General features: G+C 75.9%; 59 protein-coding genes and 2 pseudogenes (1 of these 61 cut by a window edge). 26 read left to right on the top strand and 35 right to left on the bottom strand.

The window, feature by feature from the left end:
- Nucleotides 1-139 carry the end of a response regulator gene (locus IE98_RS0118775; RefSeq protein WP_030270347.1) on the top strand. The gene continues 560 nt to the left of window position 1, outside the view, so the window shows 139 of its 699 coding nt (coding positions 561-699); its start codon lies off the left edge, out of view; it ends in the stop codon at nt 137-139.
- 45 nt (nt 140-184) lie between these two features.
- Here the strand turns inward: IE98_RS0118775 and IE98_RS0118770 are convergent, their stop codons facing one another.
- Together IE98_RS0118770 and IE98_RS0118765 are read right to left on the bottom strand one after the other, a co-directional pair.
- Nucleotides 185-1,903: a GAF domain-containing protein gene (locus tag IE98_RS0118770; RefSeq protein ID WP_030270345.1), complete on the bottom strand. Its 1,719-nt coding sequence runs from the start codon at nt 1,901-1,903 to the stop codon at nt 185-187.
- A gap of 120 nt (nt 1,904-2,023) precedes the next feature.
- A complete protein-coding gene (locus tag IE98_RS0118765; protein ID WP_030270344.1) occupies nt 2,024-2,950 on the bottom strand; it encodes an NADP-dependent oxidoreductase in 927 nt (308 codons plus the stop codon).
- A 122-nt stretch (nt 2,951-3,072) separates the two neighbouring features.
- On the opposite strand from IE98_RS0118765, the gene IE98_RS0118760 reads away from it, so the two are divergent.
- On the top strand, nt 3,073-4,179 hold the full coding sequence (locus tag IE98_RS0118760) for a GlxA family transcriptional regulator (RefSeq protein WP_052390685.1): 1,107 nt from the start codon (nt 3,073-3,075) through the stop codon (nt 4,177-4,179).
- A gap of 30 nt (nt 4,180-4,209) precedes the next feature.
- Here the strand turns inward: IE98_RS0118760 and IE98_RS0118755 are convergent, their stop codons facing one another.
- The 4 genes from IE98_RS0118755 to IE98_RS0118735 all read right to left on the bottom strand — a co-directional run bounded on the left by IE98_RS0118755 (nt 4,210) and on the right by IE98_RS0118735 (nt 7,818).
- Nucleotides 4,210-4,419, bottom strand: coding sequence for a hypothetical protein (locus IE98_RS0118755; RefSeq protein WP_030270340.1), 210 nt, complete (start codon nt 4,417-4,419; stop codon nt 4,210-4,212).
- Between the two features lie 825 nt (nt 4,420-5,244).
- Nucleotides 5,245-5,685 carry a cytidine deaminase gene (locus tag IE98_RS0118745; protein ID WP_043174503.1) on the bottom strand — a complete coding sequence of 147 codons (441 nt, stop codon included), beginning with the start codon at nt 5,683-5,685 and terminating at the stop codon, nt 5,245-5,247.
- A gap of 80 nt (nt 5,686-5,765) precedes the next feature.
- Nucleotides 5,766-6,671 carry an NADP-dependent oxidoreductase gene (locus IE98_RS0118740; protein WP_030270334.1) on the bottom strand — a complete coding sequence of 302 codons (906 nt, stop codon included), beginning with the start codon at nt 6,669-6,671 and terminating at the stop codon, nt 5,766-5,768.
- An 82-nt stretch (nt 6,672-6,753) separates the two neighbouring features.
- On the bottom strand, nt 6,754-7,818 hold the full coding sequence (locus IE98_RS0118735) for an alkene reductase (RefSeq protein ID WP_030270332.1): 1,065 nt from the start codon (nt 7,816-7,818) through the stop codon (nt 6,754-6,756).
- 236 nt (nt 7,819-8,054) lie between these two features.
- Here IE98_RS0118735 and IE98_RS0118730 point away from each other — a divergent pair, with 236 nt between their 5' ends.
- Together IE98_RS0118730 and IE98_RS0118725 are read left to right on the top strand one after the other, a co-directional pair.
- Nucleotides 8,055-8,600, top strand: a complete 546-nt coding sequence (locus IE98_RS0118730) for a MarR family winged helix-turn-helix transcriptional regulator (RefSeq protein ID WP_030270330.1) — start codon at nt 8,055-8,057, stop codon at nt 8,598-8,600.
- A gap of 188 nt (nt 8,601-8,788) precedes the next feature.
- Nucleotides 8,789-9,694: an aldo/keto reductase gene (locus IE98_RS0118725; protein ID WP_030270329.1), complete on the top strand. Its 906-nt coding sequence runs from the start codon at nt 8,789-8,791 to the stop codon at nt 9,692-9,694.
- 111 nt (nt 9,695-9,805) lie between these two features.
- Here IE98_RS0118725 and IE98_RS0118720 read toward each other — a convergent pair whose 3' ends face one another.
- The 3 genes from IE98_RS0118720 to IE98_RS0118710 all read right to left on the bottom strand — a co-directional run bounded on the left by IE98_RS0118720 (nt 9,806) and on the right by IE98_RS0118710 (nt 12,945).
- Entirely contained in the window at nt 9,806-10,078 is a 273-nt protein-coding gene (locus tag IE98_RS0118720; RefSeq protein WP_030270327.1) for a hypothetical protein, read from the bottom strand.
- A gap of 43 nt (nt 10,079-10,121) precedes the next feature.
- Nucleotides 10,122-12,185 carry a WD40 repeat domain-containing protein gene (locus IE98_RS0118715; RefSeq protein ID WP_234443589.1) on the bottom strand — a complete coding sequence of 688 codons (2,064 nt, stop codon included), beginning with the start codon at nt 12,183-12,185 and terminating at the stop codon, nt 10,122-10,124.
- 97 nt (nt 12,186-12,282) lie between these two features.
- The gene (locus IE98_RS0118710; RefSeq protein WP_052390684.1) at nt 12,283-12,945 is read right to left on the bottom strand and encodes an AAA family ATPase; all 663 of its coding nucleotides are present in this window, start codon (nt 12,943-12,945) and stop codon (nt 12,283-12,285) included.
- Between the two features lie 292 nt (nt 12,946-13,237).
- On the opposite strand from IE98_RS0118710, the gene IE98_RS0118705 reads away from it, so the two are divergent.
- Nucleotides 13,238-13,900: a double zinc ribbon domain-containing protein gene (locus tag IE98_RS0118705; protein WP_030270323.1), complete on the top strand. Its 663-nt coding sequence runs from the start codon at nt 13,238-13,240 to the stop codon at nt 13,898-13,900.
- A 54-nt stretch (nt 13,901-13,954) separates the two neighbouring features.
- On the opposite strand, the gene IE98_RS44765 is transcribed toward IE98_RS0118705, so the two are convergent.
- The 3 genes from IE98_RS44765 to IE98_RS0118690 form a co-directional block, all read right to left on the bottom strand.
- Nucleotides 13,955-14,683 (bottom strand): hypothetical protein, encoded by a 729-nt coding sequence (locus IE98_RS44765; protein WP_159400971.1) that lies wholly within the window; start codon nt 14,681-14,683, stop codon nt 13,955-13,957.
- 344 nt (nt 14,684-15,027) lie between these two features.
- The gene (locus tag IE98_RS46440) at nt 15,028-17,004 is read right to left on the bottom strand and encodes a lamin tail domain-containing protein (RefSeq protein ID WP_234443588.1); all 1,977 of its coding nucleotides are present in this window, start codon (nt 17,002-17,004) and stop codon (nt 15,028-15,030) included.
- Between the two features lie 74 nt (nt 17,005-17,078).
- Entirely contained in the window at nt 17,079-18,608 is a 1,530-nt protein-coding gene (locus IE98_RS0118690; RefSeq protein ID WP_030270318.1) for a hypothetical protein, read from the bottom strand.
- A gap of 154 nt (nt 18,609-18,762) precedes the next feature.
- On the opposite strand from IE98_RS0118690, the gene IE98_RS0118685 reads away from it, so the two are divergent.
- Nucleotides 18,763-20,085, top strand: coding sequence for an MFS transporter (locus IE98_RS0118685; protein ID WP_052390682.1), 1,323 nt, complete (start codon nt 18,763-18,765; stop codon nt 20,083-20,085).
- A 63-nt stretch (nt 20,086-20,148) separates the two neighbouring features.
- On the opposite strand, the gene IE98_RS0118680 is transcribed toward IE98_RS0118685, so the two are convergent.
- Complete coding sequence (locus IE98_RS0118680) at nt 20,149-23,136, bottom strand: tetratricopeptide repeat protein (protein WP_052390681.1); 2,988 nt, start codon at nt 23,134-23,136, stop codon at nt 20,149-20,151.
- Nucleotides 23,137-23,298: 162 nt separating this feature from the next.
- Here IE98_RS0118680 and IE98_RS49225 point away from each other — a divergent pair, with 162 nt between their 5' ends.
- Complete coding sequence (locus IE98_RS49225; protein ID WP_159400970.1) at nt 23,299-23,457, top strand: hypothetical protein; 159 nt, start codon at nt 23,299-23,301, stop codon at nt 23,455-23,457.
- Nucleotides 23,458-23,817: 360 nt separating this feature from the next.
- Here IE98_RS49225 and IE98_RS0118670 read toward each other — a convergent pair whose 3' ends face one another.
- Entirely contained in the window at nt 23,818-24,393 is a 576-nt protein-coding gene (locus IE98_RS0118670) for a TetR/AcrR family transcriptional regulator (protein WP_030270312.1), read from the bottom strand.
- 83 nt (nt 24,394-24,476) lie between these two features.
- Here IE98_RS0118670 and IE98_RS0118665 point away from each other — a divergent pair, with 83 nt between their 5' ends.
- Nucleotides 24,477-25,355 (top strand): SDR family oxidoreductase, encoded by an 879-nt coding sequence (locus tag IE98_RS0118665; protein ID WP_030270311.1) that lies wholly within the window; start codon nt 24,477-24,479, stop codon nt 25,353-25,355.
- A 189-nt stretch (nt 25,356-25,544) separates the two neighbouring features.
- On the opposite strand, the gene IE98_RS49220 is transcribed toward IE98_RS0118665, so the two are convergent.
- Nucleotides 25,545-25,712: a hypothetical protein gene (locus tag IE98_RS49220; RefSeq protein WP_159400969.1), complete on the bottom strand. Its 168-nt coding sequence runs from the start codon at nt 25,710-25,712 to the stop codon at nt 25,545-25,547.
- A 289-nt stretch (nt 25,713-26,001) separates the two neighbouring features.
- Here IE98_RS49220 and IE98_RS52610 point away from each other — a divergent pair, with 289 nt between their 5' ends.
- Both IE98_RS52610 and IE98_RS0118655 read left to right on the top strand, forming a co-directional pair.
- The gene (locus IE98_RS52610) at nt 26,002-26,346 is read left to right on the top strand and encodes a DUF6296 family protein (protein ID WP_420706199.1); all 345 of its coding nucleotides are present in this window, start codon (nt 26,002-26,004) and stop codon (nt 26,344-26,346) included.
- Nucleotides 26,347-26,426: 80 nt separating this feature from the next.
- Nucleotides 26,427-27,068: a hypothetical protein gene (locus IE98_RS0118655; RefSeq protein WP_030270310.1), complete on the top strand. Its 642-nt coding sequence runs from the start codon at nt 26,427-26,429 to the stop codon at nt 27,066-27,068.
- A gap of 49 nt (nt 27,069-27,117) precedes the next feature.
- Here the strand turns inward: IE98_RS0118655 and IE98_RS0118650 are convergent, their stop codons facing one another.
- Entirely contained in the window at nt 27,118-27,306 is a 189-nt protein-coding gene (locus IE98_RS0118650; protein WP_030270309.1) for a hypothetical protein, read from the bottom strand.
- Between the two features lie 178 nt (nt 27,307-27,484).
- Here IE98_RS0118650 and IE98_RS44760 point away from each other — a divergent pair, with 178 nt between their 5' ends.
- A complete protein-coding gene (locus tag IE98_RS44760; RefSeq protein WP_052390680.1) occupies nt 27,485-27,883 on the top strand; it encodes a hypothetical protein in 399 nt (132 codons plus the stop codon).
- A gap of 275 nt (nt 27,884-28,158) precedes the next feature.
- Here the strand turns inward: IE98_RS44760 and IE98_RS0118640 are convergent, their stop codons facing one another.
- The gene (locus tag IE98_RS0118640) at nt 28,159-29,316 is read right to left on the bottom strand and encodes a hypothetical protein (RefSeq protein WP_030270306.1); all 1,158 of its coding nucleotides are present in this window, start codon (nt 29,314-29,316) and stop codon (nt 28,159-28,161) included.
- A 132-nt stretch (nt 29,317-29,448) separates the two neighbouring features.
- Nucleotides 29,449-30,033 carry a helix-turn-helix transcriptional regulator gene (locus IE98_RS46435; protein ID WP_078661119.1) on the bottom strand — a complete coding sequence of 195 codons (585 nt, stop codon included), beginning with the start codon at nt 30,031-30,033 and terminating at the stop codon, nt 29,449-29,451.
- 401 nt (nt 30,034-30,434) lie between these two features.
- Here IE98_RS46435 and IE98_RS0118630 point away from each other — a divergent pair, with 401 nt between their 5' ends.
- The 4 genes from IE98_RS0118630 to IE98_RS0118615 all read left to right on the top strand — a co-directional run bounded on the left by IE98_RS0118630 (nt 30,435) and on the right by IE98_RS0118615 (nt 34,205).
- A complete protein-coding gene (locus IE98_RS0118630; protein ID WP_030270302.1) occupies nt 30,435-30,899 on the top strand; it encodes an SRPBCC family protein in 465 nt (154 codons plus the stop codon).
- 129 nt (nt 30,900-31,028) lie between these two features.
- Entirely contained in the window at nt 31,029-31,352 is a 324-nt protein-coding gene (locus IE98_RS0118625) for a hypothetical protein (protein WP_030270300.1), read from the top strand.
- Nucleotides 31,353-31,480: 128 nt separating this feature from the next.
- Entirely contained in the window at nt 31,481-33,784 is a 2,304-nt protein-coding gene (locus tag IE98_RS0118620) for a SpoIIE family protein phosphatase (protein ID WP_063748960.1), read from the top strand.
- A 70-nt stretch (nt 33,785-33,854) separates the two neighbouring features.
- On the top strand, nt 33,855-34,205 hold the full coding sequence (locus IE98_RS0118615) for a hypothetical protein (protein ID WP_030270298.1): 351 nt from the start codon (nt 33,855-33,857) through the stop codon (nt 34,203-34,205).
- Between the two features lie 21 nt (nt 34,206-34,226).
- Here the strand turns inward: IE98_RS0118615 and IE98_RS42660 are convergent, their stop codons facing one another.
- A complete protein-coding gene (locus IE98_RS42660; RefSeq protein WP_052390679.1) occupies nt 34,227-34,970 on the bottom strand; it encodes an MgtC/SapB family protein in 744 nt (247 codons plus the stop codon).
- Between the two features lie 96 nt (nt 34,971-35,066).
- The gene (locus tag IE98_RS0118605; protein ID WP_052390678.1) at nt 35,067-35,468 is read right to left on the bottom strand and encodes an ATP-binding protein; all 402 of its coding nucleotides are present in this window, start codon (nt 35,466-35,468) and stop codon (nt 35,067-35,069) included.
- 216 nt (nt 35,469-35,684) lie between these two features.
- Here IE98_RS0118605 and IE98_RS0118600 point away from each other — a divergent pair, with 216 nt between their 5' ends.
- Nucleotides 35,685-36,041: an STAS domain-containing protein gene (locus IE98_RS0118600; RefSeq protein WP_043174500.1), complete on the top strand. Its 357-nt coding sequence runs from the start codon at nt 35,685-35,687 to the stop codon at nt 36,039-36,041.
- A gap of 78 nt (nt 36,042-36,119) precedes the next feature.
- On the opposite strand, the gene IE98_RS0118595 is transcribed toward IE98_RS0118600, so the two are convergent.
- On the bottom strand, nt 36,120-36,659 hold the full coding sequence (locus tag IE98_RS0118595; RefSeq protein WP_030270294.1) for a hemerythrin domain-containing protein: 540 nt from the start codon (nt 36,657-36,659) through the stop codon (nt 36,120-36,122).
- Between the two features lie 67 nt (nt 36,660-36,726).
- On the bottom strand, nt 36,727-37,173 hold the full coding sequence (locus IE98_RS0118590; RefSeq protein ID WP_030270293.1) for a hypothetical protein: 447 nt from the start codon (nt 37,171-37,173) through the stop codon (nt 36,727-36,729).
- 80 nt (nt 37,174-37,253) lie between these two features.
- On the opposite strand from IE98_RS0118590, the gene IE98_RS0118585 reads away from it, so the two are divergent.
- The gene (locus tag IE98_RS0118585; protein ID WP_030270292.1) at nt 37,254-37,769 is read left to right on the top strand and encodes a methyltransferase; all 516 of its coding nucleotides are present in this window, start codon (nt 37,254-37,256) and stop codon (nt 37,767-37,769) included.
- Complete coding sequence (locus tag IE98_RS52605; protein ID WP_078661118.1) at nt 37,753-38,196, top strand: CDGSH iron-sulfur domain-containing protein; 444 nt, start codon at nt 37,753-37,755, stop codon at nt 38,194-38,196. Before IE98_RS0118585 ends, IE98_RS52605 begins: the two co-directional genes overlap by 17 nt.
- On the opposite strand, the gene IE98_RS0118580 is transcribed toward IE98_RS52605, so the two are convergent.
- Both IE98_RS0118580 and IE98_RS0118575 read right to left on the bottom strand, forming a co-directional pair.
- The gene (locus tag IE98_RS0118580) at nt 38,180-39,127 is read right to left on the bottom strand and encodes an AraC family transcriptional regulator (RefSeq protein ID WP_030270291.1); all 948 of its coding nucleotides are present in this window, start codon (nt 39,125-39,127) and stop codon (nt 38,180-38,182) included. The genes IE98_RS52605 and IE98_RS0118580 overlap by 17 nt on opposite strands.
- Nucleotides 39,128-39,245: 118 nt before the next feature.
- Complete coding sequence (locus IE98_RS0118575) at nt 39,246-39,896, bottom strand: phosphoribosyltransferase (RefSeq protein WP_030270290.1); 651 nt, start codon at nt 39,894-39,896, stop codon at nt 39,246-39,248.
- Nucleotides 39,897-40,088: 192 nt separating this feature from the next.
- Between IE98_RS0118575 and IE98_RS0118570 the strand changes: the two genes are divergently transcribed.
- Together IE98_RS0118570 and IE98_RS45720 are read left to right on the top strand one after the other, a co-directional pair.
- Nucleotides 40,089-40,646, top strand: coding sequence for a hemerythrin domain-containing protein (locus tag IE98_RS0118570; protein ID WP_030270289.1), 558 nt, complete (start codon nt 40,089-40,091; stop codon nt 40,644-40,646).
- A gap of 12 nt (nt 40,647-40,658) precedes the next feature.
- The gene (locus IE98_RS45720; RefSeq protein WP_030270288.1) at nt 40,659-40,865 is read left to right on the top strand and encodes a hypothetical protein; all 207 of its coding nucleotides are present in this window, start codon (nt 40,659-40,661) and stop codon (nt 40,863-40,865) included.
- A gap of 88 nt (nt 40,866-40,953) precedes the next feature.
- Here the strand turns inward: IE98_RS45720 and IE98_RS0118560 are convergent, their stop codons facing one another.
- On the bottom strand, nt 40,954-41,373 hold the full coding sequence (locus IE98_RS0118560) for a DoxX family protein (protein WP_063748959.1): 420 nt from the start codon (nt 41,371-41,373) through the stop codon (nt 40,954-40,956).
- 58 nt (nt 41,374-41,431) lie between these two features.
- Nucleotides 41,432-41,782, bottom strand: coding sequence for an STAS domain-containing protein (locus IE98_RS49215; RefSeq protein ID WP_052390677.1), 351 nt, complete (start codon nt 41,780-41,782; stop codon nt 41,432-41,434).
- A 290-nt stretch (nt 41,783-42,072) separates the two neighbouring features.
- Here IE98_RS49215 and IE98_RS0118550 point away from each other — a divergent pair, with 290 nt between their 5' ends.
- Nucleotides 42,073-42,432 (top strand): STAS domain-containing protein, encoded by a 360-nt coding sequence (locus tag IE98_RS0118550; protein ID WP_159400968.1) that lies wholly within the window; start codon nt 42,073-42,075, stop codon nt 42,430-42,432.
- A 48-nt stretch (nt 42,433-42,480) separates the two neighbouring features.
- Here IE98_RS0118550 and IE98_RS44755 read toward each other — a convergent pair whose 3' ends face one another.
- From IE98_RS44755 to IE98_RS0118535, 4 genes and pseudogenes are all read right to left on the bottom strand, one after another.
- Entirely contained in the window at nt 42,481-42,951 is a 471-nt protein-coding gene (locus IE98_RS44755) for an ATP-binding protein (protein WP_052390675.1), read from the bottom strand.
- A 59-nt stretch (nt 42,952-43,010) separates the two neighbouring features.
- Nucleotides 43,011-43,517 carry a DUF6480 family protein gene (locus tag IE98_RS50915; protein ID WP_043174498.1) on the bottom strand — a complete coding sequence of 169 codons (507 nt, stop codon included), beginning with the start codon at nt 43,515-43,517 and terminating at the stop codon, nt 43,011-43,013.
- A gap of 151 nt (nt 43,518-43,668) precedes the next feature.
- A pseudogene (locus IE98_RS52600) lies at nt 43,669-43,860 on the bottom strand (DUF6296 family protein); the annotation flags it as partial.
- 78 nt (nt 43,861-43,938) lie between these two features.
- Nucleotides 43,939-44,964, bottom strand: coding sequence for a carboxylate-amine ligase (locus IE98_RS0118535; RefSeq protein ID WP_063748958.1), 1,026 nt, complete (start codon nt 44,962-44,964; stop codon nt 43,939-43,941).
- Between the two features lie 80 nt (nt 44,965-45,044).
- On the opposite strand from IE98_RS0118535, the gene IE98_RS0118530 reads away from it, so the two are divergent.
- Nucleotides 45,045-45,281, top strand: a complete 237-nt coding sequence (locus tag IE98_RS0118530; RefSeq protein ID WP_030270279.1) for a DUF6479 family protein — start codon at nt 45,045-45,047, stop codon at nt 45,279-45,281.
- Between the two features lie 209 nt (nt 45,282-45,490).
- On the opposite strand, the gene IE98_RS49210 is transcribed toward IE98_RS0118530, so the two are convergent.
- Both IE98_RS49210 and IE98_RS0118520 read right to left on the bottom strand, forming a co-directional pair.
- Complete coding sequence (locus tag IE98_RS49210; RefSeq protein ID WP_030270278.1) at nt 45,491-45,739, bottom strand: STAS domain-containing protein; 249 nt, start codon at nt 45,737-45,739, stop codon at nt 45,491-45,493.
- Nucleotides 45,740-45,951: 212 nt separating this feature from the next.
- On the bottom strand, nt 45,952-46,167 hold the full coding sequence (locus IE98_RS0118520; protein ID WP_030270276.1) for a hypothetical protein: 216 nt from the start codon (nt 46,165-46,167) through the stop codon (nt 45,952-45,954).
- Between the two features lie 334 nt (nt 46,168-46,501).
- Here IE98_RS0118520 and IE98_RS46420 point away from each other — a divergent pair.
- Nucleotides 46,502-46,841 (top strand): annotated as a pseudogene (locus IE98_RS46420) (metallophosphoesterase family protein); the annotation flags it as partial.
- A 256-nt stretch (nt 46,842-47,097) separates the two neighbouring features.
- Here the strand turns inward: IE98_RS46420 and IE98_RS42640 are convergent.
- Nucleotides 47,098-47,475, bottom strand: coding sequence for a hypothetical protein (locus IE98_RS42640; protein ID WP_030270274.1), 378 nt, complete (start codon nt 47,473-47,475; stop codon nt 47,098-47,100).
- 10 nt (nt 47,476-47,485) lie between these two features.
- Here IE98_RS42640 and IE98_RS0118500 point away from each other — a divergent pair, with 10 nt between their 5' ends.
- Nucleotides 47,486-49,063, top strand: coding sequence for a transketolase (locus IE98_RS0118500; RefSeq protein WP_234443587.1), 1,578 nt, complete (start codon nt 47,486-47,488; stop codon nt 49,061-49,063).
- Between the two features lie 32 nt (nt 49,064-49,095).
- On the opposite strand, the gene IE98_RS0118495 is transcribed toward IE98_RS0118500, so the two are convergent.
- Together IE98_RS0118495 and IE98_RS0118490 are read right to left on the bottom strand one after the other, a co-directional pair.
- Nucleotides 49,096-49,812 (bottom strand): carbon-nitrogen hydrolase family protein, encoded by a 717-nt coding sequence (locus IE98_RS0118495; RefSeq protein ID WP_030270270.1) that lies wholly within the window; start codon nt 49,810-49,812, stop codon nt 49,096-49,098.
- Nucleotides 49,813-49,830: 18 nt separating this feature from the next.
- A complete protein-coding gene (locus IE98_RS0118490; RefSeq protein WP_030270268.1) occupies nt 49,831-50,412 on the bottom strand; it encodes a GNAT family N-acetyltransferase in 582 nt (193 codons plus the stop codon).
- Nucleotides 50,413-50,610: 198 nt separating this feature from the next.
- Between IE98_RS0118490 and IE98_RS0118485 the strand changes: the two genes are divergently transcribed.
- Nucleotides 50,611-51,246 carry a dihydrofolate reductase family protein gene (locus tag IE98_RS0118485; protein WP_030270266.1) on the top strand — a complete coding sequence of 212 codons (636 nt, stop codon included), beginning with the start codon at nt 50,611-50,613 and terminating at the stop codon, nt 51,244-51,246.
- Nucleotides 51,247-51,522: 276 nt separating this feature from the next.
- Complete coding sequence (locus tag IE98_RS0118480) at nt 51,523-52,929, top strand: DUF4190 domain-containing protein (RefSeq protein ID WP_030270264.1); 1,407 nt, start codon at nt 51,523-51,525, stop codon at nt 52,927-52,929.
- Nucleotides 52,930-53,115: the final 186 nt, after the last annotated feature.

Genomic DNA, 53,115 nt, shown 5'->3' with positions numbered 1-53,115 from the left:
CCTGGCGGAGAAGACCGTCAAGAACCACATCTCCCGCCTGCTGGCCAAGCTCGGCGTGGAGCGCCGCGTCCAGGCGGCCGTCATCGCCACCCAGACCCTGGCCGCCCACGACCGGGCGGCCGACCGAACCGCCCGCTGACGCCCGGCGCCGCCGGAGGCCGGGCGCACCTGCCCCCGGCGGCGCCTACGCTCCGCGCGCCAGCGGTGCCGACCAGACGAGCTGCGTGCCGCCGTCGGCCGGGACGGAGACGTCGAACCGCCCGCCGAGGCCCTCCGCACGCTCGGCCATGTTCCGCAGTCCGCTGCGGCGGCCCTGCTCGGGGATGCCGACGCCGTCGTCCAGCACGGCGAGCACCACCTGGGTGCCGGTGGCGCGGAGCGATACCTCCACGCGGCCGGCCCGGGCGTGCCGGGCGGCGTTGCTCAGGGCCTCGGCGAGCACCGCCACCACGTGGTCCGCGACCTCGCCGGGCACGTCGGTGTCGAGCAGGCCCTCCATGCTCAGCCGGGGTGCGAAGCCCAGGGTGGCCTGCGCCTCCTCGACCGCCCGGACGACCCTGGCCCGCAGCCCGTTCCCGGCCTCGTCCTCCCGGGCTCGCAGGCCGAAGATGGTCGAGCGGATGATCTTGATGGTCTCGTCCAGGTCGCCGACCGCCCGGAGCACCCGGTCGGACGCCCCGGAGTGGTCGATCAGCCGGGCGGCGCTCTGCAGGGTCATGCCGGTGGCGAACAGCCGCTGGATCGCCAGGTCGTGCAGGTCCCGGGCGATCCGGTCGCGGTCCTCCAGCATCGCCAGCTGTTCGGCGTCGCGGCGCCGCTCGCCCAGTTCCAGGGCCAGCGCGGCCTGGTCGGCGAAGCCCAGCAGCGGGCCGATCTCCCGCTCGGTGAAGGGCGGTTCACCGGGCCTGCGGGCGAGCAGCAGCACGCCCTCGCTCTCGCTGCCGGCCCGGCCGAGCGGCACGGCCACCGCTGCTCCGAGCCCCTGGAAGCGCCGCGGTCCGGCGGACAGCCGCGGATCGTCGGCGAGGTCGGGGCTGGTCACCGGTTCCGCCTTGGCGACGGCCTCGCCGGAGAGCGTGCCCTCCGCCGGGACGACGAGGCCGAGCCGGGCGGCGCCGTCGCCGCCGAGCGCCAGCTCCACCCGGAGCGAGCCGGTGCCGGACACCGGCACCGAGACGTCCGCCAGTTCGGCGCCGGTGATCTCCCGCGCGCGCTGCGCGATCAGCCCGACCACCTCGGACCGGGAGCTGCCGGACAGCAGGGTCCGGGTGATCTCGGCACTGGCGCTCAGCCAGCGCTGCTGGCGCTGGGCCTCCTCGTAGAGCCGGGCGTTGTCGATCGCGACCCCGGCGGCCACGGCGAGGGTGGCGATCACCGACTCGTCGTCGGCGTCGAACTCCTCCCCGCCGCGCTTGTCGGTGAGGTAGAGGTTGCCGAACACCTCCTCGCGCACCCGCACCGGTACGCCGAGGAAGGTCCGCATCACCGGGTGGTGCGCCGGGCAGCCGAAGGACGCCGGGTGCTCCGACAGGTCGCCCAGGCGCAGCGCCTGGGGTCGGCGGATCAGCTCGCCGAGCAGCCCCTTGCCGGTCGGGTAGGGGCCGATCCGCGCGATCTCCTCCTCCGACAGGCCGACGGTGAGGAACTGGGACAGCGTCTCGCCGTCGGGGCCGATCACGCCGAGCGCCGCGTACCGGGCGTCCACCAGCACCGCGGCGGCCTCCACGATCCGCCGCAGCACCTGCGTCAGGTCCAGCTCCCGGCCGACCGACAGCACGGCCTCCAGCAGGCTGTGCACCCGGTCCCGGGTGCCCCGGGCGGCGTCGATCCTGGCCTGCAGCTCCTCCAGCAGCTCGTCCAGTCGCAGCTGCGGAATCCTCGACCGCACCTCGTCCCCGCCCATGCGGCCCTCCTCGTCCCTGTTGCCGGCCGGTCGATTCTGGCAGATCACCGGCCTGACATGGCAGGGTCGACCCCCGCAGCCGGGCGGGCGGCCCGGGTGCGGGGGTGCGGCCGGCGCCGGTCAGGCGACCGTGAGGACGATCTTGCCGGTGGTGCGGCCCTGCTCGCCGAGCTCGTGCGCCTTCGCCGCCTCGGCCAGCGGCAGGACGGTCTCGACCACGGGCCTCAGCGCGCCGCGCTCCACCAGGGCGGCGATCTCGCGCAGACCCAGGTGGTCGGGCTCGACCAGGACCCAGGACGCCCGCACCCCGTCCGGGGCGCCGGCGGGGACGTCGTCCGGGCCGGGCAGGGTGATCAGCCGGCCGCCGGCCCGGAGCACGCCGAGGGAGCGCTCGGCGGTCTCGCCGCCGAGGCCGTCGAGGACCACGTCGATGTCGGACACCACGTCCTCGAAGCGGACCGCGCGGTAGTCGACCACCTCGTCCGCGCCCAGCTCCCGCAGCAGGTCGTGCTTGCCGGCGCTGGCCGTGCCGATGACGTACGCGCCGCGGGCCTTGGCGATCTGGACGGCGAAGTGGCCGACGCCGCCGGCCGCGGCGTGCACCAGCACCCGCTCGCCGGGGCGCACGTCGGCCGCGTCCACCAGGGCCTGCCAGGCGGTCAGCGCGGCCAGCGGCAGCGCCGCCGCCTCCACGTGCGTCAGACCCGCGGGCTTGGGCGCGAGGTGCCGCGCCGGGGCGACCACGTACTCGGCGTAGCCGCCGGCCTGGCGCGGGAAGAGCGGCATCCCGAAGACCTCGTCGCCGGGACGGAAGATCCCGACGCCGGGGCCGACCGCCTCGACCGTGCCGGACACGTCCCAGCCGACCGCGGGCACCGCGCCCCACTCGATGAGGGCGCCGCCGGCGCGGGTCTTCCAGTCCACCGGGTTCACGCCGGCCGCGTGCACCCGCACCAGGACCTCGTTCAGGCCGGGCTCGGGGCGCTCGACCTCTCGCTCGACCAGGTTCTCGGGCCCGCCCCACTGTTCCACGACCACCGCACGCATGTCTCGTCCTCGTCCTTCGTAGCGTCCTGTGCGCCGGGCTCCCCCGGCGACGCAGTCAACGATCCGGCACCCGGGCGCGGCAGGGTATTGGCCGTTCGGCCACTATGTGACAGGATCTGGCCATGGCCGGAACGCGGGTGGACAGCACGGACAGCGAGCGGGAGCGGACGCCGGGCGGACCGGACCGGCCGCACCGGATCGCCGTGCTGGCGCTGCCCGGGGTGCCGCCCTTCGAGCTCGGCATCCCGTCCCGCGTCTTCGGCAGCGCCGAGGACGCCGAGCGGCGCCCGCTCTACGAGGTCACGGTCTGCACCGCCGACGGCGCGCCCGTGCTCAGCGACGCCGGCTTCATTGTGCAGCCGGCAGCCGGCCCCGAGGCCCTGGCCGCCGCGGACACCGTGATCGTCCCGCCGACGCACGCCATGCCCGAACTGGGCGACGGCGGGCCGCTGCCGCCCGAGGTCGCCGCCGCCATCGCCGGGATCCGGCCGGGCACCCGGCTGGTGTCCATCTGCACCGGCTCCTACGTGCTCGCCGCGGCGGGCCTGCTCGACGGCCGGCCGGCCACCACGCACTGGAACCTCGCCCCGGAGTTCCGCCGGGCGTACCCGAGCGTCAAGGTCGACGAGGATGTCCTGTTCGTCGACGACGGCGACGTGCTGACCTCCGCCGGTGTCGCCGCCGGCGTCGACCTGTGCCTGCACGTGATCCGCCGGGACCACGGCGCGGCGGTCGCCAACCGGGCCGCCCGGATGTGCGTGGTGCCGCCGTGGCGGGACGGCGGGCAGGCGCAGTACATCGACCGGCCCGTCCCCGAGCCCACCGTCGCCAGCACCACCGCCACCCGTGCCTGGGCCCTGGAGCACCTCGGCGAGCCGCTGCCGCTCGACCGGCTGGCGGAGCACGCGCGGATGAGCCTGCGCTCCTTCACCCGGCGCTTCCGCGACGAGGTCGGCATGACCCCGGTGCAGTGGCTGACCGCCCAGCGGCTGGAGCTGGCGAAGAACCTGCTGGAGACGACCGACCTGCCGATCGACCTGGTCGCCCACCGGGCCGGCCTCGGCTCGGGGAACTCGCTGCGCGCCCACATGCGGGCGGCCTTCGGGGTCTCACCGGCCGCCTACCGCCGCACCTTCAGCCCGCACGAGCCCGTCACCGCGGGCGGCGCCACGGGCGGCACCGCTGCAGGCACCGCGGCCGGCCGGGCCGGCGACGGGCCCGCCGCGTAGCACCGCGACGCCCGCCGGGACCACGTTCCGTCACATCTGCAGCTCCTCGCCCCAGGCGAGGCAGTTGCCGTGGATGTCCTGGATGTCGCAGTGCCGGGCGGCGAGGACCGGCTCCGGCCGGTCGGTGAACTCGGTGACGATCCGCCCGTTCCCCACCCGCGAGACGCCGTACTGCCGGCGGAAGTCGATGCCCATCTCCGATTCGAGCGCGCGCCTGGCGACGGCGTACTCCCCCGCCATCCCGGGTGTTCCTTGAACACGGCGGCGATCACGTCGAGGAAGGCGACCTCCTCGGGTGAATCGAGCTTCGGATACGTGGTCATGGGGGCGCTCCTGTCTCTGCGGGTGAGCGGTCTCACCGGCCGTGTCCGGCCCGGCGCTTCGGCCGCCGCGGTCATGCCCCGTCACCCGGGCCGCGGGGATTCCCCCTCGGACGCCCCGCTGCGGCCCGGATCCGGTCGACGCACGGACGCGGCAGCCGCGCACGCGCCAGGCCGGCTCGACCCGCGCGGAATTCACAGCTCTCCCGTTCCATGCTCGCGCAGGTCCTCCCTCGCCGCCATTCCCGGACGCGGCGGCTCGGTGCCCGCCTCCGGTGCGGCAGAACGGTCGTCAACTCCCCTGCGCACCCGGGGCCGCGGCCGCACCCGACCGGCGGCGGCACCGGAGAAGCCGGACGGTCCCGGGGCAGCGGTGGGGCGCGCCCCGGGACCCGCGAGGCGGTCGGCCACTGCTCGGCCGACCGCCCGTTCGGCGCGACGGTCGCGGCGGTGTGCCGATGCTAGGCGCGGCGCGGGCCGGTGTCACCGGCCCGCGCGATGAACAGCTCCGATGATTGGGCCGGACGGCCCCCGGCCAGCGCCCCCACCGGCCGGTTGCACCCGAACTGCCCGCCGGCCGACCGGCCCGGGGACGCCTCGGCCCGCTCGGCCGGGCAGCGGAAGGCGGCTCCTCCGGGTGCCATGTCCGGCCCGCCGTACGGCATTTCGTGACCGATGGTGACGGGCGTTCCGTCGGCCACGGCGTCCGGCCGCGGTCCGGAGCCGGCCCGCTGTCCGGCCGGGGTCACGGGCTGTCCGGTGCGTACGGCCAGACGTCGTCGGGGAAGACCCGGGCGAACCAGTGCGGTTGGACGTCCCGCAGTCGCATCGTCCGCCAGCGGTGCGGGTCCTGCGGCTCGGGCACGCCGACCTCGACGTCGGGGCCGTAGGCGAACAGCCGCTCCTGGCAGACCCCGCACGGCGCCAGCACCCAGTGGCCGCGGTCGCCGTCGGCAGCGGTCACGCAGACCGACGCCACCACCCGCCGCCCCCGCTTGAAGGCCTCGCAGATCGCCCCCGTCTCGTGGCACAGCCGCACCGCGTTGTTCGGCGCCTCCGGCGCGGTGCTGGTGAGCACCGAGCCGTCGTCGAGCCGCAGCGCCGCGGCACCCGCCCAGTCCTGCCCGGGGAAGCGGGACCGCACCAGTCCGATCGCGGCATCCACCGGTTCACGGTCGATGGCCATGGACCGACGGTACTGTCTCGGTCCCGCACCCACGCACAGCTCGGCCAACCGGACGGGCGCCCCGCTGCGCGCTGGGCGGGTCAGGGCAGCAGGACGGCCTTGCCCCGGTTGCGGCGGGCCTCCAGGTCGGCGTGGGCCTGCGCGGCCGCGGCGAGCGGGTAGCTCCGCCAGATCGGCAGGTCGAGCCGCCCGTCGGCGGCCAGCCGCACCAGGTCCGGCAGGGGGTCCCCGGCCCCGTCCGGGGCGCCGGCGCTGAACCGGACGCCGTGCTCCGCGGCGGACAGGTCGGCGATGGTGAGCACCCGGCCCGGGTCGCCGGTCAGGGCGACGGAGTCGGCGAGCACCCCGGCGCCGGAGGCGTCGAGGACCAGGTCCACGCCGCCGGGGGCGGCCGCCCGGACCCGCTCCGCCCATCCGTCGCCGTAGCGGACCGCCGTGGCCCCCAGGGCGGTGAGGCGCTCCAGGTCGCGCTCGGCCGCGGTGCCGATCACGGTGGCGCCGCGGGCGGCGGCGAGCTGCACGGCGAGGACGCCGACGCTGCCGGCGGCACCGTGGACGAGCAGGGTCCGCCCGGCCCGCACGTCCAGCTGGTCGAGGACGCGGACGGCCGTCCGGCCGACGGTGACCAGCGAGGCGGCGAGCTCCCAGGAGAGCGCTCCGGGCTTGGCCACCGGCCGCTCCAGCAGGGCGTGCTCGCCGTAGCTGCCGCCCGCGGTGGACCCGAGGACCTCGTCGCCGACCGAGGCACCGGCCCCGGCGCCGACGGCGTCGACGACACCGGCCGCGTCCAGGCCGGGGACCACGGGGAAGCGGGCGGGTGCCCGGCCGGCCATCAGGCCGGACCGGATCTTCAGGTCGAGCGGGTTCACCGAGGCGGCCCTGACCCGGATCCGGACCTGGCCGGGCCCCGGCTCGGGCAGGGCGACCCGGGACGGCCGGAGCACCTCGGGTGCGCCGTACTCGGAGAAGGTGATCGCTTCGGACATCGGGAACTCCCAAGGGGGAACGGGACGGAGGAGGAGAAAGGGGGTGGCCGCGGGTGCGGCGGGGCGGTGCCGGGCAGGCCGTTCAGAGAGCGGGGTAGTCGGTGTAGCCGCGGTGGTCGCCGCCGTAGAAGGTGGCCGGGTCCGGGGTGTTGAACGGGCCGCCGGCGGCGAGCCGGGCCGGCAGGTCGGGGTTGGCCAGGAAGAGCGCGCCGTAGGCGATCATGTCCGCGGTGCCGTCCTCGACCAGCGCCAGCGCCTCCGGGCCGGTGGCCGCGGGGTGGGTGAACGGGTTGAGGACGAAGGTGCCCTGCCAGGCCTTGCGCAGCCGGGCGGTCAGGTCGCGGTCGGGGCCCTCCAGCAGGTGCAGGTAGGCCAGGTCCAGGCCTGCGATCCCGTCCAGCAGCGCCTCGTAGACCTCGCGCGGGTCGTCCTCGGCGATGCCGTTGTACGGGTTGCCGGGCGAGATCCGCAGGCCCACCCGGTCGCCGCCGATCGCCTCCGCGACGGCGGTGACGACCTCGACGGCGAAGCGGATCCGGCCCTGCGGGCCGCCGCCCCAGCCGTCGGTGCGCAGGTTGGTGTTGGGCGCGAGGAACTGGTGGACGAGGTAGCCGTTGGCGCCGTGGATCTCCACGCCGTCGAAGCCGGCCTCGATCGCGTTCCGGGCCGCGGCGGCGAAGTCGGCGACCGTCCGGCGGATCTCCGCGTCGGTGAGCTCCCGCGGGGTCACGAAGTCCTGCGGTCCTTCGTGGGTGAACACCTGGCCGGGGGCGGCCACCGCCGACGGGGCGACCGGCACCAGGCCGTCGGGCAGCAGGCTCGGGTGCCCGATCCGGCCGGTGTGCATCAGCTGCGCGAAGATCACGCCGCCCTCGCGGTGCACCGCGTCGGTCACCTGCCGCCAGGCCTCCACCTGCCCGGCCGTGTGCAGACCGGGGGTGTCGGGGTAGCCCTGCCCGACCGGCGACGGCTGGATCCCCTCGGTGACGACCAGCCCGGCGCCGGCCCGCTGCGCGTAGTACGTCGCCATCAGCTCGGTCGGCTCCGCCCCGGGCCCGTACGCGCGGCTCCGGGTCATCGGCGCCATCACGAGCCGGCTGGCCAGGCGGCGGCCGCCCAGGACGATCGGATCGAATGCAGTGGTCATGGTCTCTTCCCTCGCTGTGCGTGGTGGGTGACGGGCGCCGGGCGGTGGGCCCGGACGCTTTCACCGTAACAGTTACCTGCTCGAACAAGTAAATGCCCCGGATGCTTCCCGATCGGTGATCCGGCCCACACGACCGCCTGCCCACCAGCCAATTCCGACTCCACCGGCGGACCCTCCCTGCGGGCGGCGCGGCCCGGCGGTAGCATCGGCTGTCCGACCAGGAAGGTGAGGAAGAGATGACCGAGTCCACCCCGGGCGCCGCCGAGGGAGCCGCGACGGAGACCGCGGGGACGGCACGGCCGGCGAGCGTTCCGGTACCGGCCGCGGCGGGCGGTGGACCCGTCAGCCACGCGATCTTCCGCCTGGCCCGGCTGCACCGCATGCTCGCCGGCCAACTGCTGCGCCGGATCGGCCTCCACCCGGGTCAGGAGCTGGTCATGATGCACCTGTGGGAGCTCGGGCCCCAGCGCCAGACCGACCTGGTGCGGCTCCTGGACTCCGACGCCGCCACGATGACCCGCACCGTCCAGCGCCTCGAACAGGCCGGCTTCGTCCGCCGCCGCCCCTCCCCCACCGACAGGCGCGCATCGCTCATCGAGCCCACGGCGGCCAGCCACGCCCTGCGCCGGGAGGTCGAGGACGCCTGGAGCCGGCTGGAGGACCTCGTGACGGCGGGCCTCACCGCCGACGAACGCGCCACGGCCCTGCACACCCTGGAACGGCTCGAACAGAACCTCGTCGAGTCGGCCGACGATCCGGCGGGCGGCGCACCCGCGCGGTAGTCCGACGGCCGCGGCACCGCCCCCGGAGGGCATGCCGGCGGAACGTCTCTCGGCAGGTCCAACGGCCGGGCGGTGACGGTTCGTTCCCGATGCAGGTGTGAGGTTTCACCCGGTCCGCGGACCTGTCGCAGCGCCCCCGCCCGCCCCCATACTCCAGGACCTGACGGACCGACGGGTGGAGGAGCACGATGAGCACAGCGACGGCAGCCGGGACCTGGAAGCTCGGGGACCTGGAGGTGAACCGGGTCGGCTACGGCACGATGCGGCTGACCGGGAACGGCATGCTGGGGAACTCCGACGGCCCGCCGATCGACCGCGACGCCGCCCTCCGGCTGCTGCTCGGCGCCTTCGAGCAGGGCGTCGACCACGTCGACACCGCGGCCTTCTACTTCTCGCCCCTGCGGTCCGCGAACGAGCTCCTCGGCCGGGCCCTCTCGTCCTGGCGCGGCGAGGTGGTCGTGGCGACCAAGGTCGGCCCGTCCCGGGACGCCTCCGGCGAGTGGCGGACGACGGCCCGCCCCGACCAGCTGCGCGGCCAGGTCGAGGAGAACCTGCGCCAGCTCGGCCGGGACCACCTGGACGTGGTCAACCTGCGCCGCAACGGCCCCGGGACGGACTCGGTCGCCGAGCACTTCGGCGCCCTCGCCGAGCTCCGCGAGGCGGGGCTGGTCCGGCACCTCGGACTCTCCAACGTCCGCCCCGAGCACGTGACGGAGGCCCTGGCGATCGCACCCGTGGTCTGCGTGCAGAACTCCTACGGCCTGGACCGGCGCCTCGCCGACGAGAACGGACTGCTCGGCCTGTGCCGGGAGCTGGGCATCGCCTTCGTCCCGTACTTCGCCATCTCCGGTCTGCGCCGGGAGGCGGCCGCCGGCGGGGAGGCCGACGCGCGCGTCCACCGGGTGGCCGCCGCCCACGGTGTGACGCCGGCCCAGGTCCGACTGGCCTGGACGCTGCACCGCGGCCCTCACGTGCTGGCCATCCCCGGCACCAGGAACCCCGCCCACCTCGCCGAGAACATCGCCGCCGGCGCCCTCCGCCTGACCGACGAGGACCTGGCCCTCCTCGACGGACCGGGCCCGGCCGACGCCTGACCGGCTGCGCGGTGCTGCGGCGCACTCGACCATCGGGCGGGTGCCGCAGCGGGGTCAGCGTTCTCCGCCGAGGTCGGCGATCCCCATCGCCCGGCTGCGGACCGTTCCGGGTCAGGGGGACGACGGGGACGGTGTGGGCGGGAAGTGCAGGTTGACGGTCCTCAGGTAGACCGTGTCGGAGGCCCGGTCGAAGCGGAGGGTCACGTGGTCCGCCCGGACCAGGGTCTGGGCGAGCGCCTCCGACTGGACCCAGGACGCGCCACTCGGGGCGGAGGCCGCCAGCTTCGGCGGGACCTCGTCCCAGTGGTTGAACGCCTCGGCCGCGGTGCGCACGGCCGGCGGCCCCACCTCGGTCGTCGGGTGCCCGTCGAGCAGACGGGCCACCCCGCCGGGGGCCAGCGTGTCGAGCGGGACTACGCCGACCTGATCACGGCGATGTACGCGGGTACGCAGGAAGCCTGAGGACTCCCCGGTCGTGACCGACCAGCACCTCCGCACCGTCACCCGACCCGGCCACCGCGAGGCAGGTGACGGCCACGTCCAGGTCGACGTGCCGGACGGCGCCGGTCTCCGGCTCCCAGATCCGCAGGCTGCGTCCCGGCCCGCTGCCGGTGACCACGACGCCGGGCCGGTCCGGGAGCACGAGTGCGGCCACGGCCGTCAGCGGGCTGCCGCTGCGCTCCGGGGGCAGCCCGTCGCCGACCGGCCCGCCGGTCGCCGGGTCCCACAGCAGCACCGCTCCTGCGGGGTCCGCGGTGGCCAGCAGGGCGCGGCCGTGCACGGACACCGCCGCGACCAGGGCCACCCGGTGGCGGCGGTCGCGCAGGGCCCGCTCGTCCGGCGGCACGGCCGCGCCGCGGTCCCAGGGGTCGTCGACGGCCGGGTCCCAGAGGTGCACGTCGCCCTGCGCGTCGGCGGCCGCGACCAGGGTGTGGTCCACGGCGATCGGCACGGCGGCGATCGAACGGATCGACCGGCCGCGGGGGTTGAGGCGCGCGAGCGGCTCGCCCGTCAGGGGGTCGCGCAGCCGGACCGCGCCCCGCGAGGTCGCCGTGACGAGCAGCCGACGGCCGTCCGGCAGCGCGGCGGCGCACGTCCCGGTGACCTCTCCGAGCCAGTTGCCCACCGGTTCGAGGACCGGCCGTCCGGTGGCCGCGTCCCGGACCCCGAGCGTCCCGCCCTCCCCTCCGCTCGCGAGCAGGACGGCGCCGTCGGCCTGCGGAAGGGCCGTCAACGACCGGACGCGGTCGGGGTGACCGGGCAGCGGGCCGTGCCGCACGCTGCCGTCCGCCAGGTCCCACAGGCACAGCCCGCCGTCCCCGGCGCCCGCGACGAGCGTCGGCAGACCGGGGCCCGCCACGACCGCCACGGCGTCGACGCCCCGGTACGCGTCCGGCCGTGGGCGCGCGAACGACTCGACGTGGCCGACGGGTGTGCCGTCGGCCGCGAGCAGCCGGTGCCCGTCGCGCCGGAACCCGGTCCGTCCGCCGGACGTGGGCTGTGCCGGCCGGTCGCCGTCCGCGGGAGCGCCCTCGGCCGGCGGCCGGGTCCGCCGGCCGTGGTCCTGCGGGCGTGCCCCGTCGGGGTCCTCGACCAGGCCGTCGGCCGTCGTCCAGGTCCGCTCGCAGTCCGGGCAGCGGAAGTCGCCGGTCAGCAGCATCAGCCTCCGGGCCCACTGCGCTCCGGCCCACCCCGGGGTTCCCCTGACCGCGACCATGCCGGCGACCAGGCACAGGACGGCCTGCCCCGGCGTCCCGCGCGGGACCCCTGCCGCCGCGACCTCGCGCGCCACCCGCAGGAAGGGCTCCCACCCGGGGCCCAGCGCGTCCTCCCGCAGGGCGTCGGCGACCTCGCCCCAGGGGTGCCCGCCCGCGCGGACCCGGTCGGCAGCGGGCGGCGGGGCGTCGAACGGCGGGCAGGGCCCGTCCGCGAAGAACCCGGGGAACTCGGCGTCGGCGCCGCACCCCGGGCAGCAGAGCACGAGGTGGGTCTCCTCGGGGTCCAGGAAGCGCCACAGCACCTCGGCGGTGTGGTGACCGGCGAAGGCCAGGCAGGACAGCGCGAGTTGGGCGCACAGGGCCGCGGGGGTGGCGGCTGCGAGGAACCCGCGGACGGCCGCCGCCTCGGCCTCGCGGAGCGCGGCGTCGAAGCCCGCCCGGAGATCCGCCGGGACGGGGCTCCGCCCGGCCGCGGTCACCATCAGCCCGGCGTCCACCCAGAGTTCCGCGAACCGCTCCGGCGCCGGCCCGGCCGCCGCGGCCACGACGTGCGGCAGCGCCGCGTAGGCCCCGTCGACCACGACGTCCTCGCACATCAGGTCGAGCGCCAGGCCCTCCCAGGCCTTCCGCCACCCGTCACCGCCGTCGGGGGCCGCGCCGGCGCCGGTCGCGGAGGCGGACTCGACGGCCGCCACGACCTGCCGCACGTCCTCGGCGGCCACGCCGTGCAGTTCGCGCCAACGGGGACTGTTCAGGGGCAGCATCGCACGCATGGGACGAGGCTAGCGATCACCACCGACGCCGGCAGCGGGCACGGCTGGCACGGCTGGCACGGCTGGCGCGGCTGGCGCGGGTGCGGTGTGCGGGTCGTCACCGCGGCTGACGGTCGGTGAACTCCACGCCGGTGGCGCGGGAGCGGGAGAGGCCGTCGAGCAGGAGGACGGAGGTGCACTCGGGGGCGGCGGCCGCGCCGTGCCGGTCGAGTGCCCGGAGCAGCCGGGCGATGCCGCGGCGGTGCCGGGCGAAGGTGCGGGCGGGTGCGGTCCGGCCCCTGCTGTGCTGGCCGGCGAGGGCCCGGCCGGCTCCGACGTCGAGCAGGACGAGGTGCAGTCCGCGGCCCTGCCGGGCGGCCGTGCGGGCGATCCAGCGGCGCAGCAGGGAGCGGCTGCCGCAGTCGTGCACGAGGAGCGGGCCGCCCGCGCGGATCGAGGTGCGGATGGAGCGCAGCCAGCGCAGGCGCGCCCAGGGGCGGTAGGTCGCGTACGGCAGCCAGGTCGGCATGACCGCGGCGCAGGCGGTGTGGGCGGTGCGCGGGTCGACGGTGGGGGCTGCCGGGGACCACCGGCGCAGGAGGGTGCTCTTGCCGCTGCCGGGCAGACCGGAGACCACGACGACGGCGTCGGCCGGGTAGCCGATCCGCAGCGGGCCGCCGTCCTGGTTCCGCAGGTCGTGGACGCCGCGCGGCCGGACGGATTCGGGCGGCGGGCCGTCGGTGGTGGCTGCCGCGGCGGTGGCCGGGTGCGGTGCCCGCATGCGGGTGGGTCTCCTGTGGTGGGTCGGGGGCGTCGCCGGTACTGCCTTTACCGGGACTTGAATCTACAGCAGTGTAGAGAGCCCGGGTCCGCCCCCGCGTGGCGGGCCGCCCCGCCGGAGCGGGCTCCACACGAACGGTCCGTGGCCGTCATGCCCTGCGGGGACGGCCCGCCACCCTGCGTCGGACGGGGCCGGAACGCGTGCCATGCTGTGCGCCGACTTCCGGGAACCGAAGTCGTCGGCGGGGCGTCCGGCAGGGCGCGATGGCAGCGGGACACAGGGTGGGACGGCGATGAGCGGCGAGATCTACTTCAGCAACAACTACCGCGACCTCAGCGAGCAGCACGGCACCGGTGCGGGCTTCCAGTTCGAGTTCTCGTGCTCCCGGTGCCACGACACCTGGCGCTCCCCCTTCGAGGCGTTCACCACCGGCCAGGTCGCCGGGTGGCTGGGCAAGGGCGTGACCGCCGCGTGGGGCCTGATCGGCGGGACGGCGACCAGCGGCATCACCAATGCCGCGGACGGTCTCGCCGGTGCCAACTGGGGCAGCTCCCGCGACGCCGCCTTCCAGCGGGCCGTCGGCAACGCCCAGGGCCACTTCAACCGCTGCGGCCGTTGCACGCACTACGTGTGCGGGCGCTGCTGGAACGCCGCCCAGGGACTCTGCCTGACCTGCTCCCCCGACACCGCCGCCGAGGCGGTCGCCGCGCAGCAGCGCGGCCTGAACGACATGGTCTCCCAGCAGGCCTACAGCCACGGCCAGCAGCTCGGGCACGGTTACGACGTCTCCACGCCGCGTCAGCTGGTCTGCCCGCAGTGCCGGGCGGAGACCCACGGCACCCCGTTCTGTCCGGGCTGCGGGCACCGGCTCGCGCAGCCCTCCACGTGCACCGGCTGCCACAACGAGGTGCCGGACGGCGCCGCGTTCTGCCCCAGTTGCGGTACGCGCCGCTGAGCGCCCGCGCTCCGGCCGCCCCGCAGGCGTGCCCGCCTGCGGGGTGGCGCGGGGTCAGGCCCGGACGTCGGGGTCGGTGACGTCGGGGCCGGTGAAGTCCGGCCCCGCGAAGTCCGGCCCCGCGAAGTCCGGGCCGGCGAAGTCGGGGCTGCTGTAGCCGGGGCGGAAGGGGGCCTGTGCCCCGTCGTCCGGGTCCGCGAGGCGGTCGAGCAGGAACGGGACCATGCCCCGCTCCAGCAACGCGGTGCGCCACCGCATGCGGGCCGCTGCCACCGCGTCCTCGGGTGAGGGGTCCTGCTGGTCGGGGCGGCACCGCGAGGCGGTGGCGACCAGGCCGACGGCGCCCACGACGGCGCAGGCCGCAGCCAGTGCGGCGGCCACCAGCGCGGCCCGTTCGAGCGCCGTGCCGAGGCCGTGCCGGGCGTCGGTGAGCGCCAGGCCGAAACCCAGGGCGAAGAGGACCACGGCGGCCGTTCCGGCGACCGCGGGGACGACCAGCGCGAGGACTCCCAGGTATCCGGGCGCGCCCCCGGCGGGCACCCGCCGGGCGGCCGCCGGCTCCGGTTCCGGCGCGGCGCTGCGCAGCCGGGTGTAGTCGTCGAACTCGGCGGCCGCGGCCGCGAGGAGTCCGGCGGCCGACTGCCGGGCCCGGGCCCTGAGGTCGTCCGGCCGCACCCCGGCGGCGTTCAGTGCGGTGCGGACCTCGGCGCGGGCCAGGGCCTGGGCCAGTGCGTGCTCGAAGTCGGCCCGGTCCTGTGGTGACAGGCGTGGTGGCTCGTCCATCGCGGCTCCCCCGGTGTGGCCGTGGTGCGGCTCGCTGCCGCCCGGCCGGACGCGGACCCGTCGCGGGGCGAGGAACGCGCGTACCGGCGCCGGGACTTGCAGCTTCACCGCGTTCCGGGGAATCTACAGGACTGTAGAAGGTTCGGGGAATCGGCCGCCCTCCGGGGCTGTGCCCGGGCACCTCGGACGCGGCCGCCTCCGCGACGGGAACGACGAAGCTCCCGGCAGTCGGCGGGTGGTCCCGGTCGGGACCGCGCCGTCCGCGGGGAGCTTCGTCGCCGGCCGCTGCCCGGAGCCTCGTCGGGCCCGGCCCGGCGGGCCGGGGCGTCAACGGGCCGAGGGGCTCAGCAGGGGAAGGTGCCGCTGTAGACGGAGTGTCCGTAGGAGGAGCTCCCGGAGCCGAAGCCGTAGATGCCGTCGTCGGTCCAGACCGCCTCGCGGAAGCCGTTGACGCAGGTGGAGGTCGGCGCGAGCGCGAAGCCCTCCAGGTTGTCGACCGGCATCACTGCGGGGTTCGTGTAGGTCACATCCGGCACGATCGCGCCGGCGGCGTTGACCTTCATGAAGGTGTGGGTCTCGCCGCAGGTGTTGTCGCAGGTGGCGACGATCCGCTGGGTGCCGGCGTCGTACGTCACGTCCATCACGGAGGTCTTGCCGGTCGCGACGGTGCCGAAGGTGGTGAACGTGCCGTCGGAGTTCAGGCCGTAGACGTGCAGCGAGCCGTCCCACTCCAGGCCGGCGAAGTACAGGCCCGACCCGTGCAGGGGGTAGTTCGCCGGGTTGTAGGCGGCACCGGTCAGCGGGTCGACCCAGCCGTTGGCGGTCAGCCAGCTGTCCGGCACGTAGCCGACGCCCTCGAAGCCCAGGTTGGCGTCGTCCTTGCTGCCGGTGTCGAGCTGCGGGAACTGCGCGGTCATGTCCCACTGGTGAACGGGGGTGAGCGTCGATCCGGTCGCCGCCGGGTCGAACTCCATGACGGTGTCCCTGGGGACCGTGTTGTTGGTGTTGTCGCGCTCGGAGGTCACGTAGACGTGGCCGTTGGCGCCGACCGTCAGCCCCTCGGAGTCCGGCTCGCCGGTGCCGCTCGCGAAGCGGATCTGCTTGCCGGTGGCGCTCCACGTCGCGTCCGGGACCCACCTGCCGTTGCTCTTCACCAGCTTGTACAGCCAGTTCTTGTTCTTGGCGGCCCACAGCACCGACGGGTTCGCCGGGTCGAAGGCCAGGCCGCTGAGGTCGCGGCCCTCGGGCCCGGTGGAGGTGGTGAACGCGCAGACGTTGTCGGCGATCGTGACGTCCGGGCCGCCGGGCCAGGCCAGGGTGCCCCCGGGGGTGGAGCCCGTGCCGGAGGGCGCCTCGGGGGCGCAGCCACTGGTGAGCGAGCCGCCGCCGCCCAGCAGTTGGCCGGTCTGGCCGCCACCGCCGCCACCGCCGCTGCCCGAGCAGGAGTTCGCGCTGCCGGGCGTCGCGGTCACGGCGGTCCGGAACCAGCCGGTGCCGTTGGCGCAGCGCTCGTCGGACGGCTTGGCGCCGTCGGTCGCCCAGGTCACGGAGTCGATCGTGTTGCCGTTGCCGTCGAGGACGAGGACCGAGTCGTTGTCGCCCAGGCCGAGGGTGGAGTCGAAGGTGACGTAGCCGCCCGCGGGGACGGTGGTCGCGCTCGGCGAGGAGGACGAGATCGATACCGCGGAGTGGGTGGTGTCGCCGTCGACGTACTTCCACGACCCGATGCTGACGGCGCTCGTCCCGCCGTTGTACAGCTCGACGGTGTCCGTGCCGTTGGAGGTGACCTCGTTGATCCGCACCCGGCTCGCCGCCGGGATCGACGAGGGGCAGCCCGAGGCGTTCGCGGCCCCGAACGTGGCCGCGGTGGTCGCGGTCACCCATGCGCCGGTGCCGTCGCCGCCACAGCGCGCCATCGCCGGCTTCGCCCCGTTGGTGGCCCATTCGACGCGGTCGACCACCGTGCCGTCAGCCGTGTAGACCACCAGCTTGTCTGAGTCGCCGAGCCCCTTGGGCGAGTTGAAGGTGACGAAGCCGCCGGCCGCGATCGTGCTGGAGGAGGGGCTGAACGACTGCGGAGAGAAGCCGTCGTCGGACATCTTCCAGCCGCTGATGCTCACCGCCGTCGACCCGGTGTTGTACAGCTCCACCGTGTCGTTGTTGGACGAGGTGACCTCGTTGATCCGAACGTTCTGGTAGCCGGCCGGGTCGGCGGCGGCCGCGGGCTGCGCGGCGACCAGCCCGGTGACGACCAGACCCGAAAACGTCAGCGCCGCGGCGCACACGGAGGCGACGCCGGCACGCGAGTGTGAGGTATGCACGAGGCGGAACTCTGGTGGGACGAGCTTGAAACGGCGTGTACTGCGGCTGAATGCCGCCTGCTGGCGCCCGCGGTTCAGCCGCGTCCGGTCGGCCGCACGTGGCTCTCGGCGTAGCGGAGGATCTCCCTGCGGGTGCGCTCCGGGTCGGCCGCGGCCACCGTGGCCCGCCCCGCGGGCAGGTACCGGATCCCGTCGATCTCGCAGACCAGCGGCCCGGCACCGGTGTCGTGGACCAGGGCGTCACCCACCGGCGGCGGCCCGCCGATGGTGCTGCCTCCGGTGCTGCGGGAGCCCGAGATCGGCTGGACGTACACGGGCGCCGCGGCGTCCTCGCCCTCCGGCCGGAACAGCACCAGCGCCATCGCGCCGGTGGTCTCGCGCAGCCGGACGTAGCGCATCGGCTGCCAGGCGCCGTCCGCCGCGTCCGAGCGCGCGGCGCGCAGCACGGGGCGCCACAGCGAGGAGCGGTCGGCGGCGAACCAGCCGATCCGGGCGACGGCGGCGATGCCGGCCGTGCCGAAGACGAGGAAGCGCCAGTGGCCCAGGTGGAAGTGGTCGTCGAGCAGGCCGCCGACGGAGAGCGTGAGGAGCACCCAGGCGCCGGTGCCGAGAGCGGTGGCCGCGGCCCAGCGGCGCGGCGGGACGGAGGTGCGGCCGGGGCCGCGGCGGGGCGGGGCGACGCGGGCACCGGGGTGGTGCCGGTCGGCGTGCCGGGCGGCGGCGGCCAGGTTCGCGTGGTTCAGGCCTCCCTCCAGGGCGGGCCACTCCTCCGGGGTGTCGTCCCCGGGTCCCGCGGTCGGCGGTGGCGGCGGCACGGACCGGGTGCGCAGGGCCCGCCGGACGCGCCGGGTGCAGGCCAGCGGGGTGGTCAGCAGGCTGCCGGTGAGGCCGAGCAGGCCGAGGCCGCCCCCGGCGACGGCGGCGACGGTCGGCATCGTCCGGGTGTCGACGGCCTCGCCGAGGAAGGGCCACAGCAGGGCGATCACCGGCAGGTGGTCGGCCGGGCGGAGGTGCGAGGTGTCGCAGTCGACGTCCGCCTGCTGCGCACCCGCGTCCCAGCCGACGGTGCAGTTGCCGTAGTCGTGGTCGACGGCGAGCACCTCGGCGGTGGTGCGGTCGCCGAGCAGGGCGACGTCGGCGGCGGCCAGGCCCGTGAGCAGGGCCGCGGTGAGGGCGGTGACGGCCCACACCGGCGCGGCCGGACGCGGCGGCCGGGCGGCGGGCGCGGGGCGGGGCGGTCCGGCGAGCCAGGCTCCGACGGTCCGGGCGTCCCGGGTGGCCAGGGCCAGCGTCAGCACCGTGCCGCCGGGGGTGCGGTAGCGCAGGCCGACCTTCTCGACGGCGGCTCCGGTGACGCGGGTCAGCGTGGCGTCCAGGACCTCGCCGCCGTGCGGCAGGGCGGTGGCCGTGCCGGTGCGGTCGAGGAAGACGGGCCCGTCCAGGCGCGGGTCGGCCAGCAGCCGGCCCCTGCGGCCGTCGAGCCGGCAGCGGAAGTGCACCGGCCGGCCCTCCGCCAGGGCGCGGCGGCGCCGCACCGCCGCCCACCGGGCCAGGCCCGCGACGATCGCCGGGATCACCGCGAACGCCAAGAAGCTGCCGATCATCCTGCTGCCGTTCCCTTCGTTCGGTCAAAGAAGGGTAAAGGTGCCGGTCGTGGGCGTTGCACGGGGGTGCCGGTCGCCGAACGCCCGACGGGACCGGGGCGATCGGCTAGGGTCTCGGGGTGCATCAGCCCGTGCCGCATCCGGCCCTCCCGTCATGAGCCTCGCCCGCACCCTGATCGACGTACGGCCCCTGCGGACCTCCCCGCTGTTCCGGCGGTTGCTGATCGGGCGTACGGTCTCCACGCTCGGCAGCTTCATGACCGTGGTCACCGTCATGTTCCAGGTGTGGGACACGACCCGCAGCGCGGTGTGGAGCGGGGCGGTCGGCCTGGCGCAGGCGCTGCCGATGATCGGCATCGGCCTGTTCGCGGGGGCCTGGGTCGACCGGGCCGACCGGCGCCGCGTCTACCTGCTCGGCAACGCCGGCCAGGCGTCCTGTTCGCTGCTGCTGGCCGTCCAGGGGTTCACCGGGCACGTTCCGGTGACCGTCGTGCTGGCGCTGGTGGCGGTGCAGGCGTCCTTCGGGGCGGTGGGGGCGCCGGCGGCGGGCGTGTTCGTGCCGCGGCTGCTGCCGAAGGACCAGGTGGCTGCGGCGCTGGCGCTGAACCAGGTCACCGGCCAGACGATGATGCTGCTCGGGCCGGCCGTCGCGGGTGTCGTGCTCGGCTGGTGGGGCATCGGGGTCTGCTACCTGCTGGACGCCGTCAGTTTCGGGGTCTCGTTCGCCACGGCCTTCGGGCTGCCCGCGATGCCGCCGGTGGGCGAGAAGTCCCGTCCGGGCCTGGGCGGTGTCGCCGACGGGCTGCGCTTCCTGACCGGCCACCGGGTGGTGCGCGGCGCGCTGCTGACGGACCTGGCAGCCACGGTGCTCGCGATGCCGGCCGGTCTCTTCCCGCTGGTCAACAGCGAGCGCTTCGACGGCGATCCGCGCACGCTCGGCCTGTTCCTGTCCGCGCTCGCCGTGGGCGGTGTCGCCACGACGGCGCTCTCCGGTCCCGTGACCCGGCTGGCGCGCCCGGGCCCGGTGATGCTCTGCGCGGCCGGCACCTGGGGTGCGGCGCTCGCCGCGTTCGGCCTGACGACCGGCGCGTGGGCGGCCCTGGGCCTCCTCGTGGTGGCGGGGGCGGCGGACGCGCTGGCCGTCCTCTCGCGCACCACGATCGTGCAGACGTGCACGCCCGATGCGATGCTCGGCCGGGTGACGGCCGCGGAGACGATCGTCGGGCAGGCGGGCCCCCAACTGGGCAACCTGCGGGCCGGCGTGGTCGCCGGCTGGTCGTCGGGCGCGACCGCCCTGCTCACCGGCGGGCTGCTCTGCCTGGCGGCGGTGACCGCGGTCGGCGCGTCGACGCCGGAACTGCGGCACGGCAGCGACGCGCCGACGGCCGGAGGGGCACCCGTTCCGGCCCCCGGAGGACCGGGCCTCCCGCCCGCTGGAGAGGCAACGCCGGCCACCCCGGCGGCCGAAGCCGGCTGACGCACCGTCGAAGGACTCCCCGCACCCGGCGCCGTGGCCCGTCGCCGCGGCCCGGGTGCGGTCTCAGGGCGTCCCCTTCCGCTCCAGGGCCGCCCGCGCGAGCCGGGCGAGGCGCTGCGCGTCCTCCAGCGCCTCGTCCAGGGCCGGCAACCGCGGCTCCACGTGCGGGCCCACGGCCATGATCGCGACGGCCGCGTCCGCGGCCGCCCGCGCAGGGTCCTCGGCAAGGAGGTCTTCGCCGCGGTGGGTCCGGAGCAGGGCCACCGCGTGCCGCCCGGAGAGCGTGGTGTCGTCCGTCGGGCCGAAGACCCGCGTCAGCTGGGCCACCAGCGGCTCGGCGAGCCCGAGGGCCTTCGCCGTCTCCCCCGCCGTGGCGTAGGCGTTGACGAGGTTGCCCGCGGAGATCAGGGTGTCCTGGTGGTCCCGGCCCAGGACGCGGACGCGGTCGAACAGGACGCCCTCGGAGAGCCGGACGGCCTCCTCGTGCCGCCCCGTCCGGCGGCAGGACACGGCGAGGTTCGCCAGCGCCTTCAGGGTGTCGGGGTGGTCGGGGCCCTGGACCCGACGCAGGTCGTCCGCGGCCTTGCGCTGCATGGTGACGGCCTCCTCGGTGCGGCCGGCCTGGGCGTAGGAGGAGGCGAGGGCGACCCGGGTGTTGAGGGTGTCGGGATGGTCCGGCCCGAGCAGCCGTTCGCGGGCGGCCAGCACCTCCTCCTCGATCTCCGTCGCCTCCGCCGTCCGCCCCGCCCGGGCGTAGCTCGAGGCGAGGGCCGCCAGTGCGACGAGCGTGTCCGGGTGCGCCGGGCCCCCGGACCGGGCCGAGCCGTCGAGGAGCGCGCGCTCGGCCACGACCCGTTCCTGGAGGGCAAGTGCCTCCTCGTACCGGCCGGTGATCTCGTACGTGAGGGCGAGATTGTTCCGGGAGGTGACGGTGTCGGGGTGGAGCACGCCGAGGACCCGTTCCCGTGCGGCGAGGACGTGGTCCTTCAGCGACTCGGCCTCGTTGTGCAGGCCCGCCTCCGTGTAGGCCGCGGCGAGGTTGGCGAGGGCCGAGAGGGTGCTGGGGTCGTCGGCACCCCGCAGGCGCTCGAATTCGACCGCGACCCGCTTGTGGAGGGCGGCGGCCTCCGCGGCGCGGCCGGCCCGGGAGAGTGCGGAGGCCAGGTTCGCCCGGGCGGCCAGGGTGTTCTCGTGGTCCGGTCCGAGCTCCCGGAGGGTCGCCTCCAGGTCCTCGGTCCAGTGGGCGGCGGCCTCCGCGTGCAGGCCCGCGTGGAGCAGGCTGAGGCCGGCCCGGTGGCGCAGCGCGAAGCCGGGGAAGAGCTGGAGGACCTCGCCGCCGGCGGTCTCCCGGAGGGCGGCGGTGTTGGCCCGGAGGCTGAGCGCGAGGCGGTGGTCGGTGTGGTCCTCCTCGGGCCAGAGCTCGTACAGCGCGAAGATGACGGCCGCCTGCTGGCGGTGCGGTTCGGGGGTGGTGTCCCGGGCCGCGCGGGCGGTCAGCGCGTGGACGGAGACCTCTCGATGGGCGGCGACCTCGTCCCGGTGCGGCAGGGGGACGCCCGCCGGGTAGCTGCTGAGCAGGTTGTAGCCGTGCAGGAGGGCGAGGACGGAGAGCGCCTCGTCGGCGCTGACCGGCGGCGGCCCGGACGCGTCGCGGTCCGGGGCGTCGGCCTCCGCGGGCGGGCCCGGGGCGGTGCGGGCCCGTGCGTCGGCGGCGCGCTGCTCGGCGAGGTAGCGGGTCGCGCTCCGGGTGGTCCAGAGTTCCCGGGGGTGGCCGGCCGGGTCGAGCAGGCCGGCCAGCCGGATCGCGGGGGCGGCGAGGCCCTTGGGGTGGGTCTGCTGGGCGGCGTCGAGGGAGATCAGCAGGGCCGCCGTGACGGGCCGCCCGTATAACTCGGTGTCGGCCTCCTGAGGCAGCACCGCGTCCAGCGCGCGGGTGCGCTCCCGGAACAGCTCCAGGTAGTCGGTGCAGGTGCGGTGCTGGTTGACCATGTAGGCGGCGGCGTGCGCGAGGGCGAGCGGCAGGCGTCCGAGTGCCTCGGAGAGGTCCGCCGCCCGCGCGTCGAGCAGGTAGGGGAAGCCGGCGGTGGTGAGGCGGTCGCGCAGGTAGGCGACGCCCTCCTCGGAGTCGTAGACGTCCATCGGGACGATGGCCCGACCACCTCCGGAGGCGTGCGCCCCGCGCTGCCGGGTGGTGGCCAGCACCCGGCCGTTGTTCCGGCGTGAACTCCCGGGCCAGATGGGGGCGGTGGCGGTGAAGTCGGCGACGTCGTCGAGCACCACGAGCCAGCTGCGCTCGGTGGTGCTCAGCCAGTTCAGGAAGCGCCTGGCGTCCTGCTGGACGCGGTCCGGGGCGCCGGAGGCTCCGGGCACCTGGACGGCCACGGCCGCTTCGGCGTAGGCGAGGAGGACGGCGACCGGGTCCGCGGCGTGCGCCCAGACCACCACGTCCGTGCCCTCGCGGACGGCCTGCCAGGCGTAGGAGGCCGCCAGCTGGCTCTTGCCGATCCCGCCGCCGCCCGCGAGCACCTGGGACAGCACCACGGTCCCGTTCCCGGCGCGCGCCTCGTCGATCCGCCCGCGGACGGGCTCGCGCGGCTGGAATGCGCTCGCCAGGATCGGGATCGCACCGACCACGATCGGCCACTGCGGTGCCGGCGGGGGCGGCGGGACGGAACCCGCCGGCGGGGTGGGGCGGTTCTTCGCCGCGTTCCACAGCGCCCGGGCCCGCGCCTCCCGTTGCCGCGCATGCTGAGGGTCCTCGGTGCAGACGGTGATGACGGCGCTGACGAACTGCCAGGTGATCCCGTCACCGGCGAACCGGCGGTAGAGGGTGTCGACCGAGGGGATCCTGCCCTTCCCGGGCTCCCCGAAGTCGTCCTCGGTCAGCTCCGCGTGGAAGGCCCTCACGGTGAGGCCGCGCCGGTCGAGCCACTGCCGCAGCAGGACGACGAGGTCGTTGATCTCCTGGCTCGGCCCCTGCGGCGGGCCCCAGGGGCGTCCCGAACGCCCCTCGCCCCGGCCCTTCCGCCCGTCCTCCGGACCTCTTCCCATGCAGCCCTCCCCGGTCGCGGCAGCCGGTTATCGGGTCGATAGCCGGGGTTGTCGTGCCGACAACCCCCAACGGCTTCGTCCTGGCCGCGGGCTGATCCACCGTCATATCAGCAGCCCCGTTCAGGGGACAGCCGAGAAGCCCGACCGAAAGGGGAACCGGCCATGAAGCGCCGCATCCACCGCCTGCCGATCCGCCACTCCACCCAGCGTCCCCGGGCCCGCCGTCGACCCGGTCAGATCACCGTCGCCCTCGTCAACGCCGTGGCCGCCGCCGTCAGCGGCTCCGTCGCCGCCTGGGTGCTGTCGCACATCCCCTGGTGACCGGCCGCCCGCCCGGGCCCGGCCGGCAACGGGCCGGGCCCGGGCGGGCGGCCACGGGGGCCCTGCGCAGCGGTTGGCGGAGAAGCGCGGTCCGGCCCGTCCGGCGGCGCTGCCGCCCGCCGCTTCCCCGTACGATGATCGGTTCGCCTGCCCAGCGCGGCGAAACCGGGCCAGAGCGGGCCGGAGCGGGCCGGAGCGGGTCAGTGTCCCGCCGGGCCGTGCGGCAGTGGCGGAGGTGACGCCCAGTCCGTTCCGGTGGGGCCCGTTCCCGCCGGGCCGCGGCGGGGCGCCACCACTCGGGCGCCGGCCCGGCGTGGGCACCACGGAGAGCCGGGCCGGCCCCCGGGCGTCCGGGCCCGCTCAGACGGGCGTGCGGTCGGCGAGCACGCCCTTCAGCTCCGCGGTCGCGGCCCGGAGGACGGCCGGCAGGTCCGGCCTGCCCGGCCCGCCGATCCAGCGGGCGAAGGCGACCTTGAAGACCGCGACCGCCGTCTCGGCGGCGAGGCTCGCGGCCGGCTCCGGCGTGCCGCGGTCACGCAGTGCGCCGGCCATCGTCTCGGCGAGCACCGCGAGTTTGATCAGCTCGCGCTCGCGGAGTTCGGCGTGCGCCGACACCACGGACTCCCGCAGCCTGACGCGTTCGACGTTCTCCTGGAACTCGGCGCCCAGGGCCTCCAGCGCGGCGCCCACCGCGTCCATCGCGGACGCGCCGGCCGGCGCGTCCGCGACCGTCCGCGCCAGCAGGTCCTTCGCCATCTCCGTGCCGAAGAACAGCACTTCGCGCTTGTCGGCGAAGTGCCGGTAGAAGGTGCGCTCGGTCAGCCCGGCGCGTGCGGCGATCTCCACGACGGTGGTGCGCTCGTAGCCCTGCTCGGCATAGAGCTCCAGTGCCGCCTGTGCCAGCCGGCCCCGCGCGTTCGGCTCCCATCGACCCATGCCGCCATGCTACGCGATGACAGTCCCTGTCATCACATGTACTCTGATGACAGAACCTGTCATCACTTCTGGGAGGCACCACCATGCGTGCATTCGTCACGGGCGCGTCCGGCTGGGTCGGTTCGGCCGTCGTCCCCGAGCTCGTCGCCGCAGGTCACCACGTACTCGGGCTCGCCCGGTCCGACTCCTCGGCCGCCGCCGTCACCGCCGCCGGGGCCGAGGTCCTCCGCGGCGACCTGGACGACCTCGACGCCCTGACCGCCGGGGCGGCCGACTGCGACGGCGTCGTCCACCTCGCCTTCATCCACGACTTCAGCCGGTTCGAGGCCTCCGTGCAGGCCGACGCCCGGGCCATCGGGGCGCTGGCCGCCGCGCTGGAGGGCACGGGCAAGCCGCTGGTCGTCACCGCCGGCACCCCCGCCGTGCCCGGCCGGGCCGCGACCGAGCGCGACACCTCCGCCCCGGGCTCGCCCGCGGCCGGCCGGGACGCCAACGCCGCGCTCGCGCTCGACTCGGCGGCCCGCGGCGTCCGTTCGTCCGTCGTGCGGCTGCCCCGGACGGTGCACGGCGAGGGCGACCACGGCTTCGTCGCCCACCTGGTCGCCACCGCCCGCCAGCGGGGAGCCTCCGGCTACGTCGGCGACGGGGCCGGCCGCTGGCCCGCCGTACACGTCCGGGACGCCGCCCGTCTGTACCGCCTCGCGCTGGAGGGCGCACCCGCCGGCTCGGTGCTGCACGCGGTCGCCGACGAGGGCGTACCGGTGCGCGGGATCGCCGAGGTGATCGGCCGCCACCTCGGTCTGCCGACCGCCTCCGCCCCCGCCGAGGACTTCGGCTTCCTGGGCGGGATCCTGGCCGTCGACCAGCCCGCCTCCAGCGCGCTCACCCGCGAACTCCTCGACTGGCACCCCACCGGGCCGGGCCTCCTCGAAGACCTGGAGAAGGGCCACTACTTCGGCTGAGCCCCCGGCATCGGCGTCTCGGGTGCAAGGTCGACTCCGGGAGCCGACCGCGAATCGGCCCGCTCCGGCCCGGGCACGCCGCCGGTCCGACGCCGCCGCGCCACACGGTGCGGGGCCGCCGAGCGGTTCCCGTCAGGCTGCACCGTGCCGCGGCACCGGAGGGGAGGGCGGGCCGCCGTCGCTTCCCGGTCAGAGCACGGCGGTGCGGCGGGAGACCTCGAAGGCCGTCCTGGCGCGCGGGAGCAGGGCGCCCGGGCAGCGGCGGATCCGGCCCTGCGGGCCGAGCGGGTTGCGGCGGCCGGGGCGGTGGCCGCCCCGGCGGGCGGCAGGTACGACGATCGGTCGGCCCGGTCTCACGGCTTCCTCCAGGTGGTCCGCGGTCGGAAGTGGTGAACGGCTACCCGGCGTGCGGGCGGTGAAGCACCGTCCGGCCACCTCTCCCGCATCGTGCGCACCGTCCGTTTCCGGCCGCTTCCACGGGCAGAAGCTGGGCCCGGGCGCGTGACCCGCCGGGCCGCCACCGGGACCCCCGACCCGCGTCGGCTGCGAGTCGCCCGGACGGGTCGCGGCGTCCGGGACGCGCTCGGCGTCCCGGACGACCGGTCCCCGCCCGCACGGCCGGGCGGCCGCCGAACGAGGTGATCCGATGCCCACTGCATCCGGCACATGGCTGCTGACGTACCCCCGGCCGGAGCCCGACGGCACCGCCGGGACGGACGTGGTCACCGTGGCGTACCAGGGCACCGAAGGTCCGGACGGCCGACCGCTCTACCGCTCCGCGGACGGGCGGGTCTCCACCGAGATCGCCCCCGGCGGCCTCGTCCACCACCTCACCCCGGCAACGGCACGACGCTCACCCTCGCCGACGACCACGGACTGGTGTACCTCACCACGCCGGACGGCCGGCCGTGCCCCGGCACCCCCGCCCACGCCGAGCAGGCGGAGGGCACCGCCGGAACGCACATGCCGCCGTTCCCGGCCGCCGGTCTGACGGCGCGCCGGTCTCCCCGGGCGGGGCCGCCGGGCACACGCCCCGGCCTCGCGGAGACCGCACCCGACCGAGGAGGAGACATGAGCACCAGCACGCCCGACGGCCCGTCCCCCGACGACCGCGCCGACCACACCGACCGCACCGGCCGGCGCGTTCCGGAGACCGTCCGCAGCACGCTGCAGGAGCTGTGGGAGGGCGAGAGCCTGCTCGCCGCCGAACTCGCCGCACTGGCCGGCCGCACCGCCGAACCCGGGGTGGCGGCGGCGGCCGAGCGGCTCGCCGCGGTGTCCCGCGGGCCCGCGGCCTGGATCCTCGGCCTGCTCGCGGCCCGCCCGCGCACCGGCCCCGCCACGGCACGCCGCGAACGCTGTGCGGCTCCGGCCGGTGTCCGACCCGGGCGGTCCGCAGCCGACGGCCGGGCCCTGCTCGCCGACCTGCGCCGGGTGCACGCCCTGGCCGGCGACAACGCGCTGCTCTGGGACGCCCTCTGCTGCGCGGCCCCCGCCACGGGGGACCGCGCCCTGCTGGACCTCGCCGCCGTCTGCCGCCCGCGGACGGCCGAGCAGCTGCGGTGGAGCCGCAGCACCCTGCGCTCCCGGGCGGCGCAGGCACTCACCGGCCGTGCCGTGCCCTGGCGGCGCAGCGCGGCCGTGCTGTTCGCCGTCGAGCGCGCAGACGACCCCGGCGGCTCGCTGTTGCCGGACGGGGCCGGGACGGGATGAACGCACGGGCGCGGGCCGGCCCGTGCGGGCCGGCCCGGAGGCGGGGCGGTCAGTCCTCGCCGAGCACGGCGTAGAGCTCTGCGTCGCGCCACGCTGCGTCGCCGTCCGACTCCTGTGCACGCGTCTCGCGGCTGCCGGCACCCTCGGCCGTGCGCCGCAGGTCGGCGAAACCGCCGCCGGGCCGGACGGCCGGGTCCTGGCGGATCCCCAGGGTGTCGCGCTGCTGCGACTCGGTCATACCGATCTCCTTGGTCCTGGTCCCCCTGTCTCGCGGTCACCGGGCGCCTACCCGGACCTCGGCCGGGGAACCGCCGGACGCTCCCGACGACGTGTCAGGAGCGGTACTCCAGCCCCTGGCCTGCGGGTTTGCCGCCGGACGGGCGGGGCACACACGGACCGGTCAGGAAGGAGCGACCATGAACCCCGGCGTCGAACCCGGGGACGAGGGCGTCCCGGACCTGGAGGACGGCTCGCCCGCCGCGCGCCGGGCCGAGGACTTGCAGCGGATGCCGGTGCCCGGCGAGGCGCCCGTGGCGGCCGAGTCCTTCGGGGTGACGGGTGCCGAGCAGGCCGCGGGCCTGCCCCTGGACGAACGGCTCGCCGTGGAGGAGCCGGAGGTCGACGCGGCCGGCGCCATCGGGGGTCCGCCCGACCCCGAGGCCGGTCGGCTGGCCCTGGACGACGAACGCCGGGACACCACCGGTGCGGCCGACGGGGAGACGGTCGGGCTGGGCCCGGAGGAGCGTGCCGTCCGGACCCGCCGGGTCGAGCAGGTCGACCTGCCGCCCGAGGCGGAGGAACAGCCGCAGGACTGACACCGTGGAGCGGCCGCCGCCCGCCGTGGACAGCGGCCGCTCCGGTCACGGCGGCGCCGGGTCGAGGAACGCATCGCGGTGCCGGCACCGTCCGCCGCCGTGCCGACCACCGAGGGAAGACCGGTCGACACGGTGCTCCGGCGGACGGTGCCGGACCCACCTGCGAAGGTGCCGTTCGTCTGCCCCCGGAAGCACCCGGCAAACCCGCACCCGCACCCGCTTCCACGGCCACCCCTGCGGCCTCTCCGTCACCGGCGAGCCGGGCCGGCACGGGTTCAGCTCCGCCAGCGCAGCACGGCGCCCACGCCGCCGACCGGCCCCTCGACGCCGTCCGGCACCACGATCGCCTCGGCACGCGAGGCGATCGCGCAGCGCAGCAGCGCGTCGCCGGCCGGTACGCGCACGGGATCCGGCACACCCATGCTGCGCACCGCGCCGCGGTCCGTGCCGATGTGCCCGGGGTCGGGTCCGATCCAGACCTCGCGGCCGGTGTCCGGCCCGTCCTCGCCGAGCAGCAGGGTGGCGAGCCGGTGCTGCTGGGCGGCGGCCGTGACGGCGGGGACGCCCTCGGCCGAGGCTCCCGGTGCGGTCTCGGTGCCGGTGCCGTCCGTGCCGTGCTCACCGGGGCGGCCGGTGCCGTTGCGGAACCGTTCGAGGATCTCGGCCGCGTGCTGCCGGTCGAACTCCCGCCACGCCTCGTCGAGCCGCCGCCCGAAGGCCTCGGAGTGGATGCCGTCGGCCCGGCCGCCGCCGTCCACCTCGACGGTGAGCGGCTGCAGGTCCTGCGGCAGCCGCTCGTGGACGGCCCGCCGTTCGCGCGCGTCGCCGGTGAGGACGACGAAGCCCGCGCCGCAGGCCGAACGGGCCTCGGCGAGATGGTCGGCGATGGTGTCGGCGGAGCGGTCCCAGGCGTCCTGCTCGCGGTGCCGGTAGTGCCACTCGTAGCGGTCCGTGGGCGGGGCGCGGTGGCCCCTGCCCTGCCAGGTCGTGCCGTCGACGGTGCCGAGCGGCTGCGGCCGGCCGAACCGGCGTACCTCCAGGTCGGCGCCGGTGCGGTCGACCGCGGCGACCAGGCAGTCGGCGGCCGCCGCCTCGATCCGGCCCAGCAGCGGGGCGAGGTGCGGCAGCGGGCCCCACGCGGTCTCCACGGACGGGGGTGCGGTGGTCAGCGGGACGTCGAGCACGACCTCGCCGCCGGCCGCGAACAGGACCCGGCCGGGCGGGGAGCCCGAGACGGGCTCGTCCGCGAGGTGTTCGCCGACCGCCCGGCAGGTGAGGGGGTCGGCCCCCCGGTCGGCGAGTTCGCGTACCGCCGCCCGCTGCAGCAGCACCTGGCGCTGTCGGGCGTCCTCGGTGGTGCGCGAGGAGTCGAGGCAGACGGTGGCCCAGGGGCCGGGCCGGTCGATCAGTGGGTGCAGGAAGCCGAGGTCCATGGATGGTGTCCTCCGGGTCGGTGCGGGTCGGTGACGGCCCGCCGGCTGGACGGGGTGGTGGTGCGGTCCGGGGTGGTCCGCCCGGTGTGCTCCACCGGGTGCGGACGGCCCCGCGTCCGAGCGGCGGGCGGTTCAGGCCGGGAGGCCGAGCGTGGTCCGCGGGGCGGCACGGTAGACCTCGCGGTAGGAGGCGGCGAACCGGCCGGTGTGGGCGAAGCCCCAGCGGGCGGCGATCTCGGTCACGGTGCTGGTCACCGGGTCGGCGGCCAGCAGGTCCCGGTGGGCACCGTCGAGGCGCACACGGCGCAGGTGCGTCAGTGGTGTGGTGTCCAGGTGGCGGCGGAAGGCGTACTGCAGGGCGCGCGGCGTGACGAAGGCGGCCCCGGCGATGTCGGCGAGCACGATGTCCTCGGCCGCATGGGTCTCCATGAAGGCGACGGCCCGGCGGACGGTGTCCGGGGCGGCGGTCCCACCCCCCGGGGCAGGCGCGGCATCCGGGTCCGCGGTCGCCGCGGGGTCGGGGGCGACGGCGAGCGCGATCTGGACCAGCACCCGCGCGGTGCGGCCCGGCGGCAGCAGGGCGGGGGCCCCGGCCCCGTGGAGGCAGGCGGCCAGACAGCGGACGGCGGTGCCCCACAGGTCGGTGGTGACCGCGTCCAGGACACCGGCCGCCACCCGGACCTCCCGGGGCGCACCGCCGTCGGCCAGGCCGGTCATCCTCAGCCAGGCCCCGTACGCCCGGTCCGCGGAGCGCCTCGACGCGGCGGCGGCCGATGCCGCGGCCGCGGAGGGAGACGGAAGCGCGGGCGGAGAGGGGCCCGCGGAGGGAGACGGGGGCGCGGGCGGGGGCCGGCCCTGGGGCGTCGGCGCGGAACGTACGGGGCAGGCCATGACGGACCTCTTCCTCGGCGGCGGCAGGGGGCGGCGAGCCGGTGCCGGGAGGCTCGGCGACGCGCCCTCTCCCTTCGAGGCTGCACCCCTGAACGAAGGCGAAACGCCCCGGGCGGCACCAATCACCGGCGGACCGGTCGGTACTGACCCGGGGCGGCCCGTTAGAACCCGGGTCGGCCGGGCAGACGCCCCGCGGACCTGTTGGACGAGAAGACTGGAGGCCCGGCATGAGCATGGTTCAAGAGTCCGTCGAGGTCGAGGTTCCGCTGCACACCGCGTACAACCAGTGGACGCAGTTCGAGGATTTCCCGCGCTTCATGGAAGGCGTCGAGGAGGTCACCCAGATCGACGAGCGGCACACCCACTGGAAGACCAAGGTCGCCGGGGTGAGCCGCGAGTTCGACACCGAGATCGTCGACCAGCTGCCCGACGAGAAGATCGCCTGGCGCACCGTCGGCGGGGACGTCCAGCAGATGGGCGTGGTGACGTTCCGGCGTCTCGACGACCACCACACGATGGTGCGGCTGGCGATGGACTTCGAACCGGACGGCGTCGCCGAGAAGGCCGCCGACATGATGGGGATGGTCGACCGCCGGGTCAAGGGCGACCTGCGCCGCTTCAAGTCCTTCGTCGAGGAGAGGCGCCTGGAGAACGGCGGATGGCGCGGCCGGATCTCCCCCGGCAGCTCCTGACCGCACGGGAACGGAGGGCCGCCGCGGTGCGCCGCGGCGGCCCTCCGCCGTGCGCGCATGCGTGAGCGGGGCCCCCGGGGGTAGGCGCGCCGCCAGGCAGCACGGCACCAGCGAGCCCGAGGAGGAGCCATGCCGGCCGGTTCGAGCAAGAAGCGGGAACGCCAGTACGAGCACATCAAGGACAGTGCGCTGGACCGCGGCGAGAACGAGGAGCGGGCGAAGGCGATCGCGGCCCGGACGGTCAACAAGGAACGCGCCCGGCACGGTGAGTCGAAGACCGCCAGCCGCTCGTCCACGGAGGACATGTCGTCCTCCCGGCGCGGTGGGCGGCACTCGCACTCCGGCGCCCGGGGGCCCGCGTACGACCAGCTCTACAACGAGGCCAAGCAGCGCAACATCCACGGCCGTTCAAAGATGACCAAGAAGCAGCTCGCCAACGCGCTCGGCCGCTGAGGGACCGGCGGTCCGCGGAGGACGGCCGGCGCCGACGGGCGCCGCCGCCGCTCCGGGGCCGCACCGCCTCTCCCCGCAGGCCCGGCGGCCCGGTCACCGGGCCGCCGGCGCGTCCGGAGGCACCGCTGATGGACACCTCTGCCGAGAAGACCCCGAAGACCACCGCGCGGACCAACGACACCGACGCGACGAGGACGACACCCTGCAGCGCGGAGCCCGTACCGGCCGCGCCCGCTCCGGCGCCGGACGCACCGGACCCGGACGCGGAGCTGGACGCGGCCCTGACCGCGACCGTGCGCCGGACGGGTGCGTCCGCCGGCGCCGTGTACCTCCTCGACCGGGAGCCCGTCCTGGTGATGGCGGTCGCCTTCGGCCTGCCCTCGGGGCTGACCGCGGCCTGGCGGCACGTCCCGCTCACGGCGCCGCTGCCGGTCTGTGACGCCGTCCGGCAGGACGAGTTCGTCTGGGTGGGCTCGCAGCAGGACCTCGCCCGCGCCTACCCGCGGCTCGCCGCCTCCCTGCCGTACCCGCTGGCCCTCGCCGCGGCGCCGCTCGCCGGGGCCCGGAAGACCTGGGGCGCCCTGCTGCTGCTCTTCCCCGCCGACCACCCGCAGCGCGCCACCACCCGTGAACGCGGCCACATCGGCAACCTGGGCCGCCGGCTCGCCCGGCTCCTCGACGACGCGGCGCAGCCGCCGGCCCTGCCCGGCACACCGCGCACCGCACCCGATCTGCCGTCGCGTCAGGGTGCGGCCCAGCCGGAACTGGCCGCCGCGGACTTCGCCGAGCGGCTGCCCGGGGCCAGCCTCGCCCTCGACCTGGAGGGCCGGATCGCCTACGCCAGTGCCGGCGCCGCCGAGCTGCTGGGCCGCAGCCCGGAGCAGCTCGTCGGTGCGCTGCCGTGGCTGGCCCTGCCGTGGCTGGACGACCCGGCCGTCGAGGACCGCTACCGCACCGCCGTGATCACCCGGGAGCCCGCCGCGTTCAGCGCGCTGCGGCCGCCCGACACCTGGCTGGACTTCCGGCTCTACCCGGACCACACGGGCATCAGCGTCCGTGTCGTCCGCGTGCCCGCCGACCCCGGTGCGGAGGGCGCCGACCCCGCGCAGGTGACCCGGCCGGACGGGGAGCGCCGGGGCGGCCGTCTGTACCAGCTGATGCACCTCGCCGCCGCGCTCACCGAGGCCGTCGGGGTCCGCGACGTCGTGGAGATGGTCGCCGACCAGGTGCTGCCGGCGTTCGGTGCGGACGGGCTCGTCCTCTCGGCGGCGGACGCCGGCCGGTTGAAGATCATCGGCCACTGCGGCTACAGCGCCGCCAGCATCGCCCGGCTGGACGGCCTGCCGCTCGACACCCGGCTCACCCCGGCCGGCCAGGTGCTCGCCACCGGCACCCCGGCGTTCTTCTCCGACGCGGGCCAGCTGGCCGACCAGTACCCCGGCGCCCCGCGGATGAGCGGCAAACGGGCCTGGGCGGTGCTCCCGCTGACCGTCACCGGCCGGCCCGTCGGCGTCTGCATCCTCTCGTACGACCGCCCCCGGGCCTTCGACTCCGGCGAGCGAGCCGTTCTCACCTCGCTGGCCGGCCTGCTGGCCCAGGCGGTGGACCGTGCCCGCCTGTACGACGCCAAGCACGACCTCGCCGACGACCTCCAGCACGCCCTGCTGCCCCGCTCCCTCCCCCGCGTCCCCGGCATCGCGGTGGCCTCCCGGTACCTGCCCGCCACCCGCGGTCTGGACGTCGGCGGCGACTTCTACGACTTCGTCCGGCTCGACGAGCGCACCGCGGCAGCCGTCATCGGCGACGTGCAGGGCCACAACACCACCGCGGCCGCCCTGATGGGCCAGGTCCGCACCGCCGTCCACGCCCACGCGACCGCCGGGGCCGCCCCGGACCAGGTGCTCGCCCGCACCAACCGGCTGCTCGCCGACCTCGACAGCGATCTGCTGGTCTCCTGCCTCTACGTCCAGCTCGACCTGGTCCGCCGGCAGGCCACCGTCGCCTCCGCCGGGCACCCGCCGCCGCTGCTGCGCCGCCCGGGCGGGCGGGCCCACGTGCTGACCGTCGAGTCCGGCCCGCTGCTCGGCGCTGCCACGTCGGCGGGCTACCCGCTCACCACCCTCCCGCTCCTCGACGGCACGCTGCTGGTCCTCTACACCGACGGGCTGGTCGAACTCCCCGGCACGGACGCCTCCCGCACCGCGGCCGCGCTGGCCGGGCTGCTCGGCGAGCACCGCGCCGACCCACCCGACCGGCTCATCGACGAACTCGTCCGCCACAGCTGGCCCGCGGGCCGGCACACCGACGACATCGCCGTCCTCGTCCTGGACATCGCACCGGGTGGCACGGCACGATACGGGACCGGCCGCCCCGGCCACCGCGACACGCCCGCGGGCACACCGCGCGGGCGTGCACCGTCGGGTGCAGGGTAAGTGGCTGTGACCCACGGCACCCGCCGCCCGGCGGGTGCCCGGCCGCTCAGCACCCGGGAGGTACCCCGCCGTGGCAGCAGCTTCCGCCGTCCAGGAGACCGTCCAGGAATCCGTCCAGGAGTTCATCGCCGTCAGAACGCCCGCGGAGATCGACCGCGCGGCGCTCGCGGCCGAGGTCGACCCCGGTCCGGAGGCCGGCGGCGCCGCCGCGGCCTACCGCTGGGTGCTCGACCCCGGGGTACCGGCGCCGGTCACCGGCACCGTGCACGGCGAGCTCGCGGACGGCGAACTCGCCGCCGAGGAGCGGGCGGCGATCCTGGCGGCCCGGGACACCGCGCGGCCCGCCGAGGAGCGGCGCCGCGCACTGGGGGCGGCGGAGGCCCTGGGCTGGGTACTCGGCTTCGCCCCGCTGGACGACTGACCCGGGCGCGCGTTCGCCCGGTCAGGTGCCGCCCCGCGGACCGGGCACGGAGTCCTCGGTGCGGACGGCCACGGAGCGGATCCCGGCGGGGCCGGAGAGCCCGGTGGTCAGCGCCCGGATGTCCGAGCGGCCCTCCAGGGTCAGGCAGAGCCGCATGAGCGTCTCGGGGGGTCCGCCGCCGGGAGGGCAGAGTGCCCGGTCGTGCTCGGTGGCGGTGTCGACGATGCGGAAACCCGAGGCCGCGCAGGCCTCCAGCACCCGGGGCAGCAGGGCGTGGCCGATCTCGTAGACCAGGGCGACACTGACCGGGGCCGCCGCGAGCGCGGGCGCCAGCCGCCGCACCAGGGCGGGGAAGCCCCGGATGATCAGGAAGTAGCCGGCCGTGCAGGACACGGCGACGACCCCGAGTCCCGCGGCGCAGGCCATGCCGACGGCGCAGGTGAGCCAGATCGTCGCCGTGGTGGTCAGTCCGCGCACGGCGTCGCGGCGGACGAAGATCAGCCCACCGCCGATGAACCCGATGCCGGAGACGATCTGCGCGGCCACCCGGGACGGGTCCCCGGCGCCGAAGCCGTACCGGGAGACGTTGACGAACAGCGCACTGCCGAGGCCGACCAGGGCGTGGGTGCGCAGGCCGGCGCTCTTCTGCCCGGCCTCGCGCTCCAGGCCGATCAGGCTGGAGAGGACGAGCGCCGCCGCGAGATCGGCCAGCGCCGGCCAGCCCTGTCCGCCCGTCAACTGCCAGATCGCCTCGGTCCGCTGCACGTGACTCGCCTCTTCCGTCGCCGCCCGCGGCGAGTGCCGCGGCGGCCTCGGGGCGCGCCTATCCGGGCGGCGGCGAGCCACCCGCGACCGCGTCCGTCAGGGCGCGGGCAGCACGGCCCAGACGGTCTTGCCGCTCGGGACGGGCGTGACGCCCCAGTCCACGGACAGCCGCTCGACAATGTGCATGCCGTGGCCGTGCGGCTGCTGCGGACGGTACGGGCGGACCACCGGCGGCCGGGTGCTCGCATCGGTCACCGCGACGGTCAGCGTGTCGTGGTCCAGGTCGAGGTCGAGGCAGATCGGGCCCGGGGTGTGGCTGTACGCGTTGGTGAGCAGCTCGCAGGTGACCAGCAGCACGTCCTCCGACCGCGGGCCCTCGGGCAGCTCGGGGGCCGGTGCACGGGCCAGGGCACGGCGTACGTAGGCCATGCCGTGCTGGGGCCCGGGACCGTCGACCGGTCCGAGCGGCAGGTGCCAGTGACGCGCTGTCCGGTTCACCCTCGTCTCCTGCGTCCGTGTCCGCCCCTGGGTGCGTGTAACCGGATCCCCGTCCGCCGTAACCCCCGGCGGGCCGGTCGACCGCCCTCCGGGCAGGGTCTTCGTTCCGTGGTCACCGCCGCGGGACGCTTCGTTCTCCGGGTGCTGGGCAGGCGCTCCGGGAGCCACTGTCACGGGAAGCCCCGCCGGGGTGTCCGTGACGGAGGGAGCAGCGCCATGGATGCGGAGCTCCGCGTGATGCGCTCCCCGGCGCCCGCCGGGGAGCGGAGGCTGGCCGTGGCCGGCCAGGCGGACATGGAGACCGTGCGGGTGCTGGAGGATGCACTCGACGCGGCGCTGGGCGACCCGCCCCGGCCGACGGCCGTGGTGGTGGACTGCTCGGCGCTCGCCTTCTGCACCTCCGCGGGGCTCGACGCCCTGCTGCGCGCCCGGCTGGCCGCCACCGCCGTGGGGACGGCCTTCCGGCTGGTGGCGCCCACCCCGCAGATGGTCCGGCTGCTCCGGGTGACCGAGGCCGACACCGTCTTCGCCGTCGAGCCGGCCGGGGAGCCGCCGATGAAGGCCCCCCGCTGACCGCGGGCGCGGCCGCCGACGGCCGGGCCGCCCGCCCCGGGCCGGTGGTGGTAACGGCCGCGTTCGGCGCGATGCCGTTCAGCCCTCGATGCGGAAGAAGTCGCGCAGGTGCGTCTTCGGGCGCGGCCAGGTCGGCGGGAGGTCGTCGCGGGGGCGGTCGGCCGGTGAGCGGCGCACCTTGTGCAGCGGCCCGGACCGGGCCGCTGCGCCGGCGTCGGCCAGTTCGTCCGGCGGTGCGGCGGCGCCGAGTTCGTCCAGGAGCAGTGCCTCCTCCTCGTGGGCGTGGCCGGTGACCTCGCGGACGAGCAGGGCGACCTTCCGGTCGAAGATCGCGGAGTCCGCGCCGACCCGGGAGAGGTCGTCGAGCAGGGCGCCGATCGTGGCGAGCCCGGCCCGCTCCTGTTCCACGGTCTCCCGGCGGCCGGGCAGGGTGCGCAGCGCCAGCGGGTAGACGTACTCGGCCTCGACCGCCAGGTGGCGCTCCAGCAGGTCGGTCACCTCGTCGAGGAGTTCACGGCGCCGCGGGTCCTTCAGCGGGGTGCCGGCCATGCGGCCGAACAGGGTGCGGATCCGTTCGTGGTCGGTGGTGACGACGTCGACGATGTCGCCGGAGGTCATGGTGCACCTCGTCTTCCGTGATGTGCCGTGCCGTGTTCGCGCCCTTTCGCGGCACCCGGTGCCGGGGTCAGGCCAGGGCGAGCGCGGCCGTTCCGTGCAGGACGACGCCGTCGTCCCGGCGGGTGAATGCGTCGGTCGCGTCCTCCGGGTCGCCGTCGTCCTCCTCGGTGAGGCAGGTGCCGGGCGGGACGACGACCACCAGGACCTCGCCGCGCTCGCGGGCCGCGTTCCGCCACTCGGGCGAGGCCGCGGGTTTGGGCACCGGCTCCCAGGACTGCCGGCCGCCGACGAAGAGCAGCCGGTCGACCAGCGGGCCGCGCATCACCACCATGGCGGTGCTCTGCGGCGCGTCGCCGGCGGCCAGCAGGAAGCCGCTCTCCAGGGCGTGGGTGAGCAGTTCGGCGTGCCACCGCCGCCCGACCTCGATGAAGGCCTCCGCGACCGGGGGGCCGATCTCCTGTTCCTGCACGGTGAGCGCCCACACCGTGGGCTCCGAGTCGTACTCCTCGCTCATGGTCCACCTCCCTGGTCGGCGGTGCGTGTCCGGGTGTGCTGCCGCGCCTACCCGGGCCGGGGCGGGCCACGCCTGGTCGGATGGCCGCCGCCGCCCGGGGTGCCCGCGTGACGGCGGTGGACGTCTCCCGCCGGGCCCTGGCCGCGGCCGCCGCCAATCTGCTGCTCGACCGACGCCGGGTGCGGCTGCGCCACGGCGACCTGCTCGCGCCGGTCGCCGGCGCCCGGTTCGACCTGATCACCGCGAACCCGCCGTACGTGCCCAGCCGGTCGGCGCCGCCGCGCCGCGGGATCGCCCGCAGCTGGGACGCCGGCCGCGACGGCCGCGACCTGCTGGACCGGATCTGTGCCGACGCTCCCGGCGCTGCTCGCCCCCGGCGGGTGCTGCTGGTCGTGCAGTCGGCGCTGGCCGGCGTGTCGGCGACCTGTGCCGCACTGAGCCGGGCCGGTCTGCTGGTCGGCGTCGTCGCGCGGCGGCGGCAGCCGTTCGGGCCGGTGATGACCGCCCGGGCCGCATGGTTCGAGGAGCGCGGCCTGATCGCGCCGGGGCAGCGCGAGGAGGAACTGGTGGTGGTCCGCGGTGTCCGGCCCCTCTGAGCGCCCACCGCGGCGGGTCACCGTCGCCGGGGACGGCCCCATCCTGGTGGAGGGCCCGGTCGAGGTCGTGCTGCCGGACGGCACCTGCCGGGTCAGCGAACGGCCGGTGGTCGCCCTGTGCGGCTGCCGGCGCAGCCGGTGCTACCCGTTCTGCGACACCAGTCACCGCCGCCGCAGCCGGCCGCCGGGCCCGCAGGGTCGAGCCGCCGAACCCCACAGGTTTGAAACGCGCCGTCCTGCTCAGAGGTGGTACACGGGTGTCACGGCGTTTCGCCCCCCTCGCCGTGGCACCCGACCCGGTCGGCGCCGACGGGCGGCCGGCGCCGACCGGCGGTCGCCGGCCGCCGGTGGTCAGCGACCGGTCGGAAGCCGTCCGTCATCGGCGGCCGTTCACCGGTTCAGGCCGCCGTTCACCGGTTCAGGGTGACCGAGGGCGCGACCCCGTAGGTGCGCCGGTAGGCCTCGGCGAACCGGCCGGGGTGGGCGAAGCCCCAGCGCGCCGCGACCGCGGTGACCGTCGAACCGTCCTGCGGCGAGGCGGCCTTCAGGTCGGCGTGGGCCCGGGAGAGCCGGACCCGGCGCAGGTACGCGAGCGGGGTGCACCCGGCGTACCGGCGGAAGGAGTACTGCAGGGCGCGGGGCGTGACGCAGGCCGCGGCCGCGATCGCGGCCAGGGTGAGGTCCTGGTCGGCGTTGTCGTCGATGAAGGAGACGGCCCGGCGCAGCGTCTCGGGGGTGGCGTCCCGGGAGTCGGCGGGTGCCGCGTCGGTGCGGGCGCTGTGCGGCAGCGCGGCCAGGGTCGCGCTGGCCAGGTGCTGGGCCGCGGTGGACACCAGCAGGTCGGACGCACAGGCGACGGGGTTGTCCAGGATCCCGTCGCGGAGGTAGGCGACGGCGGCGGTCAGCTGCCGGTTCGCCGCGGGGGTGACGGCCCGGGGTCCGGTCAGCCGCACCGGCCCGCCGCCGGCGGGGACGGCCGGGGCAGCCTCGGCCAGCAGCGCCGGGTCGAACATCGCGATGGTGTAGCGGGCCGAGCGGACCTCGCCCCGGTACGGGCGGTCGGGCGGCGCGATCAGGAAGGTCTCGCCGGTGCCGAAGACCTCCTCGCGGCCGTCGGTGCGGTCGACGATGGTGCCCTCGTGCACGGTGATCAGGCACACCTTGCCGAGGCTGCCCGCGTCGTAGCCCATGGTGTAGCCGAACGAGAGGCGGTCCACCGACACCGGCCCGACCGCGCGCCGGCTGATCCGCACCCGGGCGTCCTCGACCGGTCCGCCGATCCGCATCGGCGTGTAGGCGGACGAGAGGAACTCCTCCGTCGCGTCCAGACTCGCGCTGTCGAACAGGAAGGACTGCATCTCTCCACCACCGCACTCAGGAGCTTTGAACTCCCGACGCTACGCCGGTCGGCCCGTCGGTGTCGTCACCGCCCCTGCAGCACGGCCGCCGTGTCCGGGAGCGCTCGCCGCCGCGGGGTCAGGAGGCCATGGGCACGGCCGCCAGGGCGTCCAGCACCTCCCGGTCGGACGGCGGGTGGAAGTCCTCGTACCAGTCGCCGACGTCCCTCAGGTACCAGGAGCGGTGCGGGCAGACCAGTTCGTCGGCGACCGGCTGGACGGCGGCGGTGGCGCGGGCGGCGCTCACCGGGGCGGCCATGATCAGCCGGGCCGGCCGCCGCTCGCGCAGCAGGCGGAGCGCGGCGCGGGCGACGACGCCGGTGGCGAGGCCGTCGTTGACCAGGATGACCGTCCGGCCGCGGACCCGGGGGAACGGCCGGTCGTCGCGGTAGAGCGCCTCGCAGCGGTCCACCTCGGCCCGTCCGTCGGCGACCTCGTCGGCCAGCCGCTGCCGGGTCAGGCCCAGTGTGCGCAGCGTGTGTTCCTGCCACTGCGGCGGCGTGCCGGGCAGCAGTGCGCCCACCGGGACCTCGGGGCTCTCCGGCGCGCAGACGAGCCGGGCGACCAGGACGTCGAAGGGCGCACCGAGCACGGTCGCCACGGCCGCTCCGACCGGCACTCCGCCAGGCGCGAGGGCGAGCACCAGCGGGTCCGGCGGTACGCCGCCGAGCTGCCTGCACAGCGCCTCGGCCAGGTCGCGGCCCGCCTGCTCGCGGTCGTGGAAACGCATGCCGTCCACCTTCTGCCGTTCTTTTCGTTCCCGTTGCCGGGTTCCGTTCTCGGCGGCACGTCTACCCGCTGTGCCGGAAGCCACCGGGCGATCCGGGATCCTGCGCACGGAACGTCACGTGTGCACCGGGCCCGACGGGGCAACCGCCGGTTACGGCCCGCACCGGGCGGGCCCCGACCGGAGGAGGCGGCGATGGCAGGCCACGGCGGCGACGTCATCAAGGAGCTTCAGACCGACCACCGCGAGGTCGAGGAGCTGTTCACGCAGATCATGCAGGCCACCGGAGAGCACCGGAAGTCGCTGCTCGACGAGGTGACGATCGAGCTCGTGCGGCACTCCGTGGCCGAGGAGGCCTACCTGTACCCGGCGGTCCGCGAGCACGTCTCCGGAGGCGACGCGATGGCCGACCGCGAGGTCGAGGACCACGCCCAGGTCGAGCGCCTGCTCAAGGAGATCGAGGGCACGGAGGCCGGCGACCCGCGGCTGGACACCCTGGCGGCCGCCCTGGTCGGCGAGGTGACCTCGCACGTCCGCGACGAGGAGCAGAACCTCTTCCCGGCCCTGCGGGCGGCCTGCAGCCAGGCCGACCTGGAGGCGCTGGGGAACCAGGTCCGACGGGCCAAGACGACCGCCCCGACGCGGCCGCACCCCGGGGCGCCGTCCTCGCCCGCGGCCCGCAAGCTGCTGGCGCCGGGCGTCGGCCTGATCGACCGGGTCCGGGACTACGTCTCCGACCGGGGCGCGGCGTAGGAGGCGGGTGCCATGAGCATCCGACGCAGGGCGTACCCGGAGGCGCTCCCCGACCGGGCCCGGCGGAACGACGGCGGCACCGGCAGGCCCGAGGGCGAGCGCGGGCGGGACCGGGCCGCCCGGCGCGAGGAGGCGGGCAGGAGCACCGCGTCCTCCCCGGCCGCGGGCCGCCGCGACGACGAACCGTGGCCGCCGGCGGCGGACACCGCAGCGCCGTAGCAGGCGGTTCGCCGGTGCAGGCGGCGCAGGGGCGCGGAGAACCGAGCGGTTCTCCGCGCCCCTCGCTGTGGTCGGAGGCTGTGGTCGGCTACCGGTGGAGCAGGTGGTGGTGGCCGTCCTCGTTCGCGGCGGCGGCCATCAGCAGGCCGCCGAGCATGGAGAGGTTCTTGAGGAAGTGGATGCGCTGCTGGGCGCGTTCGCCCTCGTCCTCGGCCTCCCAGAAGCGGTGGCCCGCCCAGGTGACGGGGAGGAGGGTGCAGGCGAGCACGGCCGCCGACAGCCGCGGCAGCTTCCCCGCCGCGAGCATCAGCCCGGAGGCGGCCTGGACGCCGCCGTTCAGGCGGACGGCGTTGACCGTGCGGCTCGGCACTCCGGGCAGGTCGGACAGGGCGTCGACGACCGGCCGGGCGGCGGGTGCGAGACGCTCGGGGCGCCGCACCGCGTCCGCCCCGCCGGCGATGAACATCGAGGCCAGCAGGGGGCGTGCACAGATTCTGACGACAGTCATGACAAGCGGCTTTCCATCCGTCCGGCGCCCAGTCCCCCGGCGGACCGCCGAACGCCGATCAGGTCGCGGACTCCAGCAGCCCGGCCGGCTCGATGTCGAAGAGCACGTCCGTGCCGGTCACCCGGAGGAGGTGGGCCAACTGCTCGCGCGGCTCGCTGAGCCGGAAGGCCGTCCCGTCGGCGGCGGCCCGCTCCCGGGCCGTGAGCAGCTCCGCCAGGCCTGCGGCGGTGCAGAACTCCAGGCCCGAGCAGTCCACCACCACGGTGTGCGGGGCCGGGAGGCGGCTCAGCGCCTTGTCGAGGGCGGCCCGCAGCGTCTCGGTGCTGCCGGGGTCCGCCTCCCCGGTCAGCTGGACGATCCGCAGGCCCGGGGTGGGCGAGCGGTGGGTGATGCGGATGACGGGATGCACAGGAGCCTCCTTCGGGCGTGCGGCAGTCGCACGGTCCGGGCGCTCCCGCCCTGCATGTGTGCCCACCGCCTGCCCGGCCCACGGCTCGGGAAACGGACCCCGGGTGCCCTCCGCCGTCCGCCGAGCGCGTCCGGTCCCCGGGCGGGGGACCCACCGGGTCGCGGTTCGTTTTCGGTACGGGCCGACGGTATCCGTTTCGTTCACGGAGCTGTGGGCGGCCACCCGGATGGGCGAGTGTCGGGGTGGAGGCTTCCCGCTTTCGGGAGGCCCGGCCGACGAGAGGAGCGACCGTGGGAACCGATCTTCGCGTCACCCGTCGTCCCGCTCCGCCGGGGGTGTGCACGCTGGCACTGGCGGGGCAGGTCGACATGGAGACCTCCGACGCCCTGGCACGGGCCCTGGCACGGGCGCTGACCGAGGACCCGGCACCCGAACTGCTGGAGGTGGACTGCGCCGCGCTGGACTTCTGCGGCTCCGCCGGCCTGAACGAACTGCTGCGCGCCCGGCAAGTAGCCCTGGCAGCGGGCATCGCCTTCCGTCTGACCTCCCCCAGCCCGCAGGTGCGCCGCCTCCTCGAAGTGACCGAGGCGGACACCGTCTTCGACATCCACTGCCCGGACCCCGGCCGGTTCCAGGACACCGCCTGCTGACACCACCTGCTGACGCCGCCTCGGTCCGGCCGCCTCGGTCCGGCCACCTCAGTCCAGTCGGCTCACGTCGACGGGCACGCCGTTGAGCGGGGGCACGGGAGGGAGCAGTTCCGCCCAGACGGTCTTGCCTCCTCCGACGGGCCGGTGCCCCCAGCGCAGGGCCAGCCGGTCGACGATCTTCAGCCCGTGGCCGGTCGGTGCGTCGGGCCGGTAGGGGTGCGGCAGGACGGGCGGTGCGGCGTTCCCGTCCGTGACCGAGATGCTCAACCGCCGGCCGACCCGGTCGAGGTCCAGCCGGGTCGGCCCGGTGGTGTGCGCGCAGGCGTTGGCGACCAGTTCGTCCGCCACCAGGAAGGCGTTCTCCCGCACCCGCCGGGTCTCCGGCCGGTCCCGGCCGGCCGGGTACCAGTCGTCGAGGGTCTGCTGGACGAAGGCCATCGCCGTCGCCAGCGCGTGGTCCTGACCGGGGCGCAGGTGGCGGACGCGGTGGTCCGGCAGTCCTGCGAGGTCGTCGGCCATGACGTCCTCTCCGTTCGCCCCCGGCGTTCGAGGCCGATGGTCGGCCGCAGCCGATGAGGTCAATCGAAGGCGATGATGCGCGCCACCATGAAGACGAGGACGCACAGGACGAGCAGGCCGATGACCAGCAGCGGCCACGGGCCCCAGGCCCTGCGGAGTTCGGGCGGCTCGGGCACCGAGATGCCGGCCGTGGTGCTCGACTCGGCCGGCGGTGTCTCCTCGGGCCGCACGACGCGCACGACCGGCGGGGGCCTGTCCGGCGTGCTGCCCGCGGGGGCAGTCGGTGGCGGGGCCGGCCTCGCGGAGGTGCTCTCCAGTTCCCGTACGGCCGCGGCCAGGTCGAGTTCGGCGACGCCGGTGCCGGGGCCGGAGACCCTGGCGTAGGCGAAGGCGCCGTCGTGCGTGAAGACGGCCATCAGCGAGCGCCCGGGACGGGTGAAGAGCAGGCGCTCGTTGCGCGTCCGGTCGCCGGGCTCGCGGCGTACCGACCAACCGAGTTCGCCGGCCCGCTCGTAGAGTGCGGTCTGATGGCGGCTGAGCGGCAGTCTTCGTGCGACGGTGGCCATGGCTGTGCACCCGTTCCGGTCGGCCCGGTCCGCGTTCCGGTGCCCGGGGGGCTCGCACCGGAATCGCCTGAATCCGTACGTCTGCCCGCGAATCCCCGCCGCAATCGCGGTGGTGCGCACGGACTCCCGTGGCTCGGCCGAGCGGCTCGGCGGCCCGCGGCCGGCCGAGCGCCCGGGTGGTGACGGCCCGGACGGTGCCGTCCGCCTCGATCTCCACGCGGACCGTTCCGGAGTCGTCGGTGTACACCCGGGCGCCGTCGGTGCCCATGGCGCCGGTGGCGGTGACGGTGATGCCGGTCGGCGGGTCGTCGAAGACCGGCGTGTACTGCTCGGGCCTGTCCATGGCCGTCCTCCTCGGCTGCGCGGCCCCGGCGGGGCCGGTCACGGGCGCCCGGACCGGGCGGTGCGAGACCGCGCCGGGTCAGGGCAGCAGGCCGGCCGTCTCGTCGGTGATCATGCGGATCAGGCCCTCCTCGATGCGCTCCAGGTCACCGTCGGCGCGCAGTTCGGGCCCGACGGCGGCCAGTAGCGCCTCGGCGGCCTCGGACGCGGGCACGAGGGTGCAGGTGGCGGGGTCGGGCAGCCGCTCGGCGACGCCGTGGCGGGCGGCGTACCAGGCGGCGGTCCGGAGGAGTTCGGGCGCGGCCGGCGGCACGGCGGCGGACCGGCGCGGATCCAGGACGCGGGCCGCGAGAGCACGGACGAGTCCGGCGAGCAGCACGGCCTCGTCCGCCCGCAGCTGGACGTCGGACGCACGGACCTCGACGGTCGGGTAGCGCTCGGAGAGGCGGGCCTGCCAGTAGACCTGCCCGGTGTCGCGGACCAGGCCGGTGGCGACCAGCCGGTGGATCCGCCGGTCGTAGTCGGCACCGTCCGTGAACGACGGGGGCATCCCGCTGACCGGCCAGCGGCCGAAGACGACGGTCCGCCAGCTGGCGAAGCCGGTGTCCTTGCCGCGCCAGAGCGGGGAGTTGGCGCTCAGCGCGGTCAGCACGGGCAGCCAGGGCCGCAGGCCGTTCAGCACCGCCACGCCCTCCGTCCGGCCGGGCACGCCGACGTGCACGTGCATGCCGTTGATCATCTGCTCGTCGGTGAGGGCGGGTGCGTCCCGGCGCATCCGGCGGTAGCGCGCCGACGGGGTGACCGGGACGGGCAGCCGGTCGGTGAACGGGGCGGAGCCGCAGGCCGCCAGCCGGCAGGCGCACGCCTCGGCGGCGTCGGTGAGGCCGTGGCGCAGCCGCAGCAGGTGTCCGCCGAGTTCGTCGAGGCTCCGGCAGACCGGGGTCGCCACCTCCAGCTGGGCCTGCAGCAGTTCGCGCTGCACCTCGCCGCGGGCCACCGCGGGGTGCAGGCCGGCCTCGGCGAGCACCCGGGCGGCCCGCGCGACCGGGACCCCGGTGGCCGGGGAGACCAGGAGGTACTCCTCCTCCACACCGATGGTGAGCACGTGCGGCGGCTACCCCCGGTCGTGGGCAGTCAACCGCGGCCACCGGTTTGGCCCTCCCCGCACGGGACAGGCGTGGCGCCATGACCCTCACGAACCCGGCACGACCGGCGGACCTCGCTGCCCTCGCCGCGGACGGCTCCGGCCCGCACCTGTGGCTGATCGCGGCCGGCGCCGCCCTGGTGGTCGTCCTCGTCCTGGCCTTCGTCCTCGGCCGGCGCCGCAAGGACCGCGAGCCACCGCCCGTGGACCTGCCGTCCGTGGACCTGCCGCCCGAGGACGAGGCGACACCCGGCGAGGGACGGCACCGACGGCTCTGATGCTCGGGGACGGCAAGAGGCCGGCCGAGGACTCCGCGCCGCCCCGCCGGTGCCCGCACGGGACGGCTACGCGCCCGCCGCCGATGTCGATCGGGCCGAGCCCATCGCGAACGGCGAATGCGCAGCCACCATGCGTTGTGCCGGGAGCGCGAACTCCGTGCCGACCCGCCGGGGCCGGATCCCGTCAGGGCCGCCGGGGCCGGATCCCGTCAGGGGCTGCGGGGGACGGCCACGTGCCAGCCGCCGACGTCGATCAGGCCCAGGGCGTGGCGGACGGCCGAGTGCGCGCCCACCATCCGCAGTTCGATCCCGCGCGCGGCCGCGGCGGAGAGTGCCTCGCGCAGGACGGCGATGCCCTCGCCCGAGCAGCGCGACAGTGCGCCCAGGTCCGCGGTGACCGATCCGCCGGGCGGGCAGTGCCCGATCTCGCTGAGCAGCGCGTGGCGCAGCGCGGCCACGGCGGCGGTGTCCTTCGCCTCGGCGGCGACCAGGTGCCCCCGTCGTCGCGGGACGGCCCCGGCCGCCTGTCCACGGGGCGAAGCAGCCGCCGCGGACGCAGGACGCACAGGGGGGACGAGTGACCTGGTCACAGCACCAGTGTGGACCTGTTGTGGGGTGAAGTCAGCCCCCCCGAACGAAACGGCCCGCACCCGGCACGGACGGTGACGGCTCAGGCGGTCGCGTCGAGGTCGGCGGGACCGGGGCGGATCGCGGGACGGCGGACGACGATCGACGGCAGGCTCCCGAACCTCGGCTCGCCCCCGCCGAGGGCGGCGAGTCCGTCGAGGAGCTCGCCGAGCGCGGCGAGCACCGCCCGTTCGTGGCGCACGCCCTCCACGGCGGGCTGCTGCGCGGTGGTGCGGTGGGGACGCGGCGGCTTCGGCACAGCGGGCCTCCTCGGAGGGGGTTCGGGACTGTCAGGCGGGTTCGGGGTGGCCGAGGAGGTCGGAGAAGCCCGGGGGCAGCTCGCCATGAGGGCTCCGAGTTCGCTCTCGTCGACGGCCGCGGCCACGGCCCGCAGCTGGGCGGAGGCGTCCACGGCGGCCTCGTGGTCCGGCTCGGCGAGGACGCCCTCGGCTGCGCCGGTGCCCAGCAGTTCGCCGAGCAGCCGGAACGCGGTGACGGCCTCGCCGGGGATCAGGGGATCAGGGGATCAATCGGAGCGCGACGGGTCCGCCTCGCCCGACTGCACGACCCCCACGGCGACGGCCGCGACCGCCTCGCGCTCGCTCGCCGACGGGCTGGGCACCGCACTGGCCGACCTGGCCGACTGCGACCTGCGGATCGCGCTGACCCACTTCTCCCCCGTGCCGGACACCCTGGCGGGCGAGCCCCCCGAGATCTACCCGTTCCTCGGCAGCTACCTGCTGGCCGAGGCGATCGACGGGGGCCGGGCGGACCTGGCCGTCCACGGCCACGCCCACGCCGGCACCGAGCACGGCCTGACGGCGGGTGGGGGTCCCCGTCCGCAACGTGGCGCAGCCGGTCGTCCGGCACGCCTTCGCCCTGTACGAGCTGCACCCGAACGAGCTGCACCCGGCCGGTACGGCCGGGTGCTGAGGCTCTTTGGGTTTCGCGTTCGGTCGACGCCGGGTCAGTGACCGGGTCAGTACGGCAGCGGGCGACCGGACGGGGTCCGCAGGTCGATCGGGGGCCGCGGGCGGCCGCGGCCGGGCCTGGTGGCGATCCGGATCTTGGCCATCACCCTCACCTCCTCGTTTCGGGGGCCTGCCGGGCGTCTGCCCGGACGGGGCGATCCCACGCCTCCAACTGCCCTGCCCCGCCGACCCGGGCGGGGTGCCCGACGCCGTCGGGCTCACCGCTCGGTCCGGTCCCGGCCCTGTCCCGCGGCCATCCGGCGGCGGATCACCATGAGGTCCAGCGCGGCGATGCCGGCGAAGGCCAGGCAGAGCAGCGCGAAGACGGCGAAGGTCGCGCGGTTCGGCGCGGCCCCGGTGCCCGCCGTCCCGGCGAGGACGGCGAAGGCGACCGTGCCGACCACGAAGAAGCCGAGGAAGACCCGCGAGAGCAGGCGCCTCAGCTCCAGGTCGGTGCGGGCCGTGACCGGCTCGGTGCCGCGCCGCACGGGGCCCTGCTGCCACCACTGCGGCGAGGTGCGGCCCGGTCCGTGCGGGAAGTCGTGCCGTTCCCCGGGCCTGCGGTCGCCGTCCGGGGTGTGCTTCCGGCTGTTCATCAGGGGCTCCTTGCGGCCGCTCGTTCCTGTCCCGGCGGCTTCCCGTTCCGGGCCCGGCCACGCGGCGGCGGAAGGGGCGATTCCGGAGCTCTTCGGCGGGCAGGCGCGGGAAGAACGGAAGGAGAGCGCCACGACCGCCGACCGCACCCTCACCGCCCCGGTCGAACCCGGCACCGACCTGCGGCAGGTCGCCGAACTCGCCCAGCAACTGCGGGTCGACTCGGTACGGGCCAGCACCGCCGTGGTGGACGTCAACCGGCTCGGCCAGTGCGGACCCACCGAGCTCGGTTGGGACACCGAGACGTACGCCCGCCGGGCGGAGGCCTTCGGCTGCCGCGCGATCACCGTGGACGGCCACGACCTGGAGGCCGTCGACCGGGCGCTGGCCACCGCGGCGGACGGCCGGGCCCCGACCGTCGTGGTCGCGCGGACGGTCAAGGGCCGGGGCGTGTCCGCGGTCGCGGACGCCGAGGGCTGGCACGGCAAGCCGCTGCCCGAGGACCTGGCCGCCCGGGCCGTCGACGAACTCGGCGGCGTCCGGCAGCTGACCGTGCGCGGTCCGCGGCCGCCCGACGCGCCGCGCCGCAGGTCCCCGGGCGCGGGCGGCGCGGTGGAGCTGCCGCGCTTCGAGCGCGGCGAGGAGGTCGCCACCCGCTCCGCCTTCGGCAGGACGCTGGTCGCCCTGGGTGCCCGGCCGGAGACGGTCGTGCTGGACGCCGAGGTCGGCAACTCCACGCACACCGAGGACTTCGCGGAGGCGTACCCGGAGCGGTTCTTCCAGAACTTCATCGCCGAGCAGCAGATGATCGCCACCGCCGTCGGCATGGCCGTGCGCGGCCGCCACCCGTACGCGGCCACCTTCGCCGCCTTCCTCACCCGGACCCACGACTTCGTCCGGATGGCCGCGATCTCGCAGGTCACGATGACGCTGTGCGGCGCCCACTGCGGTGTGGAGATCGGCGCGGACGGGCCGTCCCAGATGGGCCTGGAGGACCTCGCGATGATGCGGTCCGTGCACGGCTCCACGGTGCTCAGCCCGAGCGACGCCACCTCCGCCGCGGCGCTCACCTCCGCCGCGGCCGACCTCGACGGCATCTCCCACCTGCGGGCCACCCGCGGCGCCTACCCGGTGCTCTACGGGCCCGAGGAGGCCTTCCCGGTCGGCGGGTCCAAGACGCTCCGCAGCAGTGCCGGGGACACCGTCGCCCTGGCCGGGACGGGCGTGACCGTCCACGAGTGCCTGGCCGCCGCCGACCTGCTCGCCGAGGAGGGCGTCGCCGCCCGCGTCCTCGACCTGTACTCCGTGAAACCGGTGGACGGCGAGGCACTGGCCGCGGCCGCCGACGAGACCGGACGGCTGGTCGTGGTGGAGGACCACCACCCGGAGGCACAAGCAGATCCGGCTGCGGACGGGACAGGCGAACGTGCTGCACTGGGTGCCCGAGCTGCTGCCGCTGCTCACCGAGGACGACCCGCTCGGGGTGACACCTTCGCCACCCACCGGCTGCCGCTGAGCGCCGCGCCGGACGCCTACCGGATGTTCCAGGAGAAGCAGGACGGCGCGGTGAAGGTGGTCTTCACCCCCTGACGGCCGTTCGGGTGAACGGACCCGGTTCCCGTTCAGGCCGGGGTCGGGATCGTGCATGCCACCGTCCGGCCTGCCTCCGGGTCGGCCTGCGCCACCACCGCTCCGTCCGGGGCCCAGACACCCGAACCGCCGGAGGTCCCCGCGAAGGAGCCGCTGGCGCCCGCGGCCGTGGCGAGGACGACCCACATGTCGTGGGCGAGGGCCCGCTCCCGCATGTGGGCGTCGCGGCGGGCGCGGGAGTCGGGCCCGGGGCCGTAGACGGCGCTGGCGACGTAGGCGTCGATGCCGAGGGCTGCCGTGTCCGCGGCGTGCTGGGGCACCGCCGCGTCGTAGCGGACGGCCAGCCCCAGTCGCCATCCGTCGACGGTGAGCACCACCGGTTCCTCGCCGGGGGTGAAGCGGTCGGACTCGGGCCCGTGCAGGTACGTCTTCCGGTAGGCCACCGTCGTGCCCTCACCGGTCACGGCCAGGGTGGCGATGTACTCCCGGCCGTCCGCGTCCCGTACCGGTGCACCGACCAACGCCACCGCGCCGGTCGATCGGCAGGCCTCCGTGATCGGCCGCAGGCGCCGGTCGTCGACTGCGAGCGGCTGCGCGTCCAGGTCGTACCCCGTGAGCGAGAGCTCGGGGAAGACCAGGACCCGTGCCTCGGCCTTCTCGATCGCGTGCGCGTGTCGCTCGGCGTTGGCGAGGACGTCGGGTCCTGCCCAGACGGGCTGCACGACGGCGACTGCCAGCGGGTTCCGCACCGGGTTCCTCCTGTGGGGTCAGTTCGAGCGAAGGCGGGCGTGCACGTGCGCGTCGTGCCGTCCGTCCGCCTGGAGCCAGGCGCTGCGGCGGACGCCCTCCAGCGGGAAGCCGGACTTGTCGGCGACCCGGCAGGAGGCCGCGTTGCCCACCGCGTGTTCGAGGTCGAGACGCTGGAAGCCGACCGCGTCGAACGCCCAGGACGCCATGGCTTCGACGGCGCGTGGAGCGACGCCGTGCCCCCGGGCGGCCGGCACGGTCCAGTAGGCGACCTGCGCCGTGCCGTCCGCCAGGTTCAGCGCCTTGAGGGCGGCGCGGCCCAGCAGGACGTCGTGCGCGGGGTCGACCACGGCCCAGCTCACCTCCGCCTCCGCGGCCCAGCCGTCGCGCCACCCCGCGATCCACTCCTCCGCCTCGGCGACGGAGTCCGCTCGGCGCACGTGCCAGCGCTCGATCTCCGCATCCTGATAGGCGGCCATCACCGCCGGGGCGTCGCCGGGGACCCACGGCCGGAGGAGCACACCGCCCTCGGCCTCCACCGTGGGGTGGGGCTGCGCCGCGAGGAAGCCGACCGGAACGGTGGGTGGGACGAGAGTGGGCACGGCCCGGATTATTCAAGATCGCCCGCCCGGCGCGCCACGGGGACGGTGGCGGAGACGTGAGCGACACGGACGGGCGGCGGTCGCGTCGTTCCTCCTCCGGGGCCCCGCCGATGGGCGAGCATGGCCACGGACGGATCTGACGGCCCGTCGACGGCGGGCGGATTCGCGCCAGGACAACCGACTCATCGGGAGCACGACATGGGCCTCATCCACATCGAGCTGTTCACCACCCTCGACCTCGTCGGGCAGGCGCCCGGCGGTCCCGACGAAGACCCGGAGGGCTTCCCGTTCGGCGGCTGGCAGGTTCCCCTGATGGACGAGGTCGGCGGGGCGCAGGTCGACGCCGCGTACGAGGGCGCCGACGCCCTCCTGCTCGGCCGGCGCACGTACGACATCTTCGCCGCCTACTGGCCGAAGGCCGGCGACAATCCCTTCGCCGACCTGTTCAACCGCATCCCGAAGTACGTGGCCTCCCGCGGCAAGCCCGATCTGCCCTGGGCGGGCTCGGTGCAGCTCGGACCGGACCTGCCCGCCGCGGTTCGCGAGGTCCGCGACCGGCACGAGCACGTGAAGGTCGTCGGCAGCCTCGATCTCGTGCAGACCCTGCTGCGCGAGAAGCTCTTCGACCGCCTCGACCTGTGGGTCCACCCGATCGTCCTCGGCGTCGGGAAGAAGGTCTTCGACACCGGCGCGGTCCCCACCAACGTCACCCTCCTCGCACCCCCCGTCGCCGGGCCGCGCGGCGCCGTCTTCCTGCGCTACGGCCTCGCCGACGGCATCCCCGCCACCGGCGACATGAGCGCGCCCGGGGACGATGCCCGGAGTGAGGGGTGAGGTCCGCGCCGGCCCCGGTGCTGCCCTGCGACGGGTACCCGGCCGGCTGACGGCCGGATCGACGGGTGGTGCCGGTCGATGCAGGGTCGGCGCCCGGAGGTGGCGGTGAGCGGCAGGTCGGCGCGGTGAGCGTCAGCGGTCGGCCGGTCGAAGGTGTCGGCCCGGGGCGGTCGACCCGGGCGAGGCCAGCCGGACGGACGTCCGAGTGATCCGCTATATTCGCGCCGCCGTCGAACGATTCCGTCCGGCGCGCACCACGCCCAGGGAGCTCACCTCATGCCGTCCGACCAGGACGTTCCCCCGCCGGGCGGCTCAGCCGCCGGGAACGACGCCTTCGCTCGTGCCTTCGCCCCGCCGTCCGGAGACACGCCGCCGCCGGCCGGCAACCCGTGGGGCGCGCCAGGGCCGTACCCGCAGCCCGCGCCGTACCCGCAGCCAGGTGCGGTGCCGCCCGGCGGCTTCGCGTCCTACGGCGCCCAGGGCTGGGGCACCACCCCGCCGTACGCGGCGTACGGCCCGCTCGGCTGGCAGCCGCCGCCCGGTCCGCCGACGCGCTGGAACGGCTTCGCCGTCACCTCCTTCGTCCTGGGCATCCTCGGCGGCGCCTGCCTGCTGTGGATCGGTGCGGTCGCCTTCGGCATCGCCGCGCTGCGCGAGGTGCGGCGGCGCAACGAGCGCGGACGCGGGCTGGCGATCGCCGGCATCGCGCTGGGCGGCGTCTGGGCGGTCGTCGTGGCGGTGGTGACGGTCATCGCGCTGATGGCCTCGGACGCCGACCTGCCGGAGTCGGACACGGGTTCCGTCACCGGCTCCGGCTCCGCCCCGGCCAGCCCCCACTCCGACACCTGGAACGTCTTCGAACTCGTCGCGGGGCAGTGCTTCGTCAAGCCCGCGGGCGCGGGCACCGACAGCGTCACGGACGTCCGTCCGGTGGACTGTGCCGCGCCGCACTACGGCGAGGTATTCGCCACCGCACCCTCCGACGAGAAGTCCTACCCGGGCAAGGCCGCGGTGATCGCCGACGCGACGAAGGGCTGCAACGACGCCCTGCTCGGCTTCGCCCCCGACAACTGGAAGCTCCCGGTCGCCGTCCGGGTGCACTTCTTCTACCCCGACGAGCACGCCTGGTCGCAGCAGGGCACCGGCCGCCGCTCGACCTGCTTCCTCACCGACAGCACCGATCGTCTGACCGGGTCGCTCCAGCAGGACCTCGCGCGGTTCGACGCCGACCAGATGGCCTACCTCGGCGCCGAGCACCGGGTGGACCAGGCCTTCGCGCTGGCGCCGCAGACCGAACCCGCCGACGACCCGGCCGCCTTCCGGGCCTGGGCCGGCACCCTCGCCGGCGGAGTGCGCCAGGAGATCGGCGAGCTGACCGCCCACACCTGGGGCGGTGCCGCCTCCCGGCCGGTCCAGCAGTTGGTCGACGAGCTGCGCAAGGCCCAGCCGCACCTCACCGCGGCCGGGGACGCGAAGGACGCCAAGACCCTGCAGAACGAACTCGCCGCCGCCACCGGCTACCTGGGCTACGACCGCCCGAAGGCGGTACGGGCGGCCCTGCGGCTGGGCACCGACGACAGCCGCCTCACCCACTCGGACGGATCCGACGACGACACCCGGACGGACGGCCCGGCACCCGTGCTGGCCCCGGACTCCAACCTCTCCTCGACCGTGCGGATCTGAACGGTCGTTGCCCGATCGAGCCTGGTGGCGGCGGGTTCGAGTCCCCTGTGTCGGTCGGGTCGATGCAGCAGTGGAGTCTCCCGCACAGCTCGGATGCAGGCCGCCGGGGCCCAGCAGCGGGAGTGGTCCCGTGGGAACTCGGGCCCGAGGCCATCGGCTTCCGGCTGCCCGCGGACTACCGGGCGT

The sequence above is a fragment of the Streptomyces sp. NRRL B-24484 genome (assembly GCF_000717715.1).
Taxonomy (GTDB): domain Bacteria; phylum Actinomycetota; class Actinomycetes; order Streptomycetales; family Streptomycetaceae; genus Kitasatospora.
This window is presented reverse-complemented; position numbering and strand designations above follow the sequence as displayed.

Bases quoted from the DNA above. Each gene is read 5' to 3' on its own strand.
- IE98_RS0118770 (WP_030270345.1), bottom strand. From the start codon at position 1,903: ATGGGCGGGGACGAGGTGCGGTCGAGGATTCCGCAGCTGCGACTGGAC.
- IE98_RS0118765 (WP_030270344.1), bottom strand. From the start codon at position 2,950: ATGCGTGCGGTGGTCGTGGAACAGTGGGGCGGGCCCGAGAACCTGGTC.
- IE98_RS0118760 (WP_052390685.1), top strand. From the start codon at position 3,073: ATGGCCGGAACGCGGGTGGACAGCACGGACAGCGAGCGGGAGCGGACG.
- IE98_RS0118755 (WP_030270340.1), bottom strand. From the start codon at position 4,419: ATGGCGGGGGAGTACGCCGTCGCCAGGCGCGCGCTCGAATCGGAGATG.
- IE98_RS0118745 (WP_043174503.1), bottom strand. From the start codon at position 5,685: ATGGCCATCGACCGTGAACCGGTGGATGCCGCGATCGGACTGGTGCGG.
- IE98_RS0118740 (WP_030270334.1), bottom strand. From the start codon at position 6,671: ATGTCCGAAGCGATCACCTTCTCCGAGTACGGCGCACCCGAGGTGCTC.
- IE98_RS0118735 (WP_030270332.1), bottom strand. From the start codon at position 7,818: ATGACCACTGCATTCGATCCGATCGTCCTGGGCGGCCGCCGCCTGGCC.
- IE98_RS0118730 (WP_030270330.1), top strand. From the start codon at position 8,055: ATGACCGAGTCCACCCCGGGCGCCGCCGAGGGAGCCGCGACGGAGACC.
- IE98_RS0118725 (WP_030270329.1), top strand. From the start codon at position 8,789: ATGAGCACAGCGACGGCAGCCGGGACCTGGAAGCTCGGGGACCTGGAG.
- IE98_RS0118715 (WP_234443589.1), bottom strand. From the start codon at position 12,185: ATGCGTGCGATGCTGCCCCTGAACAGTCCCCGTTGGCGCGAACTGCAC.
- IE98_RS0118710 (WP_052390684.1), bottom strand. From the start codon at position 12,945: ATGCGGGCACCGCACCCGGCCACCGCCGCGGCAGCCACCACCGACGGC.
- IE98_RS0118705 (WP_030270323.1), top strand. From the start codon at position 13,238: ATGAGCGGCGAGATCTACTTCAGCAACAACTACCGCGACCTCAGCGAG.
- IE98_RS44765 (WP_159400971.1), bottom strand. From the start codon at position 14,683: ATGGACGAGCCACCACGCCTGTCACCACAGGACCGGGCCGACTTCGAG.
- IE98_RS0118690 (WP_030270318.1), bottom strand. From the start codon at position 18,608: ATGATCGGCAGCTTCTTGGCGTTCGCGGTGATCCCGGCGATCGTCGCG.
- IE98_RS0118685 (WP_052390682.1), top strand. From the start codon at position 18,763: ATGAGCCTCGCCCGCACCCTGATCGACGTACGGCCCCTGCGGACCTCC.
- IE98_RS0118680 (WP_052390681.1), bottom strand. From the start codon at position 23,136: ATGGGAAGAGGTCCGGAGGACGGGCGGAAGGGCCGGGGCGAGGGGCGT.
- IE98_RS49225 (WP_159400970.1), top strand. From the start codon at position 23,299: ATGAAGCGCCGCATCCACCGCCTGCCGATCCGCCACTCCACCCAGCGT.
- IE98_RS0118670 (WP_030270312.1), bottom strand. From the start codon at position 24,393: ATGGGTCGATGGGAGCCGAACGCGCGGGGCCGGCTGGCACAGGCGGCA.
- IE98_RS0118665 (WP_030270311.1), top strand. From the start codon at position 24,477: ATGCGTGCATTCGTCACGGGCGCGTCCGGCTGGGTCGGTTCGGCCGTC.
- IE98_RS52610 (WP_420706199.1), top strand. From the start codon at position 26,002: ATGCCCACTGCATCCGGCACATGGCTGCTGACGTACCCCCGGCCGGAG.
- IE98_RS0118655 (WP_030270310.1), top strand. From the start codon at position 26,427: ATGAGCACCAGCACGCCCGACGGCCCGTCCCCCGACGACCGCGCCGAC.
- IE98_RS0118650 (WP_030270309.1), bottom strand. From the start codon at position 27,306: ATGACCGAGTCGCAGCAGCGCGACACCCTGGGGATCCGCCAGGACCCG.
- IE98_RS44760 (WP_052390680.1), top strand. From the start codon at position 27,485: ATGAACCCCGGCGTCGAACCCGGGGACGAGGGCGTCCCGGACCTGGAG.
- IE98_RS0118640 (WP_030270306.1), bottom strand. From the start codon at position 29,316: ATGGACCTCGGCTTCCTGCACCCACTGATCGACCGGCCCGGCCCCTGG.
- IE98_RS46435 (WP_078661119.1), bottom strand. From the start codon at position 30,033: ATGACCGGCCTGGCCGACGGCGGTGCGCCCCGGGAGGTCCGGGTGGCG.
- IE98_RS0118630 (WP_030270302.1), top strand. From the start codon at position 30,435: ATGAGCATGGTTCAAGAGTCCGTCGAGGTCGAGGTTCCGCTGCACACC.
- IE98_RS0118625 (WP_030270300.1), top strand. From the start codon at position 31,029: ATGCCGGCCGGTTCGAGCAAGAAGCGGGAACGCCAGTACGAGCACATC.
- IE98_RS0118620 (WP_063748960.1), top strand. From the start codon at position 31,481: ATGGACACCTCTGCCGAGAAGACCCCGAAGACCACCGCGCGGACCAAC.
- IE98_RS0118600 (WP_043174500.1), top strand. From the start codon at position 35,685: ATGGATGCGGAGCTCCGCGTGATGCGCTCCCCGGCGCCCGCCGGGGAG.
- IE98_RS0118595 (WP_030270294.1), bottom strand. From the start codon at position 36,659: ATGACCTCCGGCGACATCGTCGACGTCGTCACCACCGACCACGAACGG.
- IE98_RS0118590 (WP_030270293.1), bottom strand. From the start codon at position 37,173: ATGAGCGAGGAGTACGACTCGGAGCCCACGGTGTGGGCGCTCACCGTG.
- IE98_RS0118585 (WP_030270292.1), top strand. From the start codon at position 37,254: ATGGCCGCCGCCGCCCGGGGTGCCCGCGTGACGGCGGTGGACGTCTCC.
- IE98_RS0118580 (WP_030270291.1), bottom strand. From the start codon at position 39,127: ATGCAGTCCTTCCTGTTCGACAGCGCGAGTCTGGACGCGACGGAGGAG.
- IE98_RS0118575 (WP_030270290.1), bottom strand. From the start codon at position 39,896: ATGCGTTTCCACGACCGCGAGCAGGCGGGCCGCGACCTGGCCGAGGCG.
- IE98_RS0118570 (WP_030270289.1), top strand. From the start codon at position 40,089: ATGGCAGGCCACGGCGGCGACGTCATCAAGGAGCTTCAGACCGACCAC.
- IE98_RS45720 (WP_030270288.1), top strand. From the start codon at position 40,659: ATGAGCATCCGACGCAGGGCGTACCCGGAGGCGCTCCCCGACCGGGCC.
- IE98_RS0118560 (WP_063748959.1), bottom strand. From the start codon at position 41,373: ATGACTGTCGTCAGAATCTGTGCACGCCCCCTGCTGGCCTCGATGTTC.
- IE98_RS44755 (WP_052390675.1), bottom strand. From the start codon at position 42,951: ATGGCCGACGACCTCGCAGGACTGCCGGACCACCGCGTCCGCCACCTG.
- IE98_RS50915 (WP_043174498.1), bottom strand. From the start codon at position 43,517: ATGGCCACCGTCGCACGAAGACTGCCGCTCAGCCGCCATCAGACCGCA.
- IE98_RS0118530 (WP_030270279.1), top strand. From the start codon at position 45,045: ATGACCCTCACGAACCCGGCACGACCGGCGGACCTCGCTGCCCTCGCC.
- IE98_RS42640 (WP_030270274.1), bottom strand. From the start codon at position 47,475: ATGAACAGCCGGAAGCACACCCCGGACGGCGACCGCAGGCCCGGGGAA.
- IE98_RS0118485 (WP_030270266.1), top strand. From the start codon at position 50,611: ATGGGCCTCATCCACATCGAGCTGTTCACCACCCTCGACCTCGTCGGG.
- IE98_RS0118480 (WP_030270264.1), top strand. From the start codon at position 51,523: ATGCCGTCCGACCAGGACGTTCCCCCGCCGGGCGGCTCAGCCGCCGGG.